The organism is Micromonospora citrea, assembly GCF_049629545.1.
Lineage (GTDB): Bacteria > Actinomycetota > Actinomycetes > Mycobacteriales > Micromonosporaceae > Micromonospora > Micromonospora citrea_A.
Map to the genome: position 1 here is coordinate 1 of NZ_JBNADX010000003.1, position 55,820 is coordinate 55,820.

Here is a 55,820-nt window from a genome sequence, read left to right on the forward strand (position 1 = left end):
GTGGGGGTGGGGGGTGGGGGTTAGGCGGGGGTGGTGGGGGCGGTTAGGGCGGCGAGGGTGGCGGCGCGGAGTAGTTCGGCGCGACGGCGGCGGTCCACCTCGCCGCCGAGGAACGGCGTCGAGTTCATCAGGCCGAACGCGGCGTGGGCGAGCACCCGCGCCTCCCCGTCGGGCAGGTCGGGGTGCAGCGCGGTCAGCACCGTCACCCACTCCTCGACGTAGAGCCGCTGGAGCCGGCGGATGCGGCGGCGCGGCTCGTCGGGAAGCCGGTCCAGCTCGTGCAGGTGCAACGCGATGACGGCCGGATTGGCCAGGGCGAACTCGACGTGGAAGTCGATCAGCGACTCCAGCGCGGCACGCGGGTCGCCCGGGCGGCCGGCCGCCCGGTCCCGGCCGCCGTCGAGCAACCCTTCGCTGACCGGGATCAGCGCGGCGACCAGCATCGCCTCCTTGCCCGCGAAGTGGTGGTACAGGGCCGGACCGGTCACCCCCGCCGCGGCGCCGATGTCGTCCATCGACACTCCGTGGTAGCCGCGCGCGGCGAAGAGGCCGACCGCGATCTCCAGGATCTCGTCCCGGCGGGACCGCCGTCGACCCGTACCCGCCACGCCGTTCGCCCCGATCCGCGCCTGCTGTTCCACCGCCACCGGGCAAGCCTAGACCGCGTCCGCGCCGTGGTGGAGGCTCGGTTACCCACCGGTTGCCTCACACTTCGGCCCGTTCCGCCGCCACCCGGCCGCCCCGGGGTCAGGAGTCGGTGAGCCCGTGCTCCGCGCGGAGTTCGGCCGCCTCGGTGGAGCGGCCCAACTCGTCCAGGGTCCTCGCCAGCAGCCAGGCCGCCTGGCTGGCCGGTCGGGTGCCGGGTGGCAGGCCGCCCAGCACCTCCCGGAGCAGCCGTTCCGCCTCCACCGGACGGTCGGAGCGCAGCAGCAGCTCGCCGGTGAGCAGGTCCACCTGGGCGGCCTCGCCGAACGCCTCGATCGACCGCAGCCGCCCGGCCACCCCGTCCACCCGGTCCAGCGCGGCGAGCAGCCGCTCCTCACCGGTCAACACCCGGGCCACCGCCTCGGCGGCCAGCGCCCGCTCGTACGTCACCACGGGCTCCTCCGGCAGGCCGGTGAGCGCGGCGTCGGCCTGGTCCACCACGTCGATCAGGGCGGAGGCGGCCGGCAGGTCACCGGCCCAGAAGAGGGCGAGCAACTGCCGACGCCGAGCCCGCAGCTCGTCGAGCGGCAGCTCCGCCAGCCGGTACGCCGACGCCGCCGCGTCGAACCGCTGCGCGGCGACCGCGTCCCGGTCGGCCTGGTAGAGGATCCCGCCGGCCTCCTCCAGCACCTGCCCGCGGTGCGGGAGGTTGTCCGGACCGTCGAGGTAGTCGGCGAGCTGGTCGAGCAGCGCGAGCGCCGAGTCGATCTCGCCCAGCCCTTCGTACACCCCGGCCAGCAGGTGCCGGCACCGGTCGGCCTCGGCCTGCGCGCCGAGCCGGTCCAGCCCGATCACCGCCTCCTCGGCCACCTCGGCGGCCTCACCGAGCCGACCGGCCACCCGGTACGCGTTGGCCAGCTCCCAGCGCAGGAAGGCGTCGCCGTCCGCGCCCTGCTCCACGCAGAGGGTCACCGCCTCGGCGAGGTCGTCGATCGCCTCGGACGCCCGGTCGGCGCCGAGGAGCGCCCGCCCCCGGGCCACCCGGACGGGCAGCCGGGCGTCGGCCGGGGCCACCCGCAGCGCCTCGTCGCAGGCGGTCACCGCGTCCGCCGGGTCGTCCACCCAGCGGGCGTACGCCAGGCAGGCGAAGGTCAGCAGGTCGTTCGCGCCGACCTCCCGGGCGAGCCGGCGGGCCCGGTCGGCCGCCTCCCGCGCCTCCTCGCCACGCTCCAGCCGTTCGAGGACGTGCACCCGGTGCATCGCCACCCGGGTCGCCAGCCAGGGGTCGACGTCCGCCTCGGCGGTCGCCCGCTCGACCGCGGCCAGCGCCTCCGTCCAGCGTTCCCGGTGCACGTACGCCAGCGCGAGCCGGTCGTTGGCGGCGGCGCGCTCCCGCTGGTCGCCGTGCTCGTCGAGGTACCGGAGCGACTCGCGGACCAGCGCCAGTCCCTCCTCGGCGTCCTCGTCGGACATGCAGAGCAGCGCGCCGAGCCGCCCGGCCACCACCTGCGCGCGCAGCGGGTCGGGCACCTCCCGCCAGGCCGCGAGCGCCTGCCGGTTGGCCTCGACCGCCTCCGTCCGGGCGCCGCCGGTCGACTCGTACACCTCGGCCGCGTGCAGCTCCAGCCGGTGCGCGAGGACGGCCGCCGGCTGGTCGGTGCCGGCGAACCGCTCGTCGTACGCCCGCAGCGCCGCCCGCAGCCCGTCCTGCCGGTGGGTACGGACGCACTCCTCGGCGAGGGCCAGCAGTTCCTCGGCGCTCGCCGAGGCCGGCACCCGCACCGGCTCCACCGACGCCCCGCCGGCCGGGGCCGACGCGGCGGCGTCCGCCGGGCGGCGGCGCAGGCTGGCCGAGAGGGGCAGGTGCTCGCCCTCGGGTCGGGCCGCGAGCCGCCGCGCGATCCGCTCGGACTGGTACGACGTCCCGTTACGCGCGTCGAAGCGGGCGGCCAGCGCGGTCGCCGTGCCGGCCAACTCGTAGGCGAGCGCGCCGACCGGCACCTCGCCGGCCGGCCGGTCGCCGGAGGCCCGGCGGTGCACGGTCAGCTCGCCCGGCGCCTGCCGCAGCGCGGCGGACGCGGCGGCGGCGAAGTGCATCCCGGCGGCCGGGGTGGGTGCCCGGTCCAGCCAGTCCAGGTGCCGCTCGACCAGTTCCAGGGCGCGTGCCCCGTTGCCGGTCACCGTGCAGAACTCGACGTGGTCGGCGATGTCCCACAGGTCGGAGAGGTTGGCGCGCAGCCGCCGGTACGCCTCCCGGTGCGCGTCCCGCGCGGCGTCGCGCCGGCCGGTGCCCAGGTACGCCGGCAGCAGCGCGGTGAGGATCGCCTGCGGCTGCTCGTTGCAGGTCAGGCGCCCGGCGAGGACCGGCTCGGCCAGCGCCACCGCCTCGTCGGCCCGGCCCGACTCGGTGAGGTGCTGCACCTGGGTGGTGGGGTCACAGCCGGCGCAGTCGGAGAGCGCGTCCCGCGGCGTGGTCAGCCACCGCCGGTACCACTCGGTGGCCTCGTCGTGCGCGCCGACGTGCGCAGCGACCAGGTAGCGGTGCTTGTGGACGGCCTGGAGGGTGTGCCCGCTGTCGCGGTAGCGCCGTTCCATGTCGTCGAGCACGGCGTAGGTGCGGTCCAGCGGCAGCTCGGGGAACTTCAGCATGGCGTTGACCATGTACTTGAAGTGCCAGAGCAGCTGGTGGGTGAAGCGCTGGTGGTACGGCTGCGGGTCACGGTCGTACTCGGCCAGGCACCAGGAGAAGGTCACGAAGGACTTCGCCGGCTCGCCGCCGTAGACGTACGCGGTGGTGGCCTGCATCCGGACGGCGAAGGCGAGGTGGCGGTCGTCACCCGCGTCGGCCCGCCGCAGCAGCTGTTCCAGCGCGGCGACCTGCCCCGCGCCGTACGGCATGTTGTGGATCTCGTGCAGCACCCGCCACAGGTCGTCGTCGCTCACGTCTCACTCCGTCCGGGTACGGCCCGGCCGAGGAGGCCGAGGAAGGAACTGTTCAGCAGCGCGGCGTCGGCCGCGCGGATGGGGTGGTGCCCGAGCAGCAGCGCCTGCCCGTACAGCGCCTCGACGGCGAGGCCGACCAGCTCCGGGTCGGTCAGCGTGGTGACCCGGCGGACCAGCGGGTTGCGGTGGTTGAGCACCAGTTGCGGGCGGTCCGGCGGCGCGGTGGCGGCCAGCGCGTCGAGCACCCCGCCCCACAGCTCGTCGGCCTTGTCGCGGCTGGCCGCGAGCTGGTCGTTGAACGCCGCCGAACGGCTGACCAGGTAGAGCGCGGGCAACGACACCGGGTCGTACGCCCGGACCACCACCTCGCAGCCGAGCCGTTCCAGGGCCCGCTGCGCCCAGGTCAGGAACGGCCGCAGGGCCAGTTCGACCTGCGGGTCGAGGCTGTCGAAGCGGGTGGTCAGGTCGCTCGGTTCGAGCCGTTCGACGAGCACCGACCGGTCCACGGTGGGCAGTCGCTCGATCAGTTCGGTGTCGTACGTGTAGCCGCCGTTGACCACGGCCAGGTCCTGCGCGGCGGCGACGGCGGCGAGCTGGCGGAACTCGTCCAGGCCGGCGGCGTACCGGATCAGGCCGTGCCGTCGGCGGAACTCGGCGAGGGTGAGCGTGCCGACGTTGGTGTCCATCGGCCACCACTGGTCGACCAGACGGAGCATCTCGTCGTCGTGCAGGGCCAGCGCCTTGACCCCGAGGTGGTGGATCTGGAGGAACTCGGCGAGCCGGTGGGCGTCGTGCCGGGCGAGCCGGACCAGCCACCCGCGCACCTGGTCGCCGAGGGCGTCCCGGGTGGCGGCGAGCAGGGTGTCCTCGTAGAGCGACTCGCGGCTGGCGGTGGGGCGCAGCTCGGTGGCGTCCACCACGCAGCGGGCGAAGAACGCCCACTCCGGCAGCAGGCCGTCGGCGTGCTCGGTGAGCAGCATCCGCTTGAGGTGCACCCGGTGGCCGGCGCGGGCCGCCGGGTTCACGGGCGTGGGCAGGATGTAGGCCACCCCGGTCAGCCCGGCCTCGGGCACCGCCAGCGGCACCACGTCGAACGGGGTGAAGCCGAGGGTCTGCTGGGCGTACCGGATCAGGGCCGGGCGGTCGAGCGGCGCGCCGGGGCGGGTCGGCCAGGGCGGCGGGCCGGCGGTGGTGGGGGTGTCGCCGACCCGGACGTCGACCGGCAGCAGGCTGCCGTAGAGGCGGGCCAGCTCGGTGACGGTCGGCGTGCCGAACCACTGGTCGGCGTCGCGCCGGGGCACCAGGGTCACCGTGGTGCCCGGCTCGGGGCGCTGCTGGCCGGGCGGGGCCGGCGCGACCGCGTACCGGCCGTCGGACCAGCCGGTCCAGAGCACGGTGGGCCGGTCGCCGTGCCGGGTGACCACCCGGATCTCGTCGGCGACCAGGAAGCAGGAGAGCAGGCCGATGCCGAACTGACCGAGGAACTCGTGCCGGGAGAAGCCCAGCTCGTCGCGCTTGGAGCTGCGGCCGATGGTGGCCAGCAGCTCGTGCACCTGCGCCTCGGTGAGGCCGATGCCGGTGTCGTGCACCCGCAGCGTGCCGTCGCCGGTCAGCTCGGGCGGCTCGACCAGCACCCGGGCCGGCGCGTCCGGTTCGGCCGCGCGCCGGGCGGTGATCGCGTCGACGGCGTTCTGGAGCAACTCCCGGACGTAGACCCGGGGACTGCCGTAGAGATGATGACTGAGCAGGTCGACCACGCCACGCAGGTCGACCTGGAAGGTGCGGTCCACGCGATCTCCCCGGTCGGATTCCGGCGCTCACCGTACCGGCGGGGACCGACGCCGTCCGCCCCGTTTTGACCCTCGACCGGGTCGAGGGGGCAGGGTCCGTCGACATGACCACCCCCCGTCTCGGCCGTGACTACCGGCTGCTCTGGTCGGCCACCGTCTCGTCCCGGTTCGGCGACTCCCTGCGTACGCCGGCGCTGGCGCTGCTGGCCGCGACGTTGACCCGCGATCCCCGCGCGGTGGCCGTGGTGACTGTCGCGGGCCAGCTCCCGCCGCTGCTGTTCGGCCTGCTCGGCGGGGTGTACGCGGACCGCTGGGACCGCCGCCGGACGATGGCGGTGGTGGACGTCGTCCGGGCGGCCGTGGTGGGGGCGCTCGCGGTGGTGGTGGCGGTGGACCGGGCCGGCATCGCGGCGCTGGTGCTGACGGCGTTCCTGCTCGCCGCGCTCGGCGCCCTCTTCGACGCCGCCTCGTTCGCGCTGCTGCCCGCCCTGGTCGCCCCGGCCGCCCTGCCCTCGGCCAACGGCCGTCTCCAGGCCGGTACGGCAATCGCCGCCGGCTTCCTCGGCGCCCCGCTCGCCGGCCTCCTCTTCGCGATCTCCCCCGCCCTCCCCCTCACCATCGACGCCCTCACCTTCACCACCGCCGCCCTCCTCGTCCTCACCCTGCCCCCCACCCTCCCCACCCCACGCCCCACCCTTCCCAGCTCGCGATCTTGCAGTTGTGGTGGGTGCGAAACCACAGCAAAGCCATATAAGGCCCACCACAACTGCAAGATCGCCGGGACGGGCGGAAGCCACGCCGGGACGGGCGGAGGCCACGCCGGGGTGTGGGGGGAGAGCGTGGCGGGGGTGCGGTGGTTGCGGGGTGATCGGGTGATGTGGGGGATGGCGTTGGCGGGTGGGGGTGCGAACCTGGCGATCAGCGGGCTGATGGCCGTGCTGGTGCTCTACGCGCTGGACGTGCTGCTCGTGCCGGCGGCCGGGTACGGGCTGTTCCTGGCCGGGGTGGTGCTCGGCGGGCTGGCCGGGGCGCTGGGGGCGGGACGGCTGGCGGCCCGACTCGGCACGGTACGGGCGCTGCGCCTGGTGTTGGTGGCGCAGAGCGTCGCCCTGGCCGGGTTCGCGCTGCTGCGGCATCCGGTGGCTGCCGGGCTGACGCTGGCCGTCTTCGGCGCGGGCGGCACGGTGTGGAACAGCCTCTGGGCCGCGTACGGGCAGGGCCGGGTGCCGCCCGAACTGCTCGGCCGGGTCGGCGCGGCGCAGCGGATGGTCGCGCTGCTCACCGCCCCGGTCGGCGCGACGCTGGCCGGACTGGCGGGCGCGGCGTACGGGGTCGGACCGGTGGTCGTCGCCGTGTCGGTGGTCTTCGCGCTGGTCAGCCTCGCGGCGTGGCGGGGACTGCGACCGGCGGCTGCGGCACCGGTCGGCGTCCCGCCCACCAGCGCCGGGACAGCATCCCGGCCAGGGCCGCTCCGCTCGCGTTGAGCAGCACGTCGTCGACCGAGGTGACCCGGCCGAGGTCGAGCGCGTACTGCAACGACTCGACCAGCACGGAGCCGGCGGCCCCGAGCAGGAAGAGCCGGCCGAGGCCGGCGAGGGCGGCGGAGCGTACCGGGGCGAGGAAGCCCAGCGCGGCGAAGACCAGCAGGTTGCCGACGACCTGGACCACGACGGTGGCCGGAGGGCCGGCCTCGACCAGGTCGACGAGGTCGCGCACCGGGACGAGTTTGACCTCGCCGGGAGCGTCGCGCGGGGTCAGGATCATCCAGACCCACGGCAGCGTCCCGGCGACGATGCCGATCTCGGCGGCGCTGCGCCACCACGCCTCGTCGCGGGTGGACGCGTCCCGCCGGTGGCGGGCCAGCAGCGCGGTGAGCAGCACCGTCACCGGCACCGCGAGCAGCGTGGCGAGCAGCACGTCGCCCCAGTCCCGCCACACCTGCCCCATCGGGGCAGCCTAGCGGTGCCGGCGGGCCGGACCGGCGAGGCGCGTCACCGCCGGCGAGGATCGGCCACCTTCCCGGCGGGCCGGGGCCACCCGCCCGCCCCTCGACGGGACGGGAGGCTACCCCATCGGCAACACTCCTTACAACCCAATCAGGTTGACGCCGGTCAATATATTCCGCACATCGCGCATATCGAGAAAATTTATTGTCGTGAATATAAAGGCTAGGATTTTCCCAACGTCCAACGCCTCTCCAACGGGCCACGAGCCACCCTGAGGGGCCACCACAGTAGGAGGACCGGGAGATGACACTCCCTCGCACCCACCGGCGTACCCTCGCCGCGGTCAGCGTGCTCGCCGGCGCCGCCATGGTCACCGCCATGGCCGCCGCTCCGGCAACGGCGGCCGCCGCCACCGGCGAGATCCGGAGCGCCGGTGGCGCGACGGCCGTGGCCGACAGCTACATCGTGGTACTGAAGGACAGCGGTGTCGGCGGACGCGCCGGCACCCGACAGGCCGCGGTGCGAAGCACCGCCGGCAACCTGGCCGAGCGGTTCGGCGGCACCGTGGGTCACGTCTACGGCGACGCGCTCAACGGCTTCGAGGTGAAGCTCTCGGCACGGGCCGCGAAGCGCCTGGCGGCGCACCCGGCGGTCGACTACGTCGAGCAGAACCACGCCGTGTCGATCCAGGCCACCCAGACCAACCCGCCGTGGGGCCTGGACCGCATCGACCAGCCGTACCTGCCGTTGAATCAGAGCTACACCTGGAACAGCGACGGCACCGGCGTCACCGCGTACATCATCGACACCGGCATCCGGACCACCCACGTCGACTTCGGCGGCCAGGCCATCGACGGCTACGACGCGGTCGACGGCGCCCTGCCCGCGACCGACTGCAACGGACACGGCACCCACGTCGCCGGCACCGTCGGCGGCAACACCTACGGTGTCGCCAAGGACGTCCGGCTGATCGGCGTACGGGTGCTCAACTGCTCCGGCAGCGGCACCTGGGCGCAGGTCATCGCCGGCATCAACTGGGTGACCTCGAACCACCAGCCCGGCCAGCCGGCGGTGGCGAACATGAGCCTCGGCGGCAGCCGGAACAGCTCGCTCAACACCGCCGTCGCCAACTCCATCGCCGACGGCGTCACGTACGCGGTGGCCTCCGGCAACTCGAACGCCAACGCCTGCAACTTCTCGCCGGCCTCGGTCCCGACCGCACTGACCGTCAACGCGTCGCAGAGCAACGACGCGCGGGCCTCGTTCTCCAACTGGGGTAGCTGCACCGACCTCTTCGCCCCGGGCGTGGGCGTCCTGTCGGCCTGGCAGACCAGCGACACCGCCACCAACTCGATCAGCGGCACCTCGATGGCCGCCCCGCACGTGGCCGGCGCAGCCGCCCGGGTGCTGGAGGTCTACCCGTCCTGGAGCCCGGCCCAGGTGCACTCCTACATCGTCAACCAGGCCACCGTCGGCGTGATCACCAACCCGGGCACCGGGTCGCCGAACCGGCTGCTCCGCCTGGCGCCCACGTTCTGACCGGCACCGTCGCACCACCGGCCCCGAGGCGACCCGCCCCGGGGCCGGCCCCCTGTTGGTGAGGAGGAGAGATGACGACAGCACGCCTGCGGAGCCGGACGCTCGCACTCGCCCTGACGACCGCCCTGACCGCCGCCACGCTGTTCACCGGCGGCCAGGCCACCGCCGCCACCGCAACCGCCGCCGAGGGCACCGTCCGCCACGCCGGTGCCGCGGACGCCGTGCCGGGCAGCTACCTCGTCGTGCTGCACGACGACCGGGCCCACCGGGGCGTCGACGCCACAGTCGAGGTCAGCCGGCTCGCAGACCGGCTGAGGGCCCGCTACGGCGGAACCGTCGGCCACGTCTACGGCAGCGCCCTGACCGGATTCGAGGCACGACTCACCGAACGGGCCGCCCGCCGCCTCGCCGCCGATCCGGCGGTGGCCCACGTGGAGCAGAACCGGGTGCTCCCGTTGGTCGGCCCCGGCGTGCAGCTCGACCCGCCCTCCTGGGGACTGGACCGCATCGACCAGCGCCGCCTGCCGCTGGACAGGCGTTACGCCTACCCGAACACCGCGCACAACGTGCACGCGTACGTCGTCGACACCGGGATCCGGGGCACGCACGTGGACTTCGGCCTGCGGGTGACCGGCGGGGTGGACCTGGTCGACGGCGCGCTCCCGGCGGACGACTGCAACGGCCACGGCACGCATCTCGCCGGTACCGTCGGCGGCACCGCGCACGGAGTGGCCAAGGAGGTTCGGCTCCACCCGGTCCGGGTGCTCAACTGCACCGGCAGCGGCACCTACGCGACCGTGATCGCCGGGGTGGACTGGGTCACCCGGAACGCGCTCCGGCCGGCGGTGGCGCTGATGGCCCTCGGCGGCTCGGCCAGTTCGACCCTGGACGCGGCGGTGACCAACTCGATCGCCTCGGGCATCACCTACGCGGTGGCGGCGGGCAGTGCGAACGGCAACGCCTGCAACTATTCCCCGGCACGGGTGCCCGCGGCGCTGACCGCTGCCGGTACCACGTCCACCGATGCCCGGTCGACGAGCAACAACTACGGCAGTTGCCTGGACCTCTACGCCCCCGGCGGTGGCATCACCTCCACCTGGCACACCGGCAACACCGCGACCGCCACCCTCAGCGGCAGTTCGATGGCCGCCGCGCACGTGGCCGGGTGCGCCGCACTCGTGCTCTCGGCCAACCCGACGTGGTCTCCGGCCCAGGTGGCGAACCACCTGATCAGCCGGGCGACCGTCAACGTGGTCACCGGCGTGATCTCCGGGACGCCGAACCGGCTGCTCTACTGCGGTCCCTGACCTCGTCCGGCACCTGCGCGCGGCGGATCTGCGGCACCTGCCGGGCTCCGTGGGCGACACCTCGTCCGGGGTCGCCCACGGAGCCGCACCGGCCGGTCAGCCGGTGAGTCCGCCCGGCTGGTCACCCTTGACGACGGGGGCCCGGACCAGGTTGCCCCACTCGGTCCACGAGCCGTCGTAGTTACGCACCTGCGGGTAGCCCAGCAGGTGTCGCAGCACGAACCAGGTGTGGCTGGACCGCTCCCCGATCCGGCAGTACGCCACCACGTCGTCCGACGGGCTCAGCCCGAGCTGGTCGGCGTAGATGGCGCGCAGCTCGTCGGCGGACCTGAACGTGCCGTCGTCGTTCGCGGCGGACTTCCACGGCTTGCTCACCGCGCCCGGGATGTGCCCGCCGCGCAGCGCGCCCTCCTGCGGGTAGTCCGGCATGTGCAGCATCTCGCCGGTGTACTCACCCGGCGACCGCACGTCGACCAGCGGTCGGCCGGCGGCGATGTGCGCCATCACCTGCTCCCGGTACGCCCGGATCGGCGCGTCGTCGCGCTGCGGCACCGGGTACTCGGCGCGCGGGCGGGTCACCTTGTCCCGGGTCAGCTCACGTCCCTCGGCGACCCACTTCTGCCGGCCGCCGTCGAGCAGCCGCACGTCGGCGTGGCCGAACAGGGAGAAGACCCAGAGGGCGTACGCGGCCCACCAGTTGAAGTTGTCGCCGTAGAAGACGACCGTGTCGTCCCGGCCGATGCCCTTGGCGGCGCACAGCTCGGCGAAGCTGGCCGCGTCGAGGTAGTCCCGGGTGACCTGGTCGTTCAGCTCGGTGTGCCAGTCGACCTTGACGGCGCCCGGGATGTGACCGGTGTCGTAGAGCAGCACGTCCTCGTCGGACTCCACCACGACGAGGCCCTCGTCGCCCAGGTGTTCGGCCAGCCACTCCGTGGTGACCAGGCGCTGCGGGTCGGCGTACGACTTCAGGCGGGGGTTCGGATCGCTCGGCACAGGCATGATCCCCAAGGTACGCCGGATCGCGGCACGGCGGCCCGTCATCCCGAATCGGGCGTAGCGGCGCCGGCCACAGAGGATCGCGCTGATCAGGCGCGGCGGTGCACCAGCCGGCCGGCGACGACCGTGGCCAGGCAGGACCCGTCCCCGGCGAAGACGGCCAGGTCCGCGCGTCCGCCGGTGACCAGCACCGGTGGGCGCGCGGCGTCGAGCACCGCGACGTGGTTGCGGACGGCGGCGGCGTGCAGCTCCGGGTCGGCCACGTCCGCCGCCAGCACCGCGCCGACCCCGGCCCGGAACAGGGCGTGCACCCGCTCGCGCGGGCTGGGCGCGGGCGGCAACGGCCCGTCGTGCACCAGCGCCGGCCCGAGGATGCCGGCCCACCGCCGCACCCGCACCTGCGGGTACGCCTGCGTCAGCTCGTCCAGCGGGCCGACCGCCTCGATCCGGTCGCCGGTGACGAGGACGGCCAGGCCGGTCGCCGGCTCGTCGTCGGGGGTGCTCCGGACCAGGGTGGCCGCGTGGATGGTCCGCACGGTCAGTCCGTGATCGGGCTGAGCAGCGGACGCTTCGCGGTGACCGTGTCGCCGGACGAACGACCGGTCAGCCGCCGCTTGACCCACGGGGCGAGGTGCCGGCCGGCCCAGCGCAGGTCGGCGGCACGGGCGGCGAGCCAGGGCGTCGGGGCCGGGTTCTCGGGGACCAGCAGCCACTCCTCGTCGCAGCCGACGCCGAGCGCGGTCAGCACCTGCGCGGCGACCCGCCGGTGGCCGGCGGCCGACAGGTGCAGCCGGTCGGTGCTCCAGAGCATCGGGTTGAGGAAGGTGTCGTCGGCGTACAGGTCGACCAGGATCGCGCCGTGCCGCTCGGCGGTCTCCCCGACGGCCCGGTTGAGCAGCTCGATGCGCGGGGCTACCAGGCGCTGGCCGGGCAGCCGGGCCATCACGTCGGCGAACCGGAACAGGACCACGTCGGCACCGCCGGAGCGCAGCTCACCGACCACCTCGTCGAAGCGGCTGACCAGGGCGTTCGGGTCGAAGTTGCGGCGCAGCACGTCGTTGCCGCCGGCCGCGAAGCTGATCAGGTCGGGCTTCATGGCCAGGGCGGCGGGCACCTGCTCGGCCACCACGCCGGGAAAGAGGCGACCCCGGATCGCCAGGTTGGCGTACCCGAAGGTGGGGCCGGCTTCGGCGGCCAGCCGGGTCGCGACCAGATCGGCCCACCCGCGGTAGGTGCCGTCCGGGTAAGCGTCGTCCATGCCCTCGGTGAAGCTGTCCCCCACCGCCACGAAGCTGCGCCAGCGCACGCCGCCTCCCTCACTCGTTGCCTGCGGCGACCAGTCTGTCACCGGGCGGGTGCCGCGCGCTGCCACCCGGCGGCCGAACGTGGCGGAGGTCATCGATCGGCGACCGATCTCCGGTACGGACCCCAGGCGACGAACCGCTCGAACAGCTCACGCGGGGTCGGGCCGTCGTACGGGTTGAGCCGGAACAGGTCATGGCATGCCTCGTGGTACAGCCCGGACAGGTAGACGGCCAGGTCGACCGGCTTGTCGTCGTACTCGATCCGCAGCAGCAGCCGGGCCTCGGCGCACGGCCACGGCGACCCGCAGGCCCGGCACACCCACAGCGGCCGGATCGGCAGGTGCGGCCGCTGCCCCGGCGGGTAAGCGCGCGGCCGGTCCGGGAACGGGCCGAGGCGGGGCACCGGCAGGCTCACCAGCGGCCCCCGCCCGCGAGCCGGAGCGGATTGCGCATCGTCGACCTCCTCCAGACGTGGGAAGGGGCCGCCCCTGCACCGGGGGGATTCGCGGGCGGCCCCACCGCGACCGTTGCGTGGTCGCTGCGTGACAGTCTGCTGAGGACGGCACTACTGTCGGAAGGCATCGACGCCGCTCAGGGCGGGGCCGGGCCAGCCGTGGCGACCGGGTGGCGGTGCCGGGGAGACACCAGGGAAGTCGTGGAGGACGGGTGGAAGGTGAGCCGACCGCGGAGCTGATCCGCGCGCAACTCCGGCGGCTGCGGGTGAACGCCGAGCTGAGTCAGGAGGAGTTCGGGAAGCTGGTGCACTTCTCCGGCTCGCAGGTGTCGGCGGTCGAGCTGGGGCAACGGCCGCTCGACCGGTTCTTCCTCAAACGGGCCGACGAGGTGCTGGGGACGGGCGGACTGCTGACGTCCCTGCTCAAGCTGGCGGAACGGGACGGGCAACCGAGCTGGTTCCGCCCGTGGCTGGAAGCCGAACGCCAGGCGCAGCAAATGCGGTGCTATCAGCCCACGCTGATTCCGGGCCTGTTGCAGACCGAGAACTACGCCCGAGCCGTGATCCGCACCGACAACACCATCAGCGACCAAGAGGTCGAGAAGCGGCTCGCGGTCCGGATGGACCGCCAGTCGATCCTGACCGGCGACAACCCGCCCGTGTACGTGGCAGTCATCGAGGAAGCCGTCCTCCGTCGCGCCGAGGAAGGCTTCCACGGCCTCATGGCCGAGCAGATCACCCGCCTCATCGAGTGCAGTGAACGCCCGCACGTCAGCATCCACATCATCCCGACCGACGTGTCGATGCACGTCGGGCTGGTCGGCCCCTTCGCCCTGGCACGCGCGGGAGACGGCGGATGGGTCGGTCATCTCGAACACCAGCTCGGCGGCGTAGTGGTCGACACCGATGACGAGGTAGCTATCCTGCTGTCCAGATGGGAGAGCGTGCGTAGCGAGGCGCTGTCCCGCCGGCAGTCGACCGGGCTGATGAAGAAGGCGGTGACGTCATGGACCTGACCAGAGCCATCTGGCGCAAGTCCACCCGCAGCGGCACCCAGGGCGACTGCGTCGAGGTGGCCGACAACCTGCCCGGCGTCGTCGGCGTACGCGACAGCAAGGACCCCACCGGCCCCGTCCTCACCTTCACCCCCCGGGCCTGGCAGGCGTTCGTAGCCCACACCAAACGCCCCTGACCTCGTTCCACTCCGTTTGCGGCGTGTCGCGGTTTCCTGGGCCTCGGGACACCGCAACACGCCGCAAACGGAGTGGACGGGTGTGGTCGAGCCCTCAGGTCATCGACGATGCAGGTCGCCCTGCTCTCTTCTCACGCGCCGTCGCAGCCGGACGATCTGCACCAGCGCGTTAATCACCAGGATCATCGCCAGCAAGGGCAGCAGGTCGGTCGCCCAGTCCGGCTTCCGCCATTCCCCCGGCTCGAACGCCAGCGTCATGAGGAAGGCGAAGGTGACGACCACTCCGGCGACCTGCACCGTGGTGACCAACAGATAACGCAACGCTGACTGCATCGTGGCCCCCTGCCGTGCCCGGAGATCCCGTACGCCCATGAAACCTCACCGGTGAGCGTGGAGTGTCTCCCGGCGAACCTTCCCGCGAGAGTCACGGGGAGCAGGCAGTTGGGAGACAGCGAATGAGTGGCATGTCCCGAACGCGGCGCGGGCTGGGGTTGGCGGCCGTGTTGGCCGTCGCGGCCGGCGGCGTATGGGCGGTCGTGCCGTCCGCCTCCGCCGCCGACGCACCGAGGATCACCGCGGTGACCGGCGTTGCCGAGGGCGCGACGTTGAGCGGGACGGCGCGGATCGAGGCGCAGACCAGTGGCCAGGTCGACCGGGTCGAGTTCGCGCTGGCCGGGCCGAGCGCGGTGCGCTGGACGGAACGGCAGACGCCGTACCACTTCATGGGCAACACCGGTGCGACCGTGACGGGCTGGAACGCCGCTGAGGCGAAGGAGGGCGCCTACACCCTGGCCGTACGTGCCGTGGGCCAGGCGGGCGCGGCCGAGCGTACGGTGAAGTTCACCGTCCGGCACACCGCCACCGAACCCGACGACGACCAGCCGACCCCGCCCGCACCGAACCCGCCGGCACCGAGCCCGTCGGCGTCGGCCCCGGCACCCGGCAGCAACGCGGCCAACCCGTCGGTCAGCAACGGGGTGGCGACGTTCACCGCGAGCCGGACGATCGACAAGTTCACCGTGCCGAACTCCTGGTCGCAGATCGTCATCGACGCCGGGGTGACCCTGAAGGGCAACTTCGTCATTCCGGAGAACCGCACCGCGGCGCTGACCATCGCCGGGAAGAACGCGGAGACCTCCGTGGTGACCGGCAACGGCCCGCACACCAAGGACTTCACCCAGGCCGGTGTATCCACCGAGGCGAGCATCAAGCTGACGCTGCGCAACTACACCTCGCTCAATCCGCGCTTCTACCACATGCACGCCAAGAAGTCCCAGCTCCTCGTCTCCGGCATGCGCTACATCGACGACCGGGACGAGTACCACAACAACTCGGACGGGTTCAGCGGCGGCGCCAACTCCGTCATCGAGAACACCTTCATCGACACCTGGGACGACTCGGTGAAGCTCTACAACGGTGACCTGACCATCCGGAACACCACGATCCTGCACAACGGCAACGGCGCGCCGATCCAGATGGCCTGGGGTGACTACGGCCATGGCACCGCCACCATCGACGGGCTGACCGTCATCTCGAACTCGACCAAGCACTACAACCAGGGCGTCTTCTCCTGGGCGGGCGGCACCAAGGCGGACAGCCGGACCATCAAGATCGTCGGCAACGGGCTCACCCGCAAGGTCAACCCGGGCATGAAGGAAGGCCCGCTCTACGTGTTCAAGGACGGTGTGAAGAACAAGACCACCCGGATCGAGGGCGGCGTCTGTTCCGTGCTGCGCAGCACCGCGGCCAACACCGTCCAGGGCACGAACACCTCCGGCAACCAGGTGGTCGTGACCGGCTGCCGCTGACGCCCCTGCTCGTCGCAGCCCGGGCCTGCTCGACCGCCCGGCGACCTCCGTTTGCGGGATGTCGCGGTATCCGGAACTCGTGACACCACGACATCCCGCGAACGGGGGCGGTCAGGAGGGGAGGCGGTAGACGGAGACGTGGGAACGCGAGTCGGCGGTGAAGTCCGCGCCCGCCCAGTCCGCGTGCCGGCTTTCCAGCTCGAACCCGGCAAGCTGGGCCATCAGGTCCAGCTCGGCCGGCCAGACGTAGCGATGCGGGGTCCGGAACAGTCGGGCCTGCGTCCCCGCGTCGAAGTGGAAATGATGGGATACGACGTGCTGGCGTAGCACGTCGTAGGTGTCGAGGCCGATGTAACCCGGCTCGGAGTGCCAGACCGTTGCCTGGCGGCCCGGCGGAAGCTGGCGCAGCTCCGGCACCCACAGCTCGATCACGAAGCAACCACCAGGGGTGAGATGGTAGGCAGCGTTGCGGAAGCACTGGACCTGCGCGGCCTGGGTGAGCAGGTTGGCGATCGTGTTGTAGACCAGGTAGACCACCGCGTACTCGCCCGGTGCGGTGGCGGTGGCCATATCACCGGTGATCACCGGGATCGTCGCCTCGTCCACCTTCGTACGCAGTTGCTCGATCATCGCCGGTGACAGCTCGATGCCCGTGACGGGCACCCCCCGCGCGGCGAGCGAAACGGCCACCCGGCCGGTCCCGACGGCGAATTCGAGCGCCCGTCCGTCACCCGCGAGCGCGGCGAGGCGGTCCACGGCCGGGTCCACCACCTCGGGCGCGAACATGCCGGTGCCCGGGGTGTCGTAGCGGCGGGCGGTGTCGGCGTCCCAGACCTTGTCCTGCATACCGCCGACCATCGTCCTGAATGGTCGCCCTGTCGAACGAATTCGGGTCAGGCCGACACGATCTGCATGCCGCGCAGTTCCGCCGGCTCCGCCACCTCGCCGGCCTTCCGGCCGTCCCGCCCGACCACCAGCAGCGCGTGTCCGGCACCCGCGCGTACCCGCAGCACCGCCGAACCGTCCGGCCGGAAGAACACCTGCCGCAGCTCGCGACCTCCGGTCGGCAGCGACATCTCCCGTCCGTCCCGGGTCCAGAGCACCGCGTTGGCCGTGAGCAGCCGGCCGACATCGCCCGTCTGCTCGTCCGGGCGGGTCCGGGTCAGGGCGATCCGGGAGCCGTCCGGGGAGAGGCTGGCGACGTGCGCGCTGCGCCACACCGACGGCCCCGACAGGTGCGGCACCGGACGCGGGCGACGGCCGTCGGCCGAGTACAGGGTCACCCCGGTGGCGCTGTTCATGGCGACCGTCCGGCCGTCGGCGGACCAGAGCGCGTGGCATCCCTGCGGCTCGACGTCCCACCAGGTCACCGGCGCGCGACGCCCGACGGTGTCCAGCACCCCGTACCGGCCGGGATTGCCCAGCGGGTCGGCCTCCCGGAACAGCAGCCGCCGGGAGTCCGGGGACCAGGTCGGGGTCACGCAGTACGCGTCCACGTGCCGGGCCAGCGTGCGCCTGCGAGAGCCGTCCACGTCCGCGACGAAGAGGGTGGCCGCCCGCGCCGGGTCCACCCAGGCGACCCGGCGGCCGTCCGGGGAGACGCTGGCGTTGGCGAGCGCCGCGATCCGCGGCAGCACGGCCAGCGTCCGGGGTCGCTCCCCGGGCCGCCAGGACCGCAACCGGACCCGCTCCCGGCCGGCGACCTTCCCGTCGGGTACGTAGAAGAGCCGGCCGAGCGCCTTCGGCGGTCCGACCGGGGTGACGGCCGAAGTGGTCGCCCGGGGCGGGACAGTGGAGGGGACTGGTGGGGCAGGGGCCGGCGGAGGTGGGGCGGGGCTGCTCGCGGGCACCGGGCCCACGTCGGCGGTCGGCGTGGCGGCGGGTCGGCGTACCCCGGACAGGTCGGACAGGCTCACGGCCAGCACCAGCAGCGCCACCGTACCCGTCATCGCGTGCCGGCCCCGGCGGGGGCGTGCGGGACGGGCAGCCCGGTCGGTCAGCTCGATGGTCATGGTGTCGCCTCCGGGGTCGGACATGGTCGTCACCCCTCCTGACGGGTTCCACGGCCGGGAGGTTGCCGCCGACGGCGGCCACTGTCCGACATCTGCGCGCGGACCCGGGCTCGGGTCAGCCGACCACGGCGAGGATCTGCTGCTGTCTCAACGCCGGCGGCTCGACGACCTCGGTGATCCGACGCCCGTCGGCACCGATCAGCACGAGGTGGTTGGCGTCCGGTGCCTCGACCCGGGCCACCAGCGAGCCGTCGGCCCGGAAGTACGCCTGGAGCAGCTTCCGCCCGCCCAACGGCAGGTCGACGGCCTCGCCGGTCCGGGTGTCCAGCACCACGTTCGCGGCCAGGTCCCGGGCCGGATCCCCGGCGTCCTGTCCCGCGCCGATCCGCAGCAACGCGATCCAAGAGCCGCCTGGCGACAGGCTGGCCACGTCGTAGCTGTTCCAACCGGCACTCCCGCCCAGCCCCGGCACCTGGCGGACCCGTTCCCCGGCCGGACCCGCCAGCACCAACCCGCCGTCGGCGTCCGCGTACGCGAGGACCCGGCCGTCGGCCGACCAGACCGGATGACACCCGTCTCCCTGCACCCGGAGGTTCGCCACCTCGCCGGTCAGCAGGTCGACCAGGCCGCGCCGGACGCCGGCCCGGCCCTCGGACAGGGGCGGCAGACCCACACTGAGCGCGTCGACCGACGGCACCCAGGCCGGGCCCCAGCAGCCGGCCAGCACCCCGTCCCGGAGCTTGCGGCGGCCGATGCCGTCGACCCCGGCGACCCAGAGTTCGGCGTCCTGGACCCAGGCCACCCGGTCGCCGTCGGGTGAGACTGCCACGTCGGCACCCGACGCGGCACCGGGCAGTTCGATCAGCGGGACGGGGGCGGCTCCGGGTTGCCACGCCGTCAGCGCGGTGGGCGACTGCCCGCCCGACCCCGGGACGTAGAACACCCGACCGATCGGCACCGCGGAAGCGGTCGGGCGGGGCGTCGGTGCGGTGGAGTCGGCGGTGGCCCACGGGGTGCCGCCGGGCAGGGTCGGGGCCGGGCCGGCATCCGGACGGATGGCGACGGCGGTGCCGGTGGCCGCGCCGAGCAGCACCACCACGGCCGCCGAGTTGGCTACGGCCCGCCGGATGCCGAGCCGGCGGGACGTCCGCAGGGCACGGTCCCGCAGGTCGACCGGGGTGACCTCCTCGGCCAGGTCGGCCAGGTCGAGCCGGAGACGCTGGTCGTTCATCGGGCGCTTCCCTCCAGGACGTACAGCTCGGCGAGCTCGGGCGCGACGGCGCGCAACTTGGCCAGGGCCTTGGAGGTCTGGCTCTTGACGGTGCCGACGGTGACGCCGAGCAGCTCGGCGGCCTCGGCCTCACTGCGGTCCTCGAAGAAGCGCAGCACCAGTACGGCGCGCTGCTTCGTGGAGAGCCGGGCCAGCGCGCCCCGAAGGGTGATCCGCAGGCTGGTCTGGCTGGCGTGGTCGGTGACGTCGTGCCGGCGGGGCTCGGGCAGCTCGCTGGTCACCGACTCACGCACCCGGCGGCGTCGCCACCAGGAGACCTGGAGGTGGTACATGGTCTTTCGGGTGTACGCCTCGGCGTTGCCCGTGTCGTGCAGCCGGCCCCACGAGCGGTGGGTACGGGCCAGCGCCGACTGCACCAGGTCCTCGGCCAGGTGCTGGTCCCCGGTCAGCAGGTACGCCGAGCGCAGCAGCGCCGGCGTGCGGGCACGGACGAACGAGTCGAACTCACTCAGGAGGGGGTCCACACCGGGTCGGTCCTTTGCTGTTGGTCGTCGACGACCCTCCAGACGTCAGTCGAGGGCTGCGGGGTTGCCGCCGGACCGACGGTATCTGGACCGCCGTGGACCGAAACGGGTCGTCCCCCCGGCCGCAACGGTCGTACGCTGCGCGGATGTTGCTTCGTACGTCGACTGCGCTGCTGCGGACCCTGCGTGAGGACCCGGCGGACGCGGAGGTGCCGAGCCACCGGCTCCTCGTCCGCGCCGGCTACATCCGTCGCGCCGCGCCGGGCGGGTACACCTGGCTGCCGCTGGGCAAACTGGTGCTGGACCGGGTGACCGAGATCGTCCGGCGGGAGATGACCGCCATCGGTGACCAGGAGGTGCACTTCCCGGCGCTGCTGCCGGCGGAGCCGTACCGGACCAGCGGCCGGTGGACGGAGTACGGCGACGACATCTTCACCCTCGCCGACCGCAGGGGCGCGGAGCACCTGCTCGCCCCGACCCACGAGGAGATGGCCACCCTGCTGGTGAAGGACCTCTTCTCGTCGTACCGGGACTTCCCGGTGACCTTGTTCCAGATCCAGACGAAGTTCCGCGACGAGGCCCGTCCCCGGGCCGGCGTGCTGCGCGGGCGCGAGTTCCTGATGAAGGACGCCTACTCGTTCGACCTCGACGAGGCCGGACTCCAGGCGTCGTACGACCGGCACCGGGTCGCGTACCAGCGGGTCTTCGACCGGTTGGGGCTGGACTACACGGTGGTGCACGCCATGTCGGGCGCGATGGGCGGCTCGGCGTCGGAGGAGTTCCTGGCCGCCACGCCGGTCGGCGAGGACACCTTCGTCGGCTGCACCACCTGCGACTACGCGGCGAACACCGAGGCGGTGACGACCCGCGCGCCGACCGCCACCGACCCGGACGCGCGTCCGGCCACCGAGGTGCACGACACCCCGGAGACGCCGACCATCGCCTCCCTGGTCGAGCTGGCCAACACCCGCCGCCTCGCCGGCCGCGACGACTGGACCGCCACCGACACCCTGAAGAACGTGGTGCTGACCGTACGCCGGCCGGGCGCGGAGACGACCGAACTGCTGGTGGTCGGGCTGCCGGGCGACCGGGAGGTGGACCTCAAACGGATCGGGGCGGCCCTGCACCCGGCCACCGTGGCGGTCTTCGACGACTGGGACGCCCACCCGGAACTGGTCCGCGGCTACCTCGGTCCGCAGGTCCTCGGCAAGCTCGGCGTCCGTTACCTGGTCGACCCGCGGGTGGTCCCCGGCACCGCCTGGCTGACCGGGGCGAACGAGCCGGGCCGGCACGCCACGAACGTGGTCTGCGGCCGGGACTTCACCCCGGACGGCACGATCGAGGCGGCCGAGGTACGCCCCGGCGACCCCTGCCCGGCGTGCGCCGACGGCGAGCTGACCATGCGGCGAGGCATCGAGATCGGGCACATCTTCCAACTCGGCCGCCGGTTCACCGACGCCTTCGCGCTCGACGTGCTCGGCGCGCAGGGCAAGCCGGTCCGGCCCACCATGGGCTGCTACGGCATCGGGGTCTCCCGGGCGGTCGCCGCGATCGCCGAACAGCACCACGACGAACGTGGCCTGGTGTGGCCGGCGGCGGTCGCGCCGTGCGACGTACACCTGATCGCCGCCGGGAAGGGGCCGCAGCTCGACGCGGCGCTCGACCTGGGCGCACGCCTGGCCGACGCGGGCCTGCGGGTGCTGGTCGACGACCGGGTGAACGTCTCCGCCGGGGTGAAGTTCACCGACGCCGAACTGATCGGCATCCCGCGCGCCGTCGTGGTCGGCCGCCGACTCGCCGACGGGTACGTCGAACTGCGTGACCGGGCCACCGGCGAGCGGGTGGACCTGCCGCTCGACGGGCTCGTCGAACGGCTGGTGGCGGAGGTGCGCGCGGCGCTGCGCGGCGGGGTGTAGCAATCGCGCCACGGGGTACCGCAGCAGGATCGACCGAGGTGTTGTGGAGGCTCTCATGTATCGGGTCAGCGACGTGATGACGAAGCAGGTGGTCTACCTGCCGGCGGAGACACCCCTGGACGAGGCGGCCAGGGTGATGAAGGAGGCGGACATCGGCGACGTGGTGGTCACCGACGGCGCCACCCTCGCCGGCATGCTGACCGACCGCGACATCGTCGTACGCGCGGTGGCCGAGCGGAGCGACCCGGGCACCACCACCATCGGCTCGATCATCACCCGCGAGGTGGTGATGATCGAGCAGCACTGCACCGCCGCCGAGGCCGCCTCGCTGATGCGGGAGCGCAACATCCGTCGGGTGCTGGTCTGCGACAACGACCGCAAGCTGGTCGGCATCGTCTCCCTGGGCGACCTGGCCATGCAGCTCGATCCCACCTCGGCCCTCGCCGACATCAGCGAGGCGTCCCCGAGCGCCTGAGACCTGCGCCGCCCCCGCCCGTCCGGCGGGACCACGACAACGGCCCGGCACCCCTCCTCGGTGGGGTGCCGGGCCGACTCGTGCGCGTGCTCCGCCGCGCGTCCGGGGCGGTGGCGGGCGTCGGTGGTGGGCGGACCGGCCGGTCGGTGGCGGGGTGGACCGGTCGGCGTGCCGTGCGGGCGGCGGTAGCCTGGCGGGATGCCCGAGATGCCGACCAAGCTGGCCGAGATCGTCGAGGAGTTCGCCGCCGCGCCGAAGGACCTGGTGCTCGAACTGCTGCTCGAGTACGCCGACGTCATCCCGCCGCTGCCGGCCGGGACGGACCGCGACGACCTGGAGCAGGTTCCGGAGTGCCAGACCGCCTTCTTCCTCCGGGCGACCGTCGAGCCCGACCGCACGGTGAGCACGGTCTTCGACTGCCCGCCGGAGGCGCCGACCACCCGCGCCTTCGCCGGCATCCTCGCCGAAGGACTGGCCGGGGCGAGCGCCGACGAGGTGCTGGCCGTGCCGGACGACCTCTACCAGCGGATGGGGCTGGCCCAGGCGATCAGCCCGCTGCGCGTACGGGGTGGCACCGCGATCCTCGCCCGACTCAAGCGCCAGGTCCGGGAACAAGCGTCCTGAGCTGGGCGTTCACCTCGATCATGGAGATCGAGATCTACGCCGACGTGGTCTGCCCCTGGTGCTGGATCGGCAAGCGCCGGCTGGAGCAGGCGCTGGAGTCGTACGACGGCGACGTGACCGTCACGTACCGGCCGTTCCAGCTCGACCCGACGCCGGTCACCGAGCCGCGTCCGCTGGTCGACGCGCTGGCCGACAAGTTCGGCGGCCGGGAGCGGGCCGAGGCGATGGCCGCCCAGGTGACGCAGGTCGCGGCCGGCGTGGGGCTGGAGATGCGCTTCGACCGCGCGGTGCAGGCCAACACGTTCGAGGCGCACCGCCTGGTCCGGTTCGCCGCCGAGCGCGGCCGGTCCGAGGAGGTCGTCGAGGCGCTCTACCGGGCGCACTTCACCGACGGTGTCGACGTCGCCTCGCGCGACGCCCTGGTCGCGCTCGCCGTCTCCGTCGGCCTCGACGAGACCGAGACCCGGGAGCACCTGGAGTCGAACCTCGGCCGGCGCGAGGTCGCCGCCGACCTGACCGCCGCCCACCAGCTCGGCGTGCGCAGCGTGCCGACCTTCGTGCTGGCCGGCCGGTACGCGGTGACCGGCGCGCAGGAGCCGGAGACGCTGCTCGCCGCGCTCCAGGAGGTGGACCGCCGCGAGGCGGCCTGACACCCCAGCGGTAAGGACCGGCGTCGGGACTGTTTCACATGAAACGGGATCGACGCCGGTGAGTCACTGGGCCGACCTGGCCAGCCCTTCGATCACCGTCGCACCGGGCAGGGCGCCGAGCGCCGGCCCCGGGATCGCGATCTTGCTGTGCCGTACGCCGGATCCGACGATCACGTGCGGGGCGGCGATCACCCGGGAGTCCACCAGGATCGACCAGGACTCCGGCAGCCCGATCGGGGTGATCCCGCCGTACTCCATCCCGGTCAGCTCGACCGCGTCGTCCATCGACGCGAAGCTCGCCTTGCGGACACCCAGCGTCCTGCGGACGACGCCGTTGACGTCGGCCCTGGTGGTGGCCAGCACGACGCAGGCGGCGTAGCGGATCTCGCCCTCCCGCCTGCCGGCGACCACCACACAGTTGGCCGACACCTCCAACCCCACCTCGTACGCCGCGCAGAAGGCGGCCGTGTCGGCGAGGCCGGCGTCGATCGGGGCGACCAGCACGTCGTCCACGTCGATCGGCGCGTCGGCGGGCCACTGCTCCAACGCGGCGGCGACCGGAGACGCCAGCAGGTCGAGGCGGGCCCGGGCAGGTTCGGTCTTCAGCGTCCCCATCACGGCTGCGATCCTCGCACCCGTCGCCCCGATCCGCCCGTCGGACCACGCCCACGGGCGACGTGGACGGTCGACGCGGACAGCGACCCGACAGCGGGGGGTGGCCCGACGGTCGGCGGTGGCGGTGGCGCGGTCAGTTCCCGCCGAGGAAGGCGTTCTGGCGCATGAAGGCGGCGTCGTCGGCGGAGGAACTCTGCGCGCTGCGGAGCACCTGCGGGCGGCGCGCCTCCAGGTCCTCCATGCCGTGCCGGACGGCGAGCCGGATCACTCCGTAGAGGAAGACGAAGCCGAAGACGTACAGGATCACGGTGGCGACGAGGGTGAACATGGCGTCACGGTAGGACGGACGTGAACGAGTGGAGCCCTCATCTTGCGCCGGTTCGCCCGTACGTGTCATCCAGGTGGTCCGCCCAGGTGCGCGTGCCGGTCGGGGTGGCGGTGGTGGTGAGACCGCCGTCCCGCAGCGCCCGGCCGAGCCGGCCGGGGAACCGGACCGGCAGCAGCGGACGGTGCGAGCCGCGCGCCGACTGCCAGGCGCGTACCACCTCGTCGAAGCGGAGCACCTGCGGACCGGCGTACTCCTCGATACCGTTCAACGGGCCGGCGGTGAGCCGTTCGGCGAGCCGGCCGGCGACCTCGCGCTGGTCGACGGGCTGGGCGAGGACCGCCGGGTCACCGATCACCGGGCCGAGCCGGCTCGACACCCGCAGCAACCCGTCCAGGAACGGCGGGAACTGGGTGGCCCGCAGCACCGTCCACGGCACCGGCCCGGCGCCCACCACCCGCTCCGCCGCCAGCTTGTGCCGGTAGTAGGGCAGCGGAACCCGGTCGACGCCGACGATCGAGACGTACACCAGGTGACCGACGCCGGCCCGGCCGGCGGCGAGCGCCAGCCGGCGGGTGCCGAGCACATCCACCCGGTGGGTGTGCCGGCTGTTCGGCAGCGACGCCAGGTGCAGCACGGCGTCCGTGCCGGCCACCGCCTCGTCCAGCCCGGCCCCGCTGGCCAGGTCCATCACCGCCCAGTCCGCTCCCGGGTCGTGCCGGGGACGCCGGCTCGTCGCCCGCACGTCGAACCCGTCGGCGCGCAGCCGGGGCAGCACCGCCCGCCCCAGCGTGCCGCCCGCTCCGGTGACCAGAACCTTCATCTCGGCTCCTCCCTGTCGCCGTGTCGACGGGACGGCCGACCCGATCGTGACGTCATGTCAGCAGGTCGGCCATGGCGACCAGGATCGTCAGGAAGCTCATCGCCTTCTCATCCTGGCCGCCCAGCCCACCCGGTCAGGCAGGATCTCCCGATCCCGCCCGGCGTCCGACACCCCCGTGGGTCGGCCGGGGCTCCCCTCAGGCGGCAGGGGCGACCCGGTGGGCCAGGAGGAGGCCGAGCAGCGCGCAGGCTGCGGCGACGCCGAGGGTCCCCGCGTAGTCCATCGGCCCGGGTGCGGCGCCGGCGGCGAGCACGGCGCCGGTGAGCGCGAGCACGGTGGCGGCGAAGAGCGAGTCGCCCAGTTGCAGTGACGAGCTGTTGCGTCCCTGCTCGTCGGGGGCGGACAGCTCCAGGGTCAGCACGGACAACGACGGGTAGAGCAGACCCATCCCGGCGCCGGCCACCGCCCAGCCGAGCACCCCGACCGCCACGGGCACCGCCGGCCACACCGTCAGGGCGACCGTGGCGGTGCCGGCGGAGATGCAGGCCAGCCCGGCGCGGGGCAACGTCGCCGACGTGCGGGGCGCGGGCAGCCGTCCCTGCAACCAGGAGCCCGCCGACCAGGCCAGCGCGCCGACGGTGAGCACCAGACCGGCGGCGGTCGGCGTGAATCCCCGCTCGCGGGAGAGCATCAGCGGGATCACCACCTCGGCCCCGACGAACGCCGCCGAGGCGAGCCCGCGCAGCCCGATCACCGTGGGCAGGCCGCGGGCCGCGCGCAGGAAACCGGCCGGCAGCACCCGGGGCGCGCAGACGCCCAGGCCGACGAGCGCGACCACCACCAGCGGTACGGCGGACGCGCCGCGCTGCTGCCCCCCGTGGTGCAGCAGTGCGGCGCTCACCCCCGCCCCGGCCGCCCAGCCGATCCGGGCCAGCGCCCCGGCGGGCAGCCCGGCGACGCCCGGCGTGCGCAGCGACCGCAGGCCGGGCTGGACCAGCAGCGCCGCCGGCACCGCCACCGCCGGCACGGCGAGGAAGACCCATCGCCAGCCCAGGTGCTCGACGATCAGCCCGGCCACCGCCGGACCGACCAGTGAGGGTACGACCCAGGCGGCGGCGAACGCGGCGAACACCTTCCGGCGCAGCTCCTCCGGGTACGCCTGGCCCACCACGACGTAGAGCGCGACCGAGAGCAGCCCCGAGCCGAGGCCCTGTACCGCCCGCCCGACGACGAGCTGCCCCATCGCGGTGGCGCTGCCGGCCAGCAGCAGCCCGGCCACGAACAGTCCGACGCCGGTCCACATCGGTACGCGCGGCCCTCGGACGTCGCACCAGATGCCGGAGAGCACCATGGCGAGCACCCCGGCGGCGAACGGGCCACCGAAGGCGAGCGCGTAGAGGGCGAGGCCGTCGAGCGCCCGGGCGACCGTGGGCATCGCGGTGCCCACGGCCAGCGCCTCGAAGGCCAGCAGGGACACCAGGGCGACGATGCCCACGGTCATCGCGCGCAGGCGCGGGTCGTACAGGCGGGCGACCGGGGTGGCCGCCTCGACCGTCGCCGTCATCGACCGACCGCCGGGCCGTACCACCGGTCGGTACGGGCCGGCGACGGCGGTCGTGCCGGCCGGTGCGGGTGGCGGGGCGTCGTGGCCCGGCCCGCCGCGCACCCATGGCGGGGCGTCGTGATCCGGCCCGCCTCGGACCGGAGCAGTTCGATCAGCATGGGCCCAGCCTGCGACCTCAACCCGGGTTGAGGTCAACTCACCTGCCGGCCCGCCGCCGGCCGCACGCGGACAGCCGCCAGCTCACCCACATCGCCGGTCACTCGTAGTGACTGGGCCTCCTGATCACTCTGGGTGCTCGCAGCGGGTCGGCCCGGCCACCCTCGATCCGCCCTTTGCTCTGCACCCATGGACGCGACACCGCTTCGACCAGCGCGATCGGCGGAGACAGCCCGATCAGCTACGAGCGCCACCCTCACGCATCGTTGCCGGCGCGTCCGTGGGTGCAGAGCAAAGCGTGCGAACCGGTGTGCCGGACCCCCGCAGGACCCGCACGCTCCGTCAGGCTGATGCCGCACTCCCGCCAGCCGCGGCGGACACCGGGAGCCCGCCGACGCGGGCGGCGAAGGGCCTCAGGCCGACTCGAGCGCCTCGCCGACGCCCTTGGCGAGCCCGGAGAGGTGCTGGTCGGCGAGGAGATGCCCGGCGGTGATCACCAGGGCGAGCGGCCACTCGATGACCTGAAGGGCGGCGAGCACACCCAGGCCGGCGTAGTAGGCGACCTTGTCCGGTGACGGTACCGCCACCTCGCCCAGCATCGGGATCTCCACCCGACGGGCGTACGCGCGGACCGTCTCGTGGCCGCCGCTGAGGTGTCGCGTGATCGCGCTCATCCCGACCTCCCCTGGGTTCCTCCGACGCCCACCCGGATTCCACGGCCACCTGCGTCCATGCCCCACCAGCAGCGGAAACTTCCCCTGTACCGGCGGCATAACGGGCGTCGAGGCGGGAAGCCAGGTCGCCTGACGAGCGCGGGAGGCGAGATGGCGTACGGCAGGAGCGGCGGCGTGCACGGCGAGGAGCGGGGCCGACGGCTCGGCCGTACCGCTCGATGACGACGCTGGGCCGGCTCGCCGGCCGGGTGCTCCCGCCGGTGCCGGTGCCGCCGATGCCGCCGCTGGTCGGCGACGCGTCCCGTACCGTCGGCGCAGCCGCCTCCCGGCTGGTCCGCGCGGCCGGGCTGACCAAGCGCCGGGTGTGGTCCCGCGACGGACGGCACCACATCGAGGTGCACGGCGTCTGCCAGGACGGCGGTGACCGGCTGGCCTACCAGGTCGAACAGGCGCTGGAACGGATGCCCGGGGTGGCCTGGGCCCGGGTGAACGCCCCCTCCGGCCGGGTGGTGGTGGCCGTCGAGGAGCCGCGGCCGAAGCTGCGCGACCTGATCGCCACGGTGGCCCGCACCGAGCGGGTCTGCCCGCACGAGCCGGACCCGGACGTCCCGCCACCGCACCCACCCGAGGAGGGGCCGCGCACGCCCCGCACCCTCGGCGCGCTCGTCTCGGACGCGCTGGGCCTGACCATCTCGGCGGCCACCCGGATCCTGCCCTTCACCCCGGTCCCCGGCGAGGTGTCCGGCCTGCTCGCCGCCATCGACCTGCACCCGAAGCTGCACGCCCTCGCCGACCGGGGGCTGCGCGCCGACCCGCGCGCCGACGTGATCTTCCCGCTCGCCGAGGCGGTCGTGCAGGGCCTCACCGGCGGCTGGGCGGGGATCGCCCTGGACGGCGCGCAGCGGATCGTCCAGTGGGGCGAGGCCCGCGCCCAGCTGTCGACCTGGAACAAGGCCGAGCCGAGGCTGACCGGGGACCCGGAGCGGGCCGCCGCGCGCTCCCCCACGACGGAACGGCCCCGCCCCAAGCCGGACGGCCCGGCCGAGCGGTACGTCACCTCGGCGCTCGGCACCGGCGCGGCCGCCGCCGCGGCGGCGCTCCCGGTCGTCGGACGCAAACGGGCCGCCGCGCTGGGCCTGGCCTCGCTGCCCAAGGCCCCCGGCAGCGGCCGGGAAGGGTACGCCGCGCAGCTCGGCCGGATCCTGGCCCGGCGCGGCGTGATCGCGATGGACCGCAGTGTGCTGCGGGAACTCGACCGGATCGACACCGTGGTGCTGGACGCCGCCGTGCTCGGCTCGGAGCGGGGCGTGCTGGCGGACCTGGCCCCGCTGGCCGACCGGGACACCGGCGAGGTGGCCGCCCGGGCGTTCGCGCTCTTCGACCCGGACCACCCGGACGCCGCCCGGGACGCCGACGGCTGGCGGCTCGGGCCGCTGCCCGGACTCGACGTCGACGACCCCGCTGACACCCCGGACAGCCGCCGGTTGCGCGACGGCGGCGGCCTGCTCCTCGGCCTCGCCCACCACGGCACCCTGGCCGCGGTGGTCCGGGTGGAGCCGGAGCCCGCGCCCGGCGTCGACGCGCTGCCCACCGCCGCCCGGCAGGCCGGCCTGCGGCTGGTGGTGGCCGACGACGACCCGCAGCGGTACGGCTTCGCCGACGCCGTCCTGCCCGGCGGGGCACACCTGGCCGACTCGGTACGCGCCCTGCAACGCGACGGCGCGGTGGTGATGCTGGTCTCCGGGGACCGGGCGGCGCTGGCAGCCTCCGACTGCGGCCTCGGCATGGCCTCCCCGGAGGATCTGCCGCCCTGGGGCGCCCACCTGCTGGTCGGCACCGACCTGCGGATCCCGGCGCTGATGATCGAGGCGGTCGGCACGGCCCGGCGGATGACCCGGCAGAACATCCGCATCTCCATGGCCGGCACCGGCCTCGGCGCGCTCGGCGCGTTCACCGCCGACCCCGAACAGTTGCCCGCCCGTACCCTCGCCGCCGTGAACGGCGCGGCGGCGTTGGCCTTCGCGCACGGCGTGTGGCGGGCGCACCGGCTGCCCGACCCGACCGGCACCCCCGCGCCGGCCAGCACCGCCTGGCACCTGATGCCGGTGCAGACCGTGCTGCGCCAGCTCGACAGCGCCCCGGAAGGGCTCACCGACGCCGAGGCCCACCGGCGGCGGGGCGACGGCGTCAGCGGCACCCCCGGCACGGGCGGCCTGCTGCGCGCCTTCGTCGACGAACTGGCCAACCCGCTCACCCCGGTGCTGGCCGCCGGGGCGGTGCTCTCCGCCGCCTTCGGATCGCTGGTCGACGCCGCCCTGGTGGGCGGGGTGGTGGGCGGGTCGGCGCTGGCCGGGGCGGTGCACCAGCGCACCACCGAACGGTCCCTGGCCGAACTGCTGTCCCGCTCGGCGGTCACCGCCCAGGTGCGCCGGGACGGTGGCGAGCAGGTGATCGCCGCCGAGGAGCTGGTGCCCGGCGACGTGATCGTCCTCGGGCCGGGCGACGCGGTGCCGGCCGACTGCCGGGTGCTGACCGCCGACGGGCTGGAGACCGACGAGTCGTCGCTGACCGGCGAGTCGCTGCCGGTGGCGAAGTCCGCCGAGCCGGTGGTCGCCGCCGCCGTCGCCGACCGGCACTCGATGCTCTACGAGGGCACCACCGTCGCGGCCGGCCACGGCACCGCCGTGGTGGTGGCGGTCGGTGCCGACACCGAGTCCGGTCGCAGCCTGGCCCTCGCCCGGCAGGCGCCTCCCGCCAGCGGGGTGGAGGCCCGACTCGGCCGGCTGACCAACGCGGCGGTACCGCTGGCGGCGGGCTCGGCGGTCGCGGTCGCCGGGGCGGGGCTGCTGCGGGGCGTACCGCTGGCGGACACGGCGGCGACCGCCGCGAACCTGGCCGTGGCGTCGGTGCCGGAAGGGCTGCCGTTCCTGGTCAGCGCCGCCCAGCTGGCGGCGGCCCGGCGGCTCGCCGAGCACGGCGCGCTGGTCCGCAACCCGCGCACCATCGAGGCCCTGGGCCGGGTGGACGTGCTCTGCTTCGACAAGACCGGCACCCTCACCGAGGGGAAGCTGATGCTGGCCGGGGTCGGCGACGACGACCGGTACGCCCCGGTGGACCAGCTCGACGACACGCTGCGCCGCACCCTGGCGGTCGCACTGCGCGCCACCCCGTACGCGCAGGATCCGGAGGAGCTGCCGCAACACACCGACCGGGCCGTCCGGTACGGCGCCCGGGACGCCGGCGTGACCGAGCAGACCGGCGCGGACGGCTGGACGGCGGTCGGTGGGCTGCCGTTCGAGCCGTCCCGGGGCTACCACGCGACCATCGGGCGGGCCGGGGACCGGCTGCTGCTGAGCGTGAAGGGGGCGCCGGAGACGGTGCTGCCCCGGTGCAGCGCCTGGCGTACCCCGGACGGGCCGGACGAGCCGCTCGACGACGAGGGCCGGGACGGGCTGCACGCCATGCTCGCCGACCGGGCCGGGGCGGGACACCGGATCCTCGCCGTCGCCGAGTGCCGGGTGGACGCCGAGCAGGTGACCGACGAGGAGGTGCACGGGCTGGTCTTCGTCGGCTTCGTCGCGCTCGCCGACGGGGTACGCGAGTCCGCCGCCCCCGCGGTGCACCGGATCCGGCAGGCCGGCGTGCACACCATCATGATCACCGGGGACCATCCGGCCACTGCCGAGGCGATCGCCTCGATCATCAGCCCCGACCACGAGGGACAGCGGGTGGTCACCGCGACGGAGCTGGAGCAGCTCGACGACGACGCGCTGGCCGACCGGCTGGCCCGCACGGACGTGGTGGCCCGCTGCACCCCGGCGCACAAGGTCCGGATCATCCAGGCGTTGCAGAAGTGCGGCCGGACCGTGGCGATGACCGGGGACGGCGCCAACGACGCGCCGGCGATCCGGCTGGCCGACGTCGGCATCGCCCTCGGTCAACGGGGCACCCCCGCCGCACGGGCCGCCGCCGACCTGGTGGTCACCGACGACCGGCTGGAGACCATCATCGCCACCCTGGTCGAGGGGCGGGCGATGTGGTCCTCGGTACGCCACGCGCTGAGCATCCTGGTCGGCGGCAACCTGGGCGAGATCGCGTTCAGCGTGCTGACCGCCGCGGCGACCGGCCGTTCCGCGCTGAACGGCCGGCAGCTCCTCCTGGTCAACCTGCTCACCGACCTGGCCCCGGCGCTGGCCATCGCGGTGCGGCCGCCCGGCGGCGACCACGCCGACGGGCTGCTCCGGGAGGGGCCGGACACCTCGCTCGGCGGCACCATGACCAGGGAGATCGGCCTGCGTGCGGCGGCCACCACGCTGGGCGCGACGGCCGGCTGGACGCTGTCCCGCTACACCGGCGCGCGGGAGCGCCGGGCCGGGACGGTGGCGCTGGTGTCGCTGGTCGGCACCCAGCTCGGCCAGACGGTGCTGGCCGGCGGGACCAGTCCGGCGGTGCTCGCCTCCACCGCCGTGTCGCTCGGCGTGCTGGCCGCCGTGGTGCAGACCCCCGGCGTGAGCCAGTTCTTCGGCTGCACCCCGCTCGGTCCGGTCGGCTGGGGCATCGCCACCGGGTCGGCGCTCGGCGCGACCTTCGCCAACGGCGCGCTGACCCGGCTCGTCGACCGCCTGCCCCCACCAGTGGGGGTCGACCACGGGCACGCCCCGTCCGATTCGTCGGCCACCGCACGGGTACGGACGGAGGACGGCGACGGAACAGGCTGACATGACGTTCGTCGGCACCCCGCCCACACGACGTCGCCGCCCTCCGGCCGGGGACGGGGGCGGCGATCGACGGTACGACGGGGGTCAGGACCGCTCGGAGATGGCCTCGATCAGGTCACCCACCGGGCGCTCCGGCAGCGACCGGGCCACGTCGGCCACCGCCACGATCCCGACGAGCTCGTGCCCGTCGATCACCGGCAGCCGGCGTACCTGATGCTGGCCCATGGTGCGCAGGATCTCGGTGGCGTCGTCGTCCGCGCCGATGGTCACGGCCTCGCCCTGGGCCAGCTCCCCGGCGGTCACGTTGGCCGGGTCCTTCCCCTGGGCCAGGACCTTCACCACGATGTCGCGGTCGGTCAGCATGCCCTTGAGGCGGTTGTCGTCGCCGCAGATGGGCAGCGAACCCACGCCCAGCTCGGCCATCCGCCTGGCGGCGGCACGCAGGTCGTCCTGTTCGCGGACGCAGGTCACGTCGGCGGTCATGATGTCGCGTGCGGTCGGCATGATCACACCTCACTTTCCGGGGGGTCGTTGTCTCCAATCCGTACCCCCGGGCCGCCGGCCCATGCAGGTGACCGTCAGCCGGCGGTGTCCCAGGTGGCGGCGGCGCGGCGCAGGCGGTCGTTGATCGCCCGCCCCACGCCCTCCTCCGGGACCGCCTCGGCGAGGATCTCGGTCACCCCGGCCGCGTCGAGCCGGTGCAGGGCGTCGAAGAGCCGGGCGGCGGCCTCCGTCACGTCCCCGTCGGACGAGAGCACCTCCACCGCCGAGTACCCGTCGGCCGGCGGCTCCCGGAAGGCCAGGAAGCCGCGCCGGACACCGTCGCCGGCCGTCGGCCGCGCGCCCGCCACCACCCGCAACGGGGTACGCGGCGCGTAGTGCGCCGCCAGCGTGCCCGGCGCCACCGGCTGCCCCGAACTGCCCGGGCGTACGGTCACCGGCCCCACCGCCTCGACCAGGTCCTCGAGGGCGAGCGCGCCGAGGCGCAGCACCACCGGCTGCGCGCCGCGCGCGTCCACGATGGTCGACTCGATGCCGCACCGGGTGGGCCCGCCGTCGAGGACCACGTCGACCGCCCCACCGAGCCCCTTCACCACGTGCTCGGCCCGGGTGGGGCTGAGCTGCCCGAACCGGTTGGCGCTGGGAGCGGCCACCGGCACCCCGGCGGCCCGGATCAGCGCCCGCGCGGACGGCTCGTCCGGCACCCGCACCGCCATGGTGTCCAGCCCGGAGGTGACGATCGGCGGGATCTCCGCCGGCCGGTCCACGATCAGCGTCAGCGGCCCCGGCCAGAACCGCTCGGCCAGCGCGGCGACCGCCGGCGGCACCGGCCCGACCAGCTTCTCCAGGTCGGCGGCGTCGGCCAGGTGGGTGATCAGCGGGTCGAAGCTGGGCCGGGCCTTCGCCTCGAAGATCCGGGCGGCGGCCCGCGCGTCGAGCGCGTTCGCGCCGAGTCCGTAGACGGTCTCGGTGGGGAACGCCACCAGCCCGCCGTCGCGCAGGACGGCGGCGGCCTCGGCGATGCCGCTCTCGGCGGGCAGGACGCGGGGGGATCCGGTGCTCACGCCCCGACGCTAACCTGCCTCCGCCGTCGCCCGGTCGCCGGCCGGGCCATCCCGGGACCGCTTCCACTCGTCGGTCGGCGACGAACGCGGTCCGTCCGCCCCGCCGTCACGGCCGGACCTCACCGACCATCGCCCACGACCCCACCACCACGACGGTCCCGAAGACCAGCAGGGCCGCGCCGCCGATCGCCCGCAGCCAGACGTCCACGAAGTCGGGGCGATGGCGGGCGTCCTGGACATGGTCCACCGGGTCGGTGGCGGCGTAGCGGATCCGCATCGTCTGGCCCTCGACGGGCTCCGGATCGACCCGGAAGTCGTGCACGTCGGTCTCCACGACCGTGCCGTCGGCGGTCGTGAACCGCACCCTGACGTAGCTGTCGTCACCGAGCCGGTGCACCTCGCGCACGGTGGCGGTCACGACCAGGCCGTGGTCGCGCAGAGCCACGGCCTTCTGGTACGCCTCGACCGCACCTGCCCAGACGAAGCCGGTGACCAGGAACGTCAGCAGGCCGGCGCACACCACCGAGGTACGGGTGATCCGCCGCGACCGCATCCGTGCCACCTCCCGCCGGCACCGATCGTGCCACGGGGTGCCAGGGGGTACAGCGGCTCCCGGTACGCGTTCGCGCACCACAGGACGACTTTGGAACTGCTGAGCACTCCACGTTTCGAGGGAGAGGGGAGGGCGAATGCCTGACTGCGACGGTCGGGTACCGGTCCACACGCCGACACCGGCTCATCTGCTCCGCGGTGTCACTCCAGGCGGAACGTTGTCCGGTACGCCGTGGGGGTGACGCCGAGGGCGCGGTGGAAGTGCCGGCGCAGGGTGGTGGCGGTCCCCAGGCCGCAGCTGGTCGCGACCTGGTCGATCGAGGCGTCGGTGCGTTCGAGGAGTTCCTGGGCGCGGGCGATCCGCTGTTGGTGGAGCCAGTCGAGCGGCCCGGCTCGGAACTCCGCCTGCATCCGGCGGGCAAGCTGGCGGGTACTGAGGTTGGCGTGTCCGGCGAGGTCGCGCACGGTCAGGGGTTGGTCGAGACGGGCACGTGCCCACTCGAGGGTGGGTGCGAGACCGTCCGGGCTTCGTGGCTCGGCGGGTGGGGTGATGAACTGCGCTTGACCGCCGCTCCGGTGGGCAGGCACGACGAGCCGCCTCGCGATCCCGTTGGCGGCCGCGGCGCCGAGGTCGCGGCGGACCAGGTGGAGGCAGAGGTCGAGCGCCGCCGTCTTGCCGGCCGAGGTGAGCACGTCGCCCTCGTCGACGTAGAGCACGTCGGGCCGGACGTCGACCTGCGGGTAGCGGCGGGCGAGATCCTCGGCGTGCATCCAGTGCGTCGTCGCGACCCGGCCGTCCAGCACTCCGGCCGCCGCGAGGACGAACGCCCCGGTGCACAGGGAGGCGATTCGGGCGCCGCGGTCGTGGGCCGCGCGTAGCGCGTCGACGAGTTCCGGGTCGGGGTTGTCGTCGAGGTCGTCGGACGACGGCACGACGACGGTGTCGACATGGGCGATCCCGGCGTACGACATGGTCGGCAGGTGCGCCAGCCAGGGGTGCGGAGCGCCGTCGGCGGTGCAGACCACGAGGTCGTACCACCTGCCGGTGGGGGACAGCTCGGAACGGTCGATGCCGAAGATCTCGGAAGCGATCGCGACCTCGTAGAGCATCGCGGAGCCGTGCATGACGAGGGCGATCCTGAGCATGTCCCAAACTGTACGGCCCGCGTCGTTTCAGACACTGGTCCTGGACCGGCGCTGCGCCCGACGATGATCCCGTGAACGCAACCGATCGAGTCCTCGTCTATGGCGCCACCGGTCACACTGGGCGCTTCGTCGTCGACGAACTGCAGCGCCGCGGGCTCGTTCCCGTGCTGGCCGGCCGCAACGCCGAGCGCCTGGCCGCCGTCCCGCCCCGACACGCAGTCCTCGAACGCCGGGTGGTGGGCATCGACGATCCCGACCTGCTCCGGCGGGCGGTCGCCGGTACCGGCGCAGTCATCAACTGCGCCGGGCCGTTCCTCGACACCGCGCTCCCACTCGCCCACGCTGCGGTCGAGGCCGGCGCCCACTACCTCGACGTCACCGCCGAGCAGCCGGTCGTACAGGCGCTGTACCGCGACCTCGACGCCCCTGCCCGAGCCGCCGGCGTTGTCGTCGTCCCCGCCATGGCCTTCTACGGCGGTCTCGCCGACCTGCTGGTCACGGCCGCGCTCGACGGTGGCTCGCAAGCTGACGAGGTCGAGGTCGCGATCGGCCTGGATCGCTGGTGGCCGACCGCCGGCACCCGAGCCACCGGGGCGCGCAACACTGCGACCCGCCTGGTGATCCGCGGCGGCGCGCTGACCCCGCTGGAGAGTCCCGCACCATCCGGTACCTGGTCCTACCCGTCGCCGCTGGGCGACCAGTCGGTCGTGCAGCTGCCGTTCTCCGAGGTGGTCACGCTCGATCGTCACCTTGACGTGGGCGAGCTTCGCTCATACCTCAACACCGCCCCGCTCGAGGATCTCCATGACGCCGCCACGCCGGCGCCGGCCTCGACCGACGAGCACGGACGATCGGCACAGCGGTTCGTCGTGGACGTCGTCGTACGCCATGGCACGGACACCCGGCGGACCAGTGCGACCGGGCGCGACATCTACGCCGTCACCGCGCCGATCGTCGTCGAAGGCGCCGTCCGACTCCTCGACGGACGCCATCGGGGCTCGGGCTCCGCGGCGCCCGGCGAAGCGTTCGACGCCGCCGACGTCCTCGCCACACTGGAGCGAGATGCCTGTGCCATCGCTGTCCGGCCCGATCGGTGTGCAACAGGGCGACAGCCGACTACGGATGCTGCGAAACCCGCCCCTACTGCTGGCTTGCTGGGCTGAACATCTCCCGAGGCGGACCCGGCTCCGACCAACACAAACCGCCTCGAAACTCGACTCCGGGCACGTCTTCGACCATGCGGCTGATGTCCGCCACTGCCCCGAGCGACACAGCGACGTTGCCGCGCAGCTCCGCGGTCGCCGATTCGAGATCGTCGTCTTCCTTCGACCAGTCGATATCCGCGTCTCGCAGCTCGGCAACAACCCGGTCCGCGAGAGCTTGAGCATCGGTAACCAGCACGTCGACCCTGCAGTACAGGTGCAAGGTGAGCGGTGCGGAAGCGGGCGGGTTGTCCACCCCGCCAGCATGCCGACGCGAGCATCGGTTAGGAAGAGCACTGGTGGCCGGAGCGGGCCCGGCCACGGGGCATCGTCGGGATGCGTGTCGCGGTCGACCCTCGTCGGGCCAAGATCAAGCCTGATCTGTGCTGACGTTGTACTAGTCAATCATGCAGACTGCGAAACCGCAGGTGAGGAGCGTAGATGGTGGAGCCCAGGGGACTCGAACCCCTAACCCCTGCCTTGCAAAGATCAAGACCTCTGTCGGTCAGCGTCGACGACTGCCGCTGACCTGCCCGTCGTGTCGCTTCCTGTCGGCTCCGGACTGCGTCCGTCGGCCGGCTTGGCTGTACTGATGGCTGTACAGCCATGCCAACCTCTTCGGCAGGTCCTGTGGTCTCCACAACTAGGGCCGTCGGCGGTGAGGCCATGCTTTACCGCATCGACAACACACGCGCCGACCTTCCACAACCTCACTCGGGAATTCCTCCTGAGCAATCGGGCAATGATCCTTTTGGCTGCTCACACTCTCCTCCAATTTCACAACGGGACTAGACATTAAAATGGGCACACTTAACGATTAGAGGAATGCATCAAGGGTGCCGATGGGCGTCGCTTCCAATGCAGCCACGGTAATGGAGGTGAACACGCGGCGACAAGCCAGTGATCGATATCTATCGATAACATAGCCCTCTCAGCAGGCACAACGCCATAGAATTGAATCTGAGCTCCTGATGGCGCTATACGCAGTGGGGTAGGGGCGACTTCTGTCAGCCGTTTTAAGACTATCTAGATTAAAGGGCTGGGTTGCAAGCGCTGAGACAAGCGCTGCCCTTCTCCCACTCGGCATTGCTGAGTGGGCTAAAGCGGACAGGGACGGCCGGCAGGGGTGCCATTCCAACATCTCGCGCTCGAAGTCGGCGAGCGAGTCGAAGGACCGGTAGACGCTGGCGAAGCGGAGGTAGGCGACCTCGTCCAGGTCCCGCAGCGGGCCCAGGATCGCCAGCCCCACCTCGTGGCTCGGGATCTCGGCCGCCCCCTTGGCCCGCCCGTCTCCTCGACCTTCTGCGCGAGCAGCGCGATCGAGTCCTCGTCGACCGGCCGGCCCTGGCACGCCTTGCGCACCCCGCCGACGATCTTCGTCCGGCTGAACGGCTCAGTCACCCCACTGCGCTTGACCACGGCCAGCACCGCCTCCTCGACGGTGGTGAACCGCTTGCCGCACTCCGGGCAGGACCGGCGGCGGCGGATCAGCTGCCCGTCGTCGGCCTCGCGGGAGTCGACCACCCGGGAGTCGGCTCGTCGGCAGTACGGTCCAAACCCAGCCACCCACCGCCGCCGGTGTCACTGCTTCCCCGTCTGCGGCCAGCACGAAGGGGACACCGGGACTCGTGCCGAGCTGGGGCCCTCGGGTCGGTCTGCCGGAGGCAGTGAACGTGAGATCGAGCGTGCCCACCCACTCCGTGGCCGCCACTGCGGCTGACCGACCCCGGTGCCCGCGAAGAGATTCGCCTTCTTCACCTCAGCGACGTTGTGCAGGTGGGCGAACAGGTGGCCCTCTCCGGCGGGCGTGCTGCCACCCACGGTGTTTCACCGCGACCAAATGTACCGATTCGGCCGCTACTCTGCGTAATTGATGAAGGGAAGGTCGTGGATTATAGCTGCGCGCCCCGACAACGCCGTCCCGGCAACATCTAGTGAGTTTTCGCCTTTCAAGCACTAGATGTTGGGGTTGAAAGTGATGGCCCTCACATCTTGCCGGCGGTTCGAACCAGACACACAGAAAGTGACGGCTCGTTTGATACGGTGTCCGGCAGCGCATGAACGAGAAGGACCCCGGTGGTCGATACGTCGACTCTGAGGTCCACGCACGCCCAGCCGGGGTTCCACGAGATTTGGCGGTCTCAGACGGAACTCTAGCCGAGGATCTTGACTCCGGGGTACCGGTAGTGGGATTTCTCATGGGTGGGCGTAAGCGTGCGCACTTGCCGGACGACGGTCGTCCGGCATGCCACGAAGGAGGCACGCCCATGAGGTTCGGTGAGTACTACGGCATCCAGACCAGCAAGCAGGACACCTGGTTCGACACCTACCTTCCTGCGGACACCCCGCTGTCGGTCGACCCGTTCCTGATCTACCCGGACGACGACGAGCTCTGGTTTGGGGCGCATAACCACATCCTCGACTTCTTCCGCTTGGTCTTCGACCTCGTCCGGCAGTCCCAGGGCAACGAGAAGTCCCTTGCCTGGAAGCAGGCTCAGGCCCTGCTTCTCTTTCCCGAGCCCGCCGAGTTTTGCCTTGGCCTCGCCAGCGGCAACCCCAACGGCTCGGGTGCTGGCCGGGGCTTGCAGCAGGGCATGTTGGAGGGGGTGAAGACCGCGCTCGGTCTCGGCTTCAACAACGTCCCTCACATGGAGATGCTCGGCCTCTTCCAGGGCGGCATGGGTCTGGACCGCATGAGTGACGTTGTGTGCAACGTCCTCAAGAGCTTCTTCATCGAGTACACCCAGCAGGTCGCACGGCGCCACAACGTGCCGATGCAGCCTTTCCGTGTCCGCAACGCCTCTTGGAGCGCGGAGTTCGCCTGCTGGCAGTCCCGGGAGGTCGAGTTGCCTGCCAACCCGTTCCTCGACAAGCCTGGGCCTGTCCTTCTGGTGCCGAAGCGCTTCCTCAAGGACATCCCCGTCGTCACCGCCAACGGCTTCTGGCGCTACGCCTGGCGCAATCACAGCGAGGAGCTGCGGGGCAACTTCAACTACGACATCGCTCGCAACGTCGACAGCCGGCAGAAGGCCAAGCTCGCACGTCAGAATCCCGACGTTGTGGCCGCCTACCTCACGGCCTTGGAGGGCGAGGAGCACGAGCCCTATCCGGTCGACAAGGACCCGGCCTTGCGTACTCGGTGGTGGGAGGCCGGCGGACAGATCGCGGCGCGCTCCCCCCTCGGCTACGTCGCGAAGGATCCGTCCGAGTTCCCACAGTTCGTTGACGCCATCATCCAGGCGTTCCGGCACGGCGTTGAGCACCAGGACGAGTGGCAGATGCTGTGGCACCACGGGGTTTCTCTGCCCGAGAAGAAGGTGCAGGCCCTCTTCCGCAGCTGTGCCAAGCACTACTGCAAGGCCAATGACATCAGTATCACTGGCGAGGCCAACGCCGGCCGTGGCCCCGTCGACTTCCACTTTGCCCAGGGCTGGATGGCTCGGACGGTCGTGGAGATGAAGTTGATGTCGAACTCCAAGTTCTGGGACGGCATCCTGGCTCAGACCCCGCAGTACGCCATGTCCGAGGACGTGAACGTCGCCTTCTTCGTGGCTATCGCCTACACCGATGAGGAGATGGCCGAGAGCAACCTCGACAAGATCGACAAGGCGGCTCGGATCGCCTCCGAGCGGTACGGCCTTGAAATCCGGCCGGTCGTCATCGACGCCCGCCACAAGGACTCGGCCTCCAAGATGAAGCCGCCGCAGGACATGCGCGATCAGCTCCACGGTGACGAGGGCGAGCTGGCGGCCTAGCGCAAACGCGTCCCAAGCAACGGGGCGGGTCGTAGTGGCTGGCAGGACCCCACTGGACGGGGCCATCGTCTAAGAGATGTCATCTCGTCTGCCGCCGACCCACACTCCGTGGAGCGGGCCAGGGCCAGGGTGACAAGGTGGAGCACACCACTGTCTGAACGACCTTGTCGCCCTGGCCCTGGTCTGCTCGGCTTGCCTGGGTCGGTGGCTGGCGGGATGGCATCCCACCCCCACCACCCACGAACCCGGAACCGTTCGGCAACTCCATCTCGGAGTCGTCTGGCCCCCGCCGGAGGCAGCTCTAACCCCAACCCCGCCCCCACCCACCGCCCCCTCTCCCACCTTCACCCCTTCCCCACCTCGGACCCGAGAGCGGCCGACGGATTCCGTTCGGCAACTCGCTCCGGCCGATCGCAGACCGGTCCGCGGTGAGACGTCACGAGGGGAAAGAGACGGTAGGGAGACGTTGTCGTCCTGGTCCCGGTCGACCTTCGGGACTCGTCACCGGGTCGCTTCACTGACCCAGGGGTGACGCGCGGGGCGGGGCGTGGGGTTCGGGCCGGCTGACTTTTCCGCCCCGGCGCCCTTGCGCCGGGGCGGCGGCTCCGCAGGAGCCGTTTGCCGCGCCCCGGCCCGCGCCGCGCGGAGCGCCTTGATCCAAGTACAGGCCAATTCGGCAACAGATCACAGGCAGCTCCGAGCCGACCAAGGCCAACCACGACACCATCAACCGCTGCAGCACCTTCCACCCGCAGAGACCCCGCAACCCTGATCCGGCATCGAACGTCGTCCGGCATGAGCTGCCTGCCGCAATCCCGCCCTGTCCGCTTCGGTACGCCAGATCATTGACGCCCGATGCCTCACCGGCTCACAACGCTTCGGCCCCTCTACCGTCTCCTCCCCAACCTCTCCTGGTTGGTGGAGGATGGCGGTCATGCTTCGTCCGCCGCGTGCGCTTCTGCTGGACTTCGGTGGCGTCCTGGTCGACGCCCCGCCGCAACCGCCGGCCCCGCCCGAACTCGTTCACCGCCTCGCCCAGCTCGTCACCGGTGCCGTGTCCGACGAGCAGATCGCGGCAGACCTCAGCGAGGGCTTTCGCGCGTACGCGTTGTGGCGTGACGACATCGGCAAGTCCGCAGACCCGGTGGAGCTGCCTCACGCCCAGGTGTGGGCCGACTTCGTCACGCGCACGTGGCCGCAGCACGCCCGCGATGCCGTCGAGCGGGAAGCCACGCCGCTGGCGTACGCCTGGACCTGGCGGGACGAATGGCAGGTCCGCCCCGGCATTCCGGAAGCTCTGCACGCCGCGACCGACGCCGGTCTGCCCCTGGCCATCGTCAGCAACACCCTTTGCGGCGCCGCACACCGTGACTTCCTCACCAGCTCCGGCCTGGCCGACCTGTTCGCCGCCGACCTCTACAGCGACGAAGCCGGCCCCCGCAAACCCAACCCTCAGCTCGCGCTCCTGGCCGCCGACGCCATCGGCATCCCGATCGGCGAATGCTGGTTCGTTGGAGACACCGTGCACCGTGACATAGCCTGCGCCCGGCGGGCTGGCGCTCAGGCGGCGATCCTCATGCGGTCACCCCGAACCGACCGGGAACCACCCCACCCTGACCTGACCCCGGACGCCCGGATCGAGGACGGCCACGGACTGCTCGCCCTACTGCGTCAGGTCTGGGACACCGCCGGCCGATCGTCGGCCAGCATGTGACGGTGGATCCGCTCCGCCGCCAACTGCGGCGACAACTCAGCCGTATTGATCGTCAGGTCGGCGTCGGGCAGCGGCTCGGTGGCATCCCACGCCCGTAGGCGTGCCTGCGTATCGCCGGTGCCTCGGGCAATGATGCGCTGTTCAGCAACCTCGCGGGGACACCACAGGGACACCACGCACCATCGGCTACCAGGGACAGCCGCGGTGACGGCGCCAACGGCAGGCCGCTGGCCCAAGTGCACCACCGGCACACCAGACGACAGGCATTCCGCCAGCGATGGCCGATCGACCACGTAGCGGGCACCGTAGCGGCTGTTCTCCCACACGATCTCGCCGCGCTCACGCAGCTGGGCGACGGCAGCCTCGTCGGTCATCCGGTAACCGTTGGTGCGCCCTGGTCCCACCTTTAGGCGCTGATAGAGCGTGTACCGGGCGTCGAGGTCGTGCAGCGCTGCGGTGACGGTGTCCTTGCCCGCCGCCGGCGGCCCGTACAGGATCACCCCGCGCATCACAGAGCCTCGTCGGCGAGGATTGCCTTCACCAACTCCTTGGCCTGCTCCTGCAAGGGTCGGCTCGACGCGCAGTTGTCGACCACCACATGAGTGTCTGCGGGGCGGAAGTCCAGGTTTATGGCGTCGAGGTAAGCAGACCAGTCGGCGAGTTTGAAGGCGTCACGAGCGGCACCCCGACGGCGGACATAGGTCAGCATCGTGTCCGCGTCGCAGTACACCCACACGACATGGATGGTGGCCTGTGCCGCCTCGAAGAACGCACGCGTCCGAGCCATCCAGGCGGGGTCGTTGAACTCCCGGATGAACGGTGCGGTCACGATCACGCTGTTGCCGCACTGCACGTTCTCGCTGGTGGCGTCCTGGAGCGCTTCGTACTCATGGGGGCGAATCTTGCTCAGGTAGGTCTCCGATTCCCGGTCATGCGGCGAATGTCCCAGGATCTCCAATGCCGCTTCAACCACGGGCCGGGTCAGCGTGTCCTTGTCGAGCATCGGCCAGCCGGTCTCGCGCGCAAGGATCCGGCCCAACTCGGTCTTACCGCTGCCCGGGTACCCCCCAACGAGGACCACCCGGGGACGCTGCGGTCGAACCTCGCTGCGGCGAAGCTGATCCGGCGCGTTCACCACCCGCTTGGATCGTGACTCGTTCCTGACGAGCCCTTCCTCAGCGAGCACCCTCATGGCCTCGCTGATGGTGAAGACGCTGACGCCCCACTCCTCCGCGAGCTTCCTAGTCGACGGCAGAGCATTGCCGTGCACCAGTCGACCCGCCTCGATGTCGTTGCGGATGTTCCGCGCCACCTGCTGATGCCGGGCCTCTGGCCGCTCCGTGCGGCCATCGGAAGAGGTCATCGCGGTGCTCCCTGCTGGTTGGCGTCGCGTCCGCTATGCAGGCTACCAGCGACCTAACAGATGAGAGGCATCCTGCCTGCTCAATGACGCTTAGCAAGGACTTCATACCTAACAGTTGACTGGAGTATCTATCAGTTGTTAGGTTGCCTGCATCACAAAGACCGGAGCGCCGGTCAAGTCGCAGCAGCGAAGGAGATCGTCATGGCCCTCAGGGGTGGTACGCGGTTCGCGGTTCCGTTCGAGGCGGTGTTCCCACACGGGTGTGTGTTCGTGCCGGATTCGATCGCGGAGGCGCAGGACTTCAACGAGGCGACCCGGCAGCGCACGCCGAGCAAGGACAAGTTGACGGGTCAGCGGGTGTGGCAGTGCCGGGTGATGGACATGGACCCGGAGTTGGGGTCGCGCTCGCGTGAGGTGTCGATCAAGATCCTGTCGGACGTGCAGCCCGTCCCGCCGGTGGGTCCGTTTCAGCCGGTGGAGTTCGAGAACCTGAACGTGACCCCGTACGTGGGCAGCAACGGCCGTCTCGCGTACTCGTTCCGGGCGTCGGGGATGGTCGCGCCGAAGACCCTCGCGGAGTCGCGGAAGGCGTCAGCGTGATGGGCGCCGCACCGTACCTGACGGCGGGTGTGCACATCGACCCCGGCACGTCGCTGTCGTTCCGGTCGCACCCGGACGACGACCGGGTGGTGGTGATGCTGGGCGATCACGCGGTGCAGGTCGCGGTGTTCCTACCCCGGACGGAACTCGACCGCCTCGCCGAGGTCATCGCCCAGGCGCAGCAGTCCCTGTCCGCACCGGCCGTGAAGGTGGCGGCCTGATTCCACGTGGTGCGCGGGGCGGCCCATGCCCTAGGAAGCCGGCCGCCCCGCTGCCCGTCCGAAGTCCTCTCGGCCTGGAAGGGCAGGTTCATCATGCCAACTTCTCTGGATTGGTCGCGCTCTGGTGGCGCTGGCGAGTCCGCTCCGTGTGTGATCTGCGGGCGTCCGGCGATCTGTCGTAGTCCCGCTGGTAAGCCGGTGCACAAGGTCTGCGCCGAGGCGTGGACCGAGCAGCACTCCCGTAAGGCGGTGGCGTGATGCGCGCGCCGCTGGTCAACTTCCGCCGGTTCCAGATCACCGCCCCGTGGCCCCTGGTCTGGACCGTCACGGCCGTCCTGGTCCTGGTCCGCCTCGTCGCGCTCGTGCTGCGCCTCAGTGTCTTCGCGGTGCGGCACTGGCGGGCCTGGCCTGTCGTCGCCCTAGCCCTGGTCGCCGTCGACACCTACCGGGATCACGGGTGGTGGCCTCACCTCCTGGTCCTGCTGGTCCTCGCCGGCTCGACCGCCGGCTGGTGGTGGCGGGGACGCGAGTCCTTCCACCGCCTGGTCGTCCTCCGCGCTGTCTCCTGGTGGCGTCGGCTGTGGGTGTATCGGCGTCAGTGGCACGAGGTCATGAGCCTGTGCGGCCTCGTCAAGAAGTACGACGGCGGGGAGAAAGTCCCGAACCTGCTGTCGGTGCGGTGCACCTACGCCACGGACGAGCTGGTGTTGCGGATGCCTCGTGGGCAGAACCCGGAGGTCTACCACAAGGCCGCGCGGGATCTGGCGTACTCGTTCGGCACCCGCCACTGCCGGGTCTTCTCCGGCCGCCGCCAGGCTGTTCCCCACCGCTCGGGCCGGCTGGCGTGGCTGCTGCGGCTGGTCGACCGGGTCCGGTTCCGTGACCGGCCCCGGCATGTGTGGCTCGTGTTCATCCGCCGCGACCCGCTCACCCGGATCGTTTCCCCGCTGCCCGTGCCGACCCGGCCGGACTTCACCGCCCTGCCGCTCGGCCTGCGGGAAGACCTCGCCGTCTACAGCCTGCGGCTGCTGGCCACGCATGTGCTGATCGGTGGGGCGACGCGGATGGGCAAGGGCTCGGTGATCTGGTCGCTGATCCGCTCCCTCGCCGCTGGCATCCGCTCCGGCCTAGTGCGGGTGTGGGCGATCGACCCGAAGGGCGGGATGGAGCTGGCGATCGGGCGGCCGTTGTTTTCCCGCTACGTCGATGACGACTGGTCCCGCATGGCCGACCTCCTGGACGACGCAGTGGCCCGGTTGCGGGCGCGTCAGCAGATACTGCGCGGGAAGGTGCGGGTGCACACGCCGACGGTGGATGAGCCGCTGATCGTCGTCGTGATCGATGAGCTGGCCACGCTGCTGGCGTTCCTGCCCGACAGCGACATCCGCAACCGCATCGCCCAGTCCCTCGGGTTGCTGCTGTCGCAGGGCGCGGGCCTCGGCGTCCTGGTCGTCGCCGCCACCCAGGACCCCCGCAAGGAAGTCGTCTCTGTCCGCGACTTCTTTCCCACCCGTATCGCTCTCGGGCTGACCGAACGCGGCCACGTCGACCTGCTCCTCGGTGACGGCGCCCGCGACCGCGGAGCACTGGCCGATCAGATCCCGCTGTCGGGCAAGGGCGTCGCCTACGTCCTGCTCGACGGCCAACCCGAACCCGCCCGCGTCCGGTTCTCCTTCATCTCCGACGACGTCATCCGCGAGATGACCGCAACCTTCCCCGCCCCGGCCGACACCCAGCCCGAACCCGTCGTGCTGCCGGCCCAGCCCAAGCCGGCGCGCTCGACCAGCAACGGCAACGGCAGGCACACCTACCGGCCCACCCCGCCGAAGCAGGCCGCGCCGTTGCTGCCGCCGTCGTTGCTCAACGCCCTGGACCTCGACACCACTCCGAACGGAGGGGAGCCCCGATGACCGCCGACGAGCTGCCCGAGGGCACGCCCACCCGGATGCCCTACGCCGACCAGCCCGACGAGCTGACCGACCAGCCGCGTCGCTTCTACCGGCTGCGCGCTCCGCACGTCGACAAAGCCTCCGTCCCGGTGACCGTCCGGGTCACCCCGGACGCCGACCTCTACGTCGCCGTTGGTGCCGGTCGTCGCCGCATGTACCTGACCCCGTCCGAGGCGTGGGCGCTGTGGCGCTGCCTCTCCGAAGCCGTGGCCTCGACCGGCGAGCCGCCGGAGTGGATCCGCGTACACGTCAAGCCCACCACCCGCTGACCCTGCCTTGGAGCCCGTGATGCGTACCCGTCGCCTGGCCCGCCGGCCTATCCGCCGCACCTGCCTCGACCTCAACCACACCGACCCCGACCAGACCTGCCCCTACTGCAACCCCGACACCCACGCCGACGCGATCCTCGCCGCCGCCCTCACCCGCCACGCCCAGCTCGCCGCCGACGACGCCGAGATGTGGGGGTGGGCCGCATGAGCCGCCTACGCAACGGCGACCGGTGGGAAGCCGTCGCCCTGGTCGTCATCCTCCTGGCCGTCGGCGGGATGGCCGGCGCCGCGTCGTTCACCCACGTCAAGGACTGGACGATGATCCACGCCCCGGCAGGCACCGGAGAGTGGTTCGGCTGGTCCAACGCCGTCATCTCCGAACTCACCCCCGCCGCCGCCCTGCTGGTGATCCGCCGCCGTCGTCGCCGCGACCCGAACGCCTCCGTGCTCTACCCGCTGTCGATCCTCCTCGCGGCCGTCGCGCTGTCCCTGGCCGCACAGATCGCGGTTGCCAATGACAGCTTCTCGTCGCGGCTGTTGTCCTCCGTGCCCGCGCTGGCGTTCCTCGCCCTGTCCAAGCTCGTACTGACCGGCGGCCCCGCCCCGACCAAGCCCGCACCGGCCCCGGCCAAGCCGACCCCGGTCGGTGAGCCCGTCGACCTGGACCCGGCCGACCTGCCCACCACCCCGGCTCCGCCCGTCCCGGCCTACGTCCCGCCGGCCCCGACCCCCACCCCGGCCCTGGTCTCGACGCCGGCTCCGGTGCGGTCGGCGCTCATCTCGTCCGTCGTTCAGTCCCCCCGCACCAACGGTCAGGTCTTCGCCTCGGAGGTGATCCGGTGACCCGCACCCAACTCGCCCGCCAGAGCTCCACCCGCCACCGCTCCACGGTCCTGGTCCGCCGCGTGGTCGGCACCCCGGCCGAGGTCGCCGCGACCGTCGCCCTGGTCCGTGACTCCGGCCGCCTGCTGTCCATGACTCAGCCCCAACAGGTTCCCGGCAGCGACCAAGTCAGGGTCACGGTGCGGTTCCTCGACACCCACCTGCCCGCCCCCGCCCCGGTGCGCCGGCTGCGACGCGGCCACATCATCGCCGCCGCCACCGTTCCGGCCGTGGGCGCGCTGGTCGGGGTCGGCTACGTCGCCGCGCAGCTCGTTGACGAGGTCCGCTCGGCCGCTCCGCTGATCGCGGGTGTGGCCCTGGTCCTCGTCGTCCTCGCCCTCCTGCTCCGACGGAAGTCGGGATGCGCGGGGCTGCACTGCTCCGGCTGCCAGCACTGACCGCCATGACAGTTGGCTGGCCCACCTACTGCGCCCGATGCCGTAGGTGGGCCACCTGCCTCGTTGAAGCCGGCCACCCGGGCACCGGCCGATACCGCGCCGAAGTGGTCTGCGGGCGGCATGAAGCCGCGGCGACCCGCTGGGCCAGCCACGCCGGTCCGACCCGCATCACCCCGCTCGCTCCGATCCAGCCCGTGTTGTTTGACCTTCCGGAGGTGACCCGTTGACCGCACCCACCCTGCCCGGCCTCACCCCCGACACCCCACCGCCCGCCGTCGTCGTTCCGGCAACCGTCGACCCGCCGGCGGCTGGGTCCCGTGCGGCCCGGATGGCGTTGCCGATGTCGCGGCAGGTGCTCAAGGAGATGGCCGCCGAGTACGGCGTCTGCCTGCACCCCGTGACGCTGCGCCGTACCGACCTGCACACCGGCCACACCGAAGTCATCGACCTGCCCTGCGGGTCGACCCGCGAGGACAAGTGCCCACCGTGCGCGAAGCGTGCCCGGCGGCTGCGGCAGACCCAGATCCGGGAGGGCTGGCACCGCGCCGACGAACCCGCCCCCGCCCCTGATCCGGCCACCGACGCGCAACGAGAGCTGATCCTGCTGCGGGCACACCTGGAGTTCGCTCGCGACGAGGCCCAACGCGCCGCCCAGTTCGACCAGGTCACCGACATCGACCAGGCCATCACCGAGGTAGAGGAGGCCATCGCCGCTGAGGGCCTGCGCGGGCAGGTCGCCCCACCCCACGACGGCGACGAAGACGACAACCCGGGTGGGCGCCGCAAGCGGTCGACCCGTCGCCGCCAGGACGCGCCCGACCTGCCGCGCAAGAAGGTGGAGCCGCGCACGGTCGGGAAGGTCTACGTCGCGCCGGACGGCACCGAGCACCGGCCGTCGATGTGGCTGACGCTCACCCTTGACTCCTACGGCCGCGTCCTGCCCGACGGCACCCCCGTCGACCCCACCAGCTACGACTACCGGCGGGCCGCCTGGGACGCCGTGCACTTCGCCCGCCTGCTCGACCGGTTCTGGCAGAACCTCAGGCGGTGCGTGGGCTGGAACGTGCAGTACGCCGGCTGCGTTGAGCCTCAGCGACGTCTCGCCCCGCACGCCCACTTCGCGATCCGGGGCACGATCCCTCGGGCGGTGCTGCGGCAGGTCGCCGCCGCCACGTATCACCAGGTGTGGTGGCCCCCGGCCGACGAACCGGTCTACTCCCTCGACCGGCTCCCGGTCTGGGACGGCGACCGCGCCGAATGGGTCGACCCGGACACCCGCGAACCGCTCACTCCGTGGGCTGACGCCCTGGACGCGATCGACACCGACCCCGACGCCACCCCCGCGCACGTGGTCCGCTTCGGCGTCCAGCTGCGCGCCGAGGGCGTCACCCCCGGGACGGTCCACGCCAACCGCACGATCGGCTACATCACGAAGTACATCACCAAGTCCGCGGCCGACTGCCACAAGACCGAGAGCGACCGGCAGCGCGAGCACCTCGACCGGCTCTGGCACGAGCTGCGGATGACGCCGTGCAACGACCGGTGCGCCAACTGGCTGCTCTACGGCATCCAGCCGAAGAAAGCCCACGGGCGGCTCCAGGCGGGCCGGTGCAAGGGCAAGGTGCACCAGCGGGCCACCCTCGGCATCGGCGGCCGACGCATCCTCGTCTCCCGCGACTGGTCCGGCAAGACCCTCGCCGACCACCGCGCCGACGCCCGCGCCTGGGTTCGCAACCTCCTCAGCGTCACCACCGGCACCGACGATGCCGAGCCCGTCGACCAGGACGCCCCACCCGCGTACGCGTGGGAACTCGCCCGGCCCGACGATGCCGACGTGCCGCCCCTGCAACACCGGCTCCTGCGCGCTCTCTCGCAGCGGGCGCAGTGGAAGGCCGCGCTCCTCGCCGCTCGTGACAAGGCAGCGCAGGGTGCCGCAACGCTGACCGACCCCGACTCCACCGGCCAGGAAGGACGTGCCTGATGACCAACGCCAACCAACCGCGCGTGGCCGCACCCAAGAGCGTTCGGCCTGCCGAAGCCGCTGCTCTGCTCGGGGTCTGCCGGGACACCGTCTACGTGCTGATGCGCTCGGGCCGGCTCCGTTCGATCAAGGCGGGGCGTGCTCGCTTGATCCCGCTGGCCGCGATCGATGAGTTCCTGTCGGCGGATGAGGAGTTCGCGGCATGACCGGCCGGCGTCGTCGTGCTCATGGTGAGGGCTCGGTGTACGAGCAGCGTCCCGGCGTGTGGGCGGCGGTGATCGACCTCGGCTGGATCGACGGGAAGCGGAAGCGCAAGTACGTCTACGCCAAGAGTGAGGCTGAGGCGGTCCGGAAGCGGGACGAGCTGCGGCGCCAACTCCAGCTCGGCGTCGACCTCACCGCGCAGCCTCGGACGCTGGAAGCTTGGTTGACCGAGTGGCTGCGGGACGTGAAGGCGCACGACGGCACCCGCCCGTCGACCCTGGTTCGGTACCGCATGGCGGTGACCAAGCACCTGGTGCCGGGGCTCGGGCGGGTGAAGCTCGATCGGTTGACGCCTCGGGACGTGCAACGGTTCCTGACCGGGCTGCGGGGCAAGCTCGCGCCGGCCAGCATCATCAAGGTGCACGCAGTCCTGCGCGTCGCCCTGGCCGACGCTGAGCGGATGGACCTGGTGCCGCGCAACGTCGCCAAGGCTGCCAAGCCTCCGGCCCTGGGCCGCGTCGAGCGGCGTGCCCTGACGCCTGAGGAGGCCCGGAAGCTCCTGTCGGTGCTGACCGGGGACCGGTTGGAGTCGCTGTTCGTCCTGGCGCTAGCGACCGGGCTGCGGCGGGCTGAGCTGCTGGGCCTGCGCTGGTCGGATGTCGACCTGCCGGGGGAGGCGCTGTTCGTGCGGCAGACCCTCCAGCGCACGGACCAGGGGTTGGCGTTCGTGCCGCCGAAGACACACCGGTCGAGCCGTCCACTGCCGCTGTCGGGCCTGGCTGTCCGGGCGTTGGAGGCGCAGCGGGTACGGCAGGCCAAGGAGCGGCTCGCCGCTGGTGAGGTGTGGTCGGATCTCGGCTTGGTCTTCGCCAGCACGATCGGCACGCCGATGGAGCCGCGGAACGTGAACCGGCGCTTCGAGCAGCTGCGTGCGGTGGCTGGGTTGGACTGGCTGCACCTGCACGACCTGCGCCACGCGTTCGCCACGTTCCTGCTCGACCAGGGCGAGGAGCTGCGGACCGTGATGGAGCTGCTCGGACACTCCACGATCCGGATGACGGCCGACACCTACGGGCACGTCCTGCCGGCGCGTGCTCGTCAGGCTGCCTCGGCCATCGACCGGCTGCTCGGCGCGGAGGGCACGGCGTAACCGGTTGATCTATAAAGTGCGATCGTGAGAAGGAATCATCGTCACCCACCGTCCGGCCTGAGTCGCCGAGCCAGCCGCTTCGTTTCTGTTCATGGCATTTGGCTTGACGATCCGCTGGCCAGTCAGTGGGAGTCGGCTTGGAAAGCGGCCGGGATTCCGCCCGTTGAGGTGCAGAGGGCCGCCGCCTATCAGGCTCGCTGGGGTGGGCTTGTTCTACCACCCTCAGGGAGCTATGACGGCGGTCCCCTGGTGCTGGGAGTCGACACGCCGGAACTGGAGACGGAACCGCTCAAGCCTGGGTGGTACTTCGAGGCGGGCATTCAACGGACCGCCGTTCCATACGCCTTCGTGATCGATCCTGGTGGCCACTTCGGCCTTGCTTCCGAGAAGTGGGTTGCCCTGCACGCCACGGTTGAGGGTTGGATCGAGTCGCTCGCCTTGGCCTACTCTGCCGCGAGTCTGGCAAGCAGGATCACGAAGCTGTCCGGCGATTCCGTCGCTGAAATCGACCTCAGAAGCATGGAGCCCGTACCCGAGACAGCTGGCCTAGCGGACGCCTGGTGGCGTGGCAGCGATGCCCTCGTCGCGGTCTTCACCGGAGAAGCTGAGCTGTTCGATCGTCCCAGCTACCGGACCGCCTACGTCTACGAGTTCGAAGACGGTGACATGCGGTGGCTGTAGGCATCAACGGACCGCTTGGCTGTACGGATGGCTGTACTCGCAACCGAGATCAACCGGTGTTCGTGCTGGTGGAGCCCAGGGGACTTGAACCCCTAACCCCTGCCTTGCAAAGGCAGTGCTCTGCCAGTTGAGCTAGGGCCCCGAGGGCGGCCGGAACCGCCCGGTGCTGCCGGTGACGAGCGGGTCAGCGCAGGTCGGGCGAGGTGGTGGCCTCGTGCCAGAGAGCCCGCTCGTCGTTCGAAGCCTTGACCTTCTGGGCGACGACGGCAGCCACGGCGACGACGCCGGCCAGGATCAGAAGCTTCTTGAACATGGGGCGCCCCTTCGCGCTCGACTGCCGTCGGAACGGGTGTGCGGTGGGGCTAGCTGGAATCGAACCAGCGACCTCAGAGTTATCAGCTCTGCGCTCTAACCGACTGAGCTATAGCCCCGCGTGGCGACGAGCAAGGTTAACCCATCGCCGCGTCCGGCCCCAAATCGGGGTCGTCGTGGCGCTCGTGCCTCCCCGACCGTACCCGGATGCCAGACGCCGGGGCGACCGCTTTCGCGGTGCCCCGGCGTCGGCGTGCAGGAAGATCAGTCGCGCTCGGCGAGCGTCAGCTCGATCCCGCCGACCAGGTCGGCGCAGACGTTGTAGACGAATGCGCCGAGCGTGGCGAGCGCGGTGAACAGCACGACGTTGACCAGGCCGATCAGCGCCGAGCTGAGGATCACGCCCTTCGCGGTGATCTGGAAGCCACCGCCGCTCTGCCCGCCGGCGTTGACCAGGTCGGTCAGGCTGTCGTTGACGCTCTGGAACACGCCCATGGCGTCCAGGGCGAGGTAGAGCACCGAGGTGGCGACGACCACCACGATGAAGAGCACCACGGAGACGGCGAAGGCGAACTTCATCACGGACCACGGGTCGATCCGCTTGAGGTTCAGCCGGGCCCGGCGCGGGCCGCGCGAGGCGGCCGAGCTGACCGAGGTACGCGCGGCGCGTACCGCGTCACCCACCCGGGCGGCCCCGACGGCGGCCGCGTTGCCGATCCCCGGCGGAAGGCCGCCCCCGTTGGCGGGGCGGGCCGTGCCGGTCGGACGGGCGCCGTCCGGCGACGGCTTGGCGGCTCCGCCCACCTTCGGCTGGGTGCCGGTGCTGGACGGCGACGTGGCGGCACCGACCTTGAGCGGCTGGGTGGTGTTGCTCGACTTGGCCGAGGTCGCCACCGGCGCGGCGGCGGACGTGGGCGCCTCGACGGCCGATGTCTCGGTCTTCTCGCTCGCAGCCGCGTCGTCGCCGGGCTTGTCCGGCGGCGGGGCCATGCCCGGGGCCCGGGTGAACTTCGGGGCAGGCGCGTCGGCGGGGACGGTCGCCCGACCCACGGCAGCGCGGCCGGCCGCGGTTGTGCCGCTCTTGGCGGCCTCCTCGTCGACCGGGGTGGCCGAGGTCCCCTTGTTCCCCGACTTCGCCTGTGTCTCCGTCATCAACTAGTCCTGTTCGTCAGGCTCGTCGGCATTGCGAGCAATCGCCACGATAGTCACGCCGTCCGGGAGGTCCATCAGCTTGACCCCCATTGTGTTCCGGTCACGCGTACGGCGTACAGGCTTCACCGGAGTCCGGATGACGCCACCGTTGCTGGTGATGGCGAACAGCTCGTCCTCCGGGTCGATCACGACCGCGCCGACCAGACCACCGCGTCGCTCGGTGATCTTCGCAGTCAGCACGCCCTTACCTCCCCGGCCCTGGACCGGGTATTCCTCGATCGGGGTGCGTTTCGCGTATCCCCCGTTCGTGGCCACCAGAACGTCCAACCCCTCCCGAACGACCTCCATGGCGAGGAGGACGTCGTCATCGGAGAATCGCATGCCGATCACGCCCGTGGTGGCCCGCCCCATCGGCCGCAGCGCCTCGTCGGTGGCGTTGAACCGGATGGCCTGCGCGTTCTTCGAGACCATCAGCAGGTCGTCGGTGGGCGCGACCAGCGCCGCACCGACCAGCTCGTCCTCGTCGCGCAGGTTGATCGCGATGATGCCGCCGGACCGGTTGGAGTCGAACTCCTCGAGACGGGTCTTCTTCACCAGGCCGTTCTTCGTGGCAAGTACCAGGTAGGGCGCCACCTGGTAGTTCGGGATTTCGATGATCTGCGCGATCTGCTCGTCCGGCTGGAAGGCGAGCAGGTTTGCCACGTGCTGGCCCTTGGCCACCCTACTGGCTTCCGGCAACTCGTACGCCTTGGCCCGGTAGACCCGTCCCTTGTTCGTCAAGAACAGCATCCAGTCGTGCGTGGAGCAGACGAAGAAGTGGCTGACGATGTCGTCCTGCCGCAGCGTGGCACCGCTGACGCCCTTGCCGCCGCGCCGCTGGGAGCGGTAGAGGTCGACCTTGGTCCGCTTGGCGTACCCGGTACGGGTGATGGTGACGACCACGTCCTCGCGGGCGATGAGGTCCTCCATCGAGACCTCGCCGTCGAAGGGGATGATCTTCGTCCGCCGGTCGTCGCCCCACTTCGCGACGATCTCGCCGAGTTCCTCGGAGACGATCCGCCGCTGCCGCTCCGGCTTGGCGAGGATGTCCTTGAGGTCGGCGATCTCGACCTCGAGCTTGGCCAGGTCGTCGAGGATCCGCTGCCGCTCCAGGGCGGCCAGGCGGCGCAGCTGCATGTCCAGGATCGCGGTCGCCTGGATCTCGTCGATCTCCAGCAGCCGGATCAGGCCCTGCCGGGCGTCGTCGACGGTGGGCGAGCGCCGGATCAGGGCGATCACCTCGTCGAGGGCGTCGAGCGCCTTGGCCAGACCGCGCAGGATGTGCGCCCGCTCCTCGGCCTTGCGCAGCCGGAACGCGGTCCGCCGGCGGATGACCTCGATCTGGTGCTCGACGTAGTAGCGGATGAACTGGGCCAGGTTGAGCGTGCGCGGCACGCCGTCGACCAGCGCCAGCATGTTGGCGCCGAAGGTCTCCTGGAGCTGGGTGTGCTTGTAGAGGTTGTTCAGCACCACCTTGGCGACCGCGTCGCGCTTGAGCACCAGCACGATCCGCATGCCGGTACGCCCGGAGGACTCGTCCCGGATGTCGGCGATGCCGGCGAGCTTGCCCTCCTTGATCAGCTCGGCGATCCGCTCGGCGAGGTTGTCCGGGTTGACCTGGTACGGCAGCTCGCTGACCACGAGCGCGGGACGGCCGCGCTTGTCCTCCTCGACCTCCACCACGGCCCGCATCCGGATCGAGCCGCGCCCGGTCCGGTACGCGTCCTGGATGGCGGACTGGCCGACGATCAGGCCGTAGGTCGGGAAGTCGGGGCCCTTGACGATCTCCAGCAGCGCTTCGAGGGTGGTCGCCTCGTCGGCCTCCGGGTGCTCCAGGCACCACTGCACGGCCGCGCCGATCTCCCGCAGGTTGTGCGGCGGGATCTTGGTGGCCATGCCGACCGCGATGCCCTCGGAGCCGTTGATCAGCAGGTTGGGGATGCGGGACGGCAGGATGGTGGGCTCCTTGGCCCGGCCGTCGTAGTTGTCCTGCAGGTCGACGGTGTCCTCGTCGATGTCCCGCAGCATCTCCATCGCCAGCGGGTCGAGCTTGCACTCGGTGTAGCGCATGGCCGCAGCCGGATCATTACCCGGCGAGCCGAAGTTGCCGTTGCCGTCGACCAGCGGGTAGCGCAGCGACCACGGCTGCGCCATCCGGACCAGCGCGTCGTAGATCGCCGAGTCGCCGTGCGGGTGGAACTGACCCATCACGTCGCCGACGACCCGGGAGCACTTCACGTAGCCGCGGTCCGGCCGGTATCCGGAGTCGAACATGGCGTAGAGGATCTTGCGGTGGACCGGCTTGAGCCCGTCCCGGACGTCCGGCAGCGCCCGCCCGACGATGACGCTCATCGCGTAGTCGAGGTACGAGCGCTGCATCTCGACCTCGAGGCCGACCGGCTCGATCCGGTCGTGCTGCGTCACGACCGCGGCGGGTGTCTCCGGGGTCTCCGG

The 55,820-nt window shown here is 72.1% G+C and carries 53 protein-coding genes, 2 tRNA genes and 1 pseudogene (1 of these 56 running past the window's edge); 25 read left to right on the plus strand and 31 right to left on the minus strand.

Features of this window, described 5'->3' with window-relative positions; all coding sequences use genetic code 11:
* Positions 1-20: 20 nt before the first annotated feature.
* The 3 genes from ACPFP2_RS04370 to ACPFP2_RS04380 all read right to left on the minus strand — a co-directional run bounded on the left by ACPFP2_RS04370 (position 21) and on the right by ACPFP2_RS04380 (position 5,378).
* On the minus strand, positions 21-647 hold the full coding sequence (locus tag ACPFP2_RS04370; protein ID WP_424086338.1) for a TetR/AcrR family transcriptional regulator: 627 nt from the start codon (positions 645-647) through the stop codon (positions 21-23).
* 100 nt (positions 648-747) lie between these two features.
* Positions 748-3,588 carry a hypothetical protein gene (locus ACPFP2_RS04375; RefSeq protein WP_424086340.1) on the minus strand — a complete coding sequence of 947 codons (2,841 nt, stop codon included), beginning with the start codon at positions 3,586-3,588 and terminating at the stop codon, positions 748-750.
* On the minus strand, positions 3,585-5,378 hold the full coding sequence (locus ACPFP2_RS04380; protein ID WP_424086342.1) for an HSP90 family protein: 1,794 nt from the start codon (positions 5,376-5,378) through the stop codon (positions 3,585-3,587). The genes ACPFP2_RS04375 and ACPFP2_RS04380 overlap by 4 nt, the downstream gene beginning before the upstream one ends.
* A gap of 104 nt (positions 5,379-5,482) precedes the next feature.
* Between ACPFP2_RS04380 and ACPFP2_RS04385 the strand changes: the two genes are divergently transcribed.
* On the plus strand, positions 5,483-6,862 hold the full coding sequence (locus ACPFP2_RS04385; protein ID WP_424086344.1) for an MFS transporter: 1,380 nt from the start codon (positions 5,483-5,485) through the stop codon (positions 6,860-6,862).
* Here ACPFP2_RS04385 and ACPFP2_RS04390 read toward each other — a convergent pair.
* A complete protein-coding gene (locus ACPFP2_RS04390; RefSeq protein ID WP_424086346.1) occupies positions 6,753-7,325 on the minus strand; it encodes a VanZ family protein in 573 nt (190 codons plus the stop codon). The two genes, ACPFP2_RS04385 and ACPFP2_RS04390, sit on opposite strands and share 110 nt — an antisense overlap.
* A 302-nt stretch (positions 7,326-7,627) precedes the next feature.
* Here ACPFP2_RS04390 and ACPFP2_RS04395 point away from each other — a divergent pair, with 302 nt between their 5' ends.
* Together ACPFP2_RS04395 and ACPFP2_RS04400 are read left to right on the plus strand one after the other, a co-directional pair.
* Positions 7,628-8,863, plus strand: a complete 1,236-nt coding sequence (locus ACPFP2_RS04395; RefSeq protein ID WP_424086348.1) for a S8 family peptidase — start codon at positions 7,628-7,630, stop codon at positions 8,861-8,863.
* Between the two features lie 71 nt (positions 8,864-8,934).
* Positions 8,935-10,170: a S8 family peptidase gene (locus ACPFP2_RS04400; RefSeq protein ID WP_424086350.1), complete on the plus strand. Its 1,236-nt coding sequence runs from the start codon at positions 8,935-8,937 to the stop codon at positions 10,168-10,170.
* Positions 10,171-10,266: 96 nt separating this feature from the next.
* Here ACPFP2_RS04400 and ACPFP2_RS04405 read toward each other — a convergent pair whose 3' ends face one another.
* From ACPFP2_RS04405 to ACPFP2_RS04420, 4 genes are all read right to left on the minus strand, one after another.
* On the minus strand, positions 10,267-11,169 hold the full coding sequence (locus ACPFP2_RS04405; RefSeq protein ID WP_424086352.1) for a sulfurtransferase: 903 nt from the start codon (positions 11,167-11,169) through the stop codon (positions 10,267-10,269).
* A gap of 86 nt (positions 11,170-11,255) precedes the next feature.
* Entirely contained in the window at positions 11,256-11,702 is a 447-nt protein-coding gene (locus ACPFP2_RS04410; protein ID WP_424086353.1) for an imidazolonepropionase-like domain-containing protein, read from the minus strand.
* 2 nt (positions 11,703-11,704) lie between these two features.
* On the minus strand, positions 11,705-12,472 hold the full coding sequence (locus ACPFP2_RS04415) for an SGNH/GDSL hydrolase family protein (protein ID WP_424086355.1): 768 nt from the start codon (positions 12,470-12,472) through the stop codon (positions 11,705-11,707).
* Between the two features lie 89 nt (positions 12,473-12,561).
* Entirely contained in the window at positions 12,562-12,885 is a 324-nt protein-coding gene (locus tag ACPFP2_RS04420) for a hypothetical protein (protein ID WP_424086357.1), read from the minus strand.
* Positions 12,886-13,136: 251 nt separating this feature from the next.
* Between ACPFP2_RS04420 and ACPFP2_RS04425 the strand changes: the two genes are divergently transcribed.
* Positions 13,137-13,940, plus strand: coding sequence for a helix-turn-helix domain-containing protein (locus ACPFP2_RS04425; protein ID WP_424086359.1), 804 nt, complete (start codon positions 13,137-13,139; stop codon positions 13,938-13,940).
* The gene (locus tag ACPFP2_RS04430) at positions 13,931-14,116 is read left to right on the plus strand and encodes a DUF397 domain-containing protein (protein ID WP_424086361.1); all 186 of its coding nucleotides are present in this window, start codon (positions 13,931-13,933) and stop codon (positions 14,114-14,116) included. The genes ACPFP2_RS04425 and ACPFP2_RS04430 overlap by 10 nt, the downstream gene beginning before the upstream one ends.
* A gap of 99 nt (positions 14,117-14,215) precedes the next feature.
* Here ACPFP2_RS04430 and ACPFP2_RS04435 read toward each other — a convergent pair whose 3' ends face one another.
* Positions 14,216-14,449, minus strand: coding sequence for a hypothetical protein (locus ACPFP2_RS04435; protein WP_424086362.1), 234 nt, complete (start codon positions 14,447-14,449; stop codon positions 14,216-14,218).
* Positions 14,450-14,580: 131 nt separating this feature from the next.
* Between ACPFP2_RS04435 and ACPFP2_RS04440 the strand changes: the two genes are divergently transcribed.
* The gene (locus ACPFP2_RS04440; RefSeq protein WP_424086364.1) at positions 14,581-15,924 is read left to right on the plus strand and encodes a hypothetical protein; all 1,344 of its coding nucleotides are present in this window, start codon (positions 14,581-14,583) and stop codon (positions 15,922-15,924) included.
* A gap of 111 nt (positions 15,925-16,035) precedes the next feature.
* Here the strand turns inward: ACPFP2_RS04440 and ACPFP2_RS04445 are convergent, their stop codons facing one another.
* The 4 genes from ACPFP2_RS04445 to ACPFP2_RS04460 all read right to left on the minus strand — a co-directional run bounded on the left by ACPFP2_RS04445 (position 16,036) and on the right by ACPFP2_RS04460 (position 19,691).
* A complete protein-coding gene (locus ACPFP2_RS04445; protein WP_424086366.1) occupies positions 16,036-16,782 on the minus strand; it encodes a class I SAM-dependent DNA methyltransferase in 747 nt (248 codons plus the stop codon).
* 35 nt (positions 16,783-16,817) lie between these two features.
* A complete protein-coding gene (locus tag ACPFP2_RS04450; RefSeq protein ID WP_424086368.1) occupies positions 16,818-17,960 on the minus strand; it encodes a TolB family protein in 1,143 nt (380 codons plus the stop codon).
* A 91-nt stretch (positions 17,961-18,051) separates the two neighbouring features.
* The gene (locus ACPFP2_RS04455; protein ID WP_424086370.1) at positions 18,052-19,167 is read right to left on the minus strand and encodes a hypothetical protein; all 1,116 of its coding nucleotides are present in this window, start codon (positions 19,165-19,167) and stop codon (positions 18,052-18,054) included.
* Positions 19,164-19,691: a SigE family RNA polymerase sigma factor gene (locus ACPFP2_RS04460; protein WP_424086372.1), complete on the minus strand. Its 528-nt coding sequence runs from the start codon at positions 19,689-19,691 to the stop codon at positions 19,164-19,166. The genes ACPFP2_RS04455 and ACPFP2_RS04460 overlap by 4 nt, the downstream gene beginning before the upstream one ends.
* Positions 19,692-19,837: 146 nt before the next feature.
* On the opposite strand from ACPFP2_RS04460, the gene ACPFP2_RS04465 reads away from it, so the two are divergent.
* The 4 genes from ACPFP2_RS04465 to ACPFP2_RS04480 all read left to right on the plus strand — a co-directional run bounded on the left by ACPFP2_RS04465 (position 19,838) and on the right by ACPFP2_RS04480 (position 23,356).
* Positions 19,838-21,607, plus strand: coding sequence for a proline--tRNA ligase (locus tag ACPFP2_RS04465; RefSeq protein WP_424086374.1), 1,770 nt, complete (start codon positions 19,838-19,840; stop codon positions 21,605-21,607).
* A 55-nt stretch (positions 21,608-21,662) separates the two neighbouring features.
* Positions 21,663-22,082 (plus strand): CBS domain-containing protein, encoded by a 420-nt coding sequence (locus ACPFP2_RS04470; protein ID WP_091294023.1) that lies wholly within the window; start codon positions 21,663-21,665, stop codon positions 22,080-22,082.
* Positions 22,083-22,280: 198 nt separating this feature from the next.
* Positions 22,281-22,706, plus strand: coding sequence for a SufE family protein (locus ACPFP2_RS04475; RefSeq protein ID WP_424086377.1), 426 nt, complete (start codon positions 22,281-22,283; stop codon positions 22,704-22,706).
* Positions 22,707-22,726: 20 nt separating this feature from the next.
* Positions 22,727-23,356, plus strand: coding sequence for a DsbA family oxidoreductase (locus ACPFP2_RS04480; RefSeq protein ID WP_424086379.1), 630 nt, complete (start codon positions 22,727-22,729; stop codon positions 23,354-23,356).
* A gap of 63 nt (positions 23,357-23,419) precedes the next feature.
* Here ACPFP2_RS04480 and ACPFP2_RS04485 read toward each other — a convergent pair whose 3' ends face one another.
* The 5 genes from ACPFP2_RS04485 to ACPFP2_RS04505 all read right to left on the minus strand — a co-directional run bounded on the left by ACPFP2_RS04485 (position 23,420) and on the right by ACPFP2_RS04505 (position 27,513).
* Positions 23,420-23,971 carry a YbaK/EbsC family protein gene (locus tag ACPFP2_RS04485; RefSeq protein ID WP_424086381.1) on the minus strand — a complete coding sequence of 184 codons (552 nt, stop codon included), beginning with the start codon at positions 23,969-23,971 and terminating at the stop codon, positions 23,420-23,422.
* A gap of 133 nt (positions 23,972-24,104) precedes the next feature.
* Positions 24,105-24,299 (minus strand): hypothetical protein, encoded by a 195-nt coding sequence (locus ACPFP2_RS04490; protein ID WP_424086383.1) that lies wholly within the window; start codon positions 24,297-24,299, stop codon positions 24,105-24,107.
* Between the two features lie 37 nt (positions 24,300-24,336).
* Positions 24,337-25,119 carry an SDR family oxidoreductase gene (locus ACPFP2_RS04495; protein ID WP_424086385.1) on the minus strand — a complete coding sequence of 261 codons (783 nt, stop codon included), beginning with the start codon at positions 25,117-25,119 and terminating at the stop codon, positions 24,337-24,339.
* A 196-nt stretch (positions 25,120-25,315) separates the two neighbouring features.
* Positions 25,316-26,683: an MFS transporter gene (locus tag ACPFP2_RS04500; RefSeq protein ID WP_424086387.1), complete on the minus strand. Its 1,368-nt coding sequence runs from the start codon at positions 26,681-26,683 to the stop codon at positions 25,316-25,318.
* Between the two features lie 569 nt (positions 26,684-27,252).
* Complete coding sequence (locus tag ACPFP2_RS04505) at positions 27,253-27,513, minus strand: hypothetical protein (RefSeq protein ID WP_424086389.1); 261 nt, start codon at positions 27,511-27,513, stop codon at positions 27,253-27,255.
* Positions 27,514-27,731: 218 nt separating this feature from the next.
* On the opposite strand from ACPFP2_RS04505, the gene ACPFP2_RS04510 reads away from it, so the two are divergent.
* Positions 27,732-32,231: an HAD-IC family P-type ATPase gene (locus ACPFP2_RS04510; RefSeq protein WP_424086391.1), complete on the plus strand. Its 4,500-nt coding sequence runs from the start codon at positions 27,732-27,734 to the stop codon at positions 32,229-32,231.
* Between the two features lie 84 nt (positions 32,232-32,315).
* On the opposite strand, the gene ACPFP2_RS04515 is transcribed toward ACPFP2_RS04510, so the two are convergent.
* The 4 genes from ACPFP2_RS04515 to ACPFP2_RS04530 form a co-directional block, all read right to left on the minus strand.
* Complete coding sequence (locus ACPFP2_RS04515; protein WP_424086393.1) at positions 32,316-32,735, minus strand: CBS domain-containing protein; 420 nt, start codon at positions 32,733-32,735, stop codon at positions 32,316-32,318.
* 74 nt (positions 32,736-32,809) lie between these two features.
* Positions 32,810-33,772, minus strand: coding sequence for an L-threonylcarbamoyladenylate synthase (locus tag ACPFP2_RS04520; RefSeq protein WP_424086951.1), 963 nt, complete (start codon positions 33,770-33,772; stop codon positions 32,810-32,812).
* Between the two features lie 130 nt (positions 33,773-33,902).
* Positions 33,903-34,349, minus strand: a complete 447-nt coding sequence (locus tag ACPFP2_RS04525; protein ID WP_424086395.1) for a hypothetical protein — start codon at positions 34,347-34,349, stop codon at positions 33,903-33,905.
* A gap of 200 nt (positions 34,350-34,549) precedes the next feature.
* Positions 34,550-35,494 carry a GlxA family transcriptional regulator gene (locus ACPFP2_RS04530; protein ID WP_424086397.1) on the minus strand — a complete coding sequence of 315 codons (945 nt, stop codon included), beginning with the start codon at positions 35,492-35,494 and terminating at the stop codon, positions 34,550-34,552.
* Positions 35,495-35,565: 71 nt separating this feature from the next.
* Between ACPFP2_RS04530 and ACPFP2_RS04535 the strand changes: the two genes are divergently transcribed.
* The gene (locus ACPFP2_RS04535; RefSeq protein ID WP_424086399.1) at positions 35,566-36,657 is read left to right on the plus strand and encodes a saccharopine dehydrogenase family protein; all 1,092 of its coding nucleotides are present in this window, start codon (positions 35,566-35,568) and stop codon (positions 36,655-36,657) included.
* On the opposite strand, the gene ACPFP2_RS04540 is transcribed toward ACPFP2_RS04535, so the two are convergent.
* Complete coding sequence (locus ACPFP2_RS04540; protein ID WP_424086401.1) at positions 36,635-36,952, minus strand: hypothetical protein; 318 nt, start codon at positions 36,950-36,952, stop codon at positions 36,635-36,637. The two genes, ACPFP2_RS04535 and ACPFP2_RS04540, sit on opposite strands and share 23 nt — an antisense overlap.
* Positions 36,953-37,834: 882 nt before the next feature.
* A pseudogene (nrdR, locus tag ACPFP2_RS04545) lies at positions 37,835-38,262 on the minus strand (transcriptional regulator NrdR); the annotation flags it as partial.
* Between the two features lie 701 nt (positions 38,263-38,963).
* Here nrdR and ACPFP2_RS04550 point away from each other — a divergent pair.
* Both ACPFP2_RS04550 and ACPFP2_RS04555 read left to right on the plus strand, forming a co-directional pair.
* The gene (locus ACPFP2_RS04550; protein WP_424086402.1) at positions 38,964-40,451 is read left to right on the plus strand and encodes a hypothetical protein; all 1,488 of its coding nucleotides are present in this window, start codon (positions 38,964-38,966) and stop codon (positions 40,449-40,451) included.
* A 934-nt stretch (positions 40,452-41,385) separates the two neighbouring features.
* Positions 41,386-42,165, plus strand: coding sequence for an HAD family hydrolase (locus ACPFP2_RS04555; RefSeq protein ID WP_424086403.1), 780 nt, complete (start codon positions 41,386-41,388; stop codon positions 42,163-42,165).
* Here the strand turns inward: ACPFP2_RS04555 and ACPFP2_RS04560 are convergent.
* Positions 42,123-42,674: a kinase gene (locus ACPFP2_RS04560; RefSeq protein WP_424086405.1), complete on the minus strand. Its 552-nt coding sequence runs from the start codon at positions 42,672-42,674 to the stop codon at positions 42,123-42,125. The genes ACPFP2_RS04555 and ACPFP2_RS04560 overlap by 43 nt on opposite strands.
* Positions 42,674-43,528 (minus strand): AAA family ATPase, encoded by an 855-nt coding sequence (locus ACPFP2_RS04565; RefSeq protein WP_424086407.1) that lies wholly within the window; start codon positions 43,526-43,528, stop codon positions 42,674-42,676. Before ACPFP2_RS04565 ends, ACPFP2_RS04560 begins: the two co-directional genes overlap by 1 nt.
* A gap of 201 nt (positions 43,529-43,729) precedes the next feature.
* On the opposite strand from ACPFP2_RS04565, the gene ACPFP2_RS04570 reads away from it, so the two are divergent.
* The 11 genes from ACPFP2_RS04570 to ACPFP2_RS04620 all read left to right on the plus strand — a co-directional run bounded on the left by ACPFP2_RS04570 (position 43,730) and on the right by ACPFP2_RS04620 (position 51,863).
* The gene (locus tag ACPFP2_RS04570) at positions 43,730-44,128 is read left to right on the plus strand and encodes a transcriptional regulator (RefSeq protein WP_424086409.1); all 399 of its coding nucleotides are present in this window, start codon (positions 43,730-43,732) and stop codon (positions 44,126-44,128) included.
* Positions 44,128-44,349, plus strand: a complete 222-nt coding sequence (locus tag ACPFP2_RS04575; RefSeq protein WP_424086411.1) for a hypothetical protein — start codon at positions 44,128-44,130, stop codon at positions 44,347-44,349. Before ACPFP2_RS04570 ends, ACPFP2_RS04575 begins: the two co-directional genes overlap by 1 nt.
* 257 nt (positions 44,350-44,606) lie before the next feature.
* On the plus strand, positions 44,607-46,259 hold the full coding sequence (locus ACPFP2_RS04580) for an FtsK/SpoIIIE domain-containing protein (RefSeq protein WP_424086413.1): 1,653 nt from the start codon (positions 44,607-44,609) through the stop codon (positions 46,257-46,259).
* Positions 46,256-46,567, plus strand: coding sequence for a spread protein (locus tag ACPFP2_RS04585; protein WP_424086415.1), 312 nt, complete (start codon positions 46,256-46,258; stop codon positions 46,565-46,567). Before ACPFP2_RS04580 ends, ACPFP2_RS04585 begins: the two co-directional genes overlap by 4 nt.
* A 19-nt stretch (positions 46,568-46,586) precedes the next feature.
* Positions 46,587-46,775, plus strand: coding sequence for a hypothetical protein (locus tag ACPFP2_RS04590; protein WP_424086417.1), 189 nt, complete (start codon positions 46,587-46,589; stop codon positions 46,773-46,775).
* Positions 46,772-47,410: a hypothetical protein gene (locus ACPFP2_RS04595; RefSeq protein ID WP_424086419.1), complete on the plus strand. Its 639-nt coding sequence runs from the start codon at positions 46,772-46,774 to the stop codon at positions 47,408-47,410. The genes ACPFP2_RS04590 and ACPFP2_RS04595 overlap by 4 nt, the downstream gene beginning before the upstream one ends.
* A complete protein-coding gene (locus ACPFP2_RS04600; RefSeq protein WP_424086421.1) occupies positions 47,407-47,847 on the plus strand; it encodes a hypothetical protein in 441 nt (146 codons plus the stop codon). The genes ACPFP2_RS04595 and ACPFP2_RS04600 overlap by 4 nt, the downstream gene beginning before the upstream one ends.
* A 223-nt stretch (positions 47,848-48,070) precedes the next feature.
* Entirely contained in the window at positions 48,071-49,828 is a 1,758-nt protein-coding gene (locus ACPFP2_RS04605; protein WP_424086423.1) for a replication initiator, read from the plus strand.
* Positions 49,828-50,034, plus strand: coding sequence for a helix-turn-helix domain-containing protein (locus tag ACPFP2_RS04610; RefSeq protein ID WP_424086426.1), 207 nt, complete (start codon positions 49,828-49,830; stop codon positions 50,032-50,034). The genes ACPFP2_RS04605 and ACPFP2_RS04610 overlap by 1 nt, the downstream gene beginning before the upstream one ends.
* On the plus strand, positions 50,031-51,182 hold the full coding sequence (locus ACPFP2_RS04615) for a tyrosine-type recombinase/integrase (RefSeq protein ID WP_424086428.1): 1,152 nt from the start codon (positions 50,031-50,033) through the stop codon (positions 51,180-51,182). The genes ACPFP2_RS04610 and ACPFP2_RS04615 overlap by 4 nt, the downstream gene beginning before the upstream one ends.
* A gap of 249 nt (positions 51,183-51,431) precedes the next feature.
* Positions 51,432-51,863: a hypothetical protein gene (locus tag ACPFP2_RS04620; RefSeq protein WP_424086430.1), complete on the plus strand. Its 432-nt coding sequence runs from the start codon at positions 51,432-51,434 to the stop codon at positions 51,861-51,863.
* Between the two features lie 66 nt (positions 51,864-51,929).
* Here the strand turns inward: ACPFP2_RS04620 and ACPFP2_RS04625 are convergent.
* The 5 genes from ACPFP2_RS04625 to gyrA all read right to left on the minus strand — a co-directional run.
* A tRNA-Ala gene (locus tag ACPFP2_RS04625) sits at positions 51,930-52,005 on the minus strand.
* A gap of 42 nt (positions 52,006-52,047) precedes the next feature.
* Positions 52,048-52,176 carry a DLW-39 family protein gene (locus ACPFP2_RS04630; RefSeq protein WP_424086432.1) on the minus strand — a complete coding sequence of 43 codons (129 nt, stop codon included), beginning with the start codon at positions 52,174-52,176 and terminating at the stop codon, positions 52,048-52,050.
* 44 nt (positions 52,177-52,220) lie between these two features.
* Positions 52,221-52,294 (minus strand) — tRNA-Ile (locus ACPFP2_RS04635).
* A gap of 145 nt (positions 52,295-52,439) precedes the next feature.
* Complete coding sequence (locus ACPFP2_RS04640; RefSeq protein ID WP_424086434.1) at positions 52,440-53,327, minus strand: DUF3566 domain-containing protein; 888 nt, start codon at positions 53,325-53,327, stop codon at positions 52,440-52,442.
* A 3-nt stretch (positions 53,328-53,330) separates the two neighbouring features.
* A protein-coding gene (gene gyrA, locus ACPFP2_RS04645) for a DNA gyrase subunit A (RefSeq protein ID WP_424086436.1) crosses the window boundary here: on the minus strand, positions 53,331-55,820 show its 3' portion. It continues 33 nt past the right edge of the window; only the last 2,490 of its 2,523 coding nucleotides appear in the window; its start codon lies beyond the right edge, outside the window; the stop codon is at positions 53,331-53,333.

Bases quoted from the DNA above. Each gene is read 5' to 3' on its own strand.
- ACPFP2_RS04490 (WP_424086383.1), bottom strand. From the start codon at position 24,299: ATGTTCACCCTCGTCGCCACCGTGATCCTGTACGTCTTCGGCTTCGTC.
- ACPFP2_RS04435 (WP_424086362.1), bottom strand. From the start codon at position 14,449: ATGCAGTCAGCGTTGCGTTATCTGTTGGTCACCACGGTGCAGGTCGCC.
- ACPFP2_RS04595 (WP_424086419.1), top strand. From the start codon at position 46,772: ATGAGCCGCCTACGCAACGGCGACCGGTGGGAAGCCGTCGCCCTGGTC.
- ACPFP2_RS04530 (WP_424086397.1), bottom strand. From the start codon at position 35,494: ATGCTCAGGATCGCCCTCGTCATGCACGGCTCCGCGATGCTCTACGAG.
- ACPFP2_RS04485 (WP_424086381.1), bottom strand. From the start codon at position 23,971: ATGGGGACGCTGAAGACCGAACCTGCCCGGGCCCGCCTCGACCTGCTG.
- ACPFP2_RS04505 (WP_424086389.1), bottom strand. From the start codon at position 27,513: ATGAGCGCGATCACGCGACACCTCAGCGGCGGCCACGAGACGGTCCGC.
- ACPFP2_RS04385 (WP_424086344.1), top strand. From the start codon at position 5,483: ATGACCACCCCCCGTCTCGGCCGTGACTACCGGCTGCTCTGGTCGGCC.
- ACPFP2_RS04565 (WP_424086407.1), bottom strand. From the start codon at position 43,528: ATGACCTCTTCCGATGGCCGCACGGAGCGGCCAGAGGCCCGGCATCAG.
- ACPFP2_RS04515 (WP_424086393.1), bottom strand. From the start codon at position 32,735: ATGCCGACCGCACGCGACATCATGACCGCCGACGTGACCTGCGTCCGC.
- ACPFP2_RS04405 (WP_424086352.1), bottom strand. From the start codon at position 11,169: ATGCCTGTGCCGAGCGATCCGAACCCCCGCCTGAAGTCGTACGCCGAC.
- ACPFP2_RS04630 (WP_424086432.1), bottom strand. From the start codon at position 52,176: ATGTTCAAGAAGCTTCTGATCCTGGCCGGCGTCGTCGCCGTGGCTGCC.
- ACPFP2_RS04610 (WP_424086426.1), top strand. From the start codon at position 49,828: ATGACCAACGCCAACCAACCGCGCGTGGCCGCACCCAAGAGCGTTCGG.
- ACPFP2_RS04390 (WP_424086346.1), bottom strand. From the start codon at position 7,325: ATGGGGCAGGTGTGGCGGGACTGGGGCGACGTGCTGCTCGCCACGCTG.
- ACPFP2_RS04575 (WP_424086411.1), top strand. From the start codon at position 44,128: ATGGGCGCCGCACCGTACCTGACGGCGGGTGTGCACATCGACCCCGGC.
- ACPFP2_RS04500 (WP_424086387.1), bottom strand. From the start codon at position 26,683: ATGACGGCGACGGTCGAGGCGGCCACCCCGGTCGCCCGCCTGTACGAC.
- ACPFP2_RS04615 (WP_424086428.1), top strand. From the start codon at position 50,031: ATGACCGGCCGGCGTCGTCGTGCTCATGGTGAGGGCTCGGTGTACGAG.
- ACPFP2_RS04470 (WP_091294023.1), top strand. From the start codon at position 21,663: ATGTATCGGGTCAGCGACGTGATGACGAAGCAGGTGGTCTACCTGCCG.
- ACPFP2_RS04555 (WP_424086403.1), top strand. From the start codon at position 41,386: ATGCTTCGTCCGCCGCGTGCGCTTCTGCTGGACTTCGGTGGCGTCCTG.
- ACPFP2_RS04495 (WP_424086385.1), bottom strand. From the start codon at position 25,119: ATGAAGGTTCTGGTCACCGGAGCGGGCGGCACGCTGGGGCGGGCGGTG.
- ACPFP2_RS04550 (WP_424086402.1), top strand. From the start codon at position 38,964: ATGAGGTTCGGTGAGTACTACGGCATCCAGACCAGCAAGCAGGACACC.
- ACPFP2_RS04570 (WP_424086409.1), top strand. From the start codon at position 43,730: ATGGCCCTCAGGGGTGGTACGCGGTTCGCGGTTCCGTTCGAGGCGGTG.
- ACPFP2_RS04450 (WP_424086368.1), bottom strand. From the start codon at position 17,960: ATGTCCGACCCCGGAGGCGACACCATGACCATCGAGCTGACCGACCGG.
- ACPFP2_RS04585 (WP_424086415.1), top strand. From the start codon at position 46,256: ATGACCGCCGACGAGCTGCCCGAGGGCACGCCCACCCGGATGCCCTAC.
- ACPFP2_RS04430 (WP_424086361.1), top strand. From the start codon at position 13,931: ATGGACCTGACCAGAGCCATCTGGCGCAAGTCCACCCGCAGCGGCACC.
- ACPFP2_RS04445 (WP_424086366.1), bottom strand. From the start codon at position 16,782: ATGGTCGGCGGTATGCAGGACAAGGTCTGGGACGCCGACACCGCCCGC.
- ACPFP2_RS04590 (WP_424086417.1), top strand. From the start codon at position 46,587: ATGCGTACCCGTCGCCTGGCCCGCCGGCCTATCCGCCGCACCTGCCTC.
- ACPFP2_RS04465 (WP_424086374.1), top strand. From the start codon at position 19,838: ATGTTGCTTCGTACGTCGACTGCGCTGCTGCGGACCCTGCGTGAGGAC.
- ACPFP2_RS04560 (WP_424086405.1), bottom strand. From the start codon at position 42,674: ATGCGCGGGGTGATCCTGTACGGGCCGCCGGCGGCGGGCAAGGACACC.
- ACPFP2_RS04525 (WP_424086395.1), bottom strand. From the start codon at position 34,349: ATGCGGTCGCGGCGGATCACCCGTACCTCGGTGGTGTGCGCCGGCCTG.
- ACPFP2_RS04395 (WP_424086348.1), top strand. From the start codon at position 7,628: ATGACACTCCCTCGCACCCACCGGCGTACCCTCGCCGCGGTCAGCGTG.
- ACPFP2_RS04475 (WP_424086377.1), top strand. From the start codon at position 22,281: ATGCCCGAGATGCCGACCAAGCTGGCCGAGATCGTCGAGGAGTTCGCC.
- ACPFP2_RS04640 (WP_424086434.1), bottom strand. From the start codon at position 53,327: ATGACGGAGACACAGGCGAAGTCGGGGAACAAGGGGACCTCGGCCACC.
- ACPFP2_RS04580 (WP_424086413.1), top strand. From the start codon at position 44,607: ATGCGCGCGCCGCTGGTCAACTTCCGCCGGTTCCAGATCACCGCCCCG.
- ACPFP2_RS04480 (WP_424086379.1), top strand. From the start codon at position 22,727: ATGGAGATCGAGATCTACGCCGACGTGGTCTGCCCCTGGTGCTGGATC.
- ACPFP2_RS04455 (WP_424086370.1), bottom strand. From the start codon at position 19,167: ATGAACGACCAGCGTCTCCGGCTCGACCTGGCCGACCTGGCCGAGGAG.
- ACPFP2_RS04400 (WP_424086350.1), top strand. From the start codon at position 8,935: ATGACGACAGCACGCCTGCGGAGCCGGACGCTCGCACTCGCCCTGACG.
- ACPFP2_RS04510 (WP_424086391.1), top strand. From the start codon at position 27,732: ATGACGACGCTGGGCCGGCTCGCCGGCCGGGTGCTCCCGCCGGTGCCG.
- ACPFP2_RS04440 (WP_424086364.1), top strand. From the start codon at position 14,581: ATGTCCCGAACGCGGCGCGGGCTGGGGTTGGCGGCCGTGTTGGCCGTC.